Genomic DNA, 55,994 nt, shown 5'->3' on the forward strand with positions numbered 1-55,994 from the left:
GCTTTTGCGCCGCCCCGTCGGAGGCCAGCGAGCGATAGCGAGCGCACAGCCGTGAGACATAAAAAGGGCGACGCTTCGACCAGCGCCGCCCTCAAGTCGTTCCCTTCTGGTTTGAAACCGTCACCCGGGCCGCGTCGCCTCGCTACTTCACGATCACCTTGGCGCCGATATCGACCTGGTTGTAGAGGTTGATGACGTCCTCGTTGAGCATGCGGATGCAGCCCGAGGAGACCGCCCGGCCGATCGACCAGTCCTCATTGGTGCCGTGGATGCGGTAGAGCGTCGAGCCGAGATAGAGCGCCCGCGCGCCGAGCGGGTTCTTCGGCCCGCCGGGCATGAACCGCGGCAGGTCCGGCTGGCGCTGGATCATCTCCGGCGGCGGCGTCCAGCTCGGCCACTTCTTCTTGCGGCTGATCTTTTCCACGCCCGACCAGTCGAAGCCCTCGCGGCCAACGCCGATGCCGTAGCGCACCGCCCGGTTGTTGCCGAGCGTGTAGTAGAGATAGCGGTCGCCGGTATCGATGATGATCGTCCCGCGCGGCTCATGCGACCGGTAATAGATGGTCTGGCGCTTGTACTTCTCGCGGGCGATCGCCCCCGCCGCCTCCGGCGAGATCCGGTAGCGGACCCATTGCTTGGAAACCGGATCGAAGAACTTGTCGGTCGGCGGCAGGGCGGCGGCCGGAAGGGCCATGGCGATCCACAACAGGATCATCCAGAACGCACGATGCATATGCATCCTCCGAGTGTCGACCGGCACCGGCGCTCCCGCGAGCCGACGCGGTCGTGGACGATCGACACCGACCGGGTCGTTGCCCCGGATGCCGGCCGATACGCTCGCCCGTCCATCACCTGGAAGCGGTCAGCCCATTCGCCTGACGGCGTCCGCTCCCGTGAAAAGAGGTCGATGGCGCACAGCGCCACCTACCGCAGTTCATCCCATCCTGCGGCATACGTCAATTAACGTATTTGCGAAAAATGTGGCAGCGCGCTCGGGGCGCCACGTCAGACGGGTTCGGCCGGCTGCCAGACCTCGCCGATATGCTCCACCGCCTGCTCGTGGGCGGCGCTGTCGTTCAGCGAATCCGCCGCGAACAGCCGCCCCTCGTGCATGTAATAGACGACGAAGCAATCGTCCTCGGGCCGCCCGACGATGCAGGTGTCGTCGTAATATTGCGACAGCCCGGCGATCTCCAGCTTCATGCCGTATTGCACCGAGGTGAAGCAGGGCACCGGATCGTAGTGGACGCGCTGACCGAGCATGCCGGCCGCGGTCACCTTCGACTGTTCCACCGCGTTCTGCACGCTCTCCACCCGGATCTCGCGGCCGTATCGCGCCGAGAAGAAGCGGGCGCAATCGCCGGCGGCAAAGATGTCGGGCGCCGTGGAGTGGCCCATGGCGTCGACGATGATGCCGTCGTCGGTGGCGATCCCGGCCGCCGTCGCCAGTTCGTCGTTCGGCACCGTGCCGGTGGCGATGACGACGAGGTCGGCAGCGATCAACTCGCCGCTCTCCAGCCGCACCGTCTCCACGTTCGAGCCGCCGGCGAACCGGCGGATGCGGGTCTGCAGCCGGACGTCGACGCCATTGTCGCGGTGCAGCGCGACGAAATAGTCCGAGACGAAGGGCGACGCGATCCGCCGCATCACCCGATCGGCGGCTTCGACCACGGTGACCTCGGCCCCGAAGGCGCGGGCGACGGCCGCCACCTCCATGCCGATATAGCCGCCGCCGACGATGACGACCCGTCCGCCTTCCTTGATCCGCGGCCGGATGAACTCCGCATCGCCGATCTTGCGCAGCGCGACGATGCCGGGAAGGTCGCGGCCGGTGACATCGAGGAGGCGCGCCCGGTTGCCGGTGGTGAGCAGCAGCTTGGCGAAGGAGAGCGTCGATCCGTCGGCAAAGCCCAGCGTCTTTTCCGCCGCATTGAGGGCGGTCACGCGCGTTGCGGCGCGAAAATCGATGTTGAGGTCCTCGAAGAAACCAGCCCCCTTGAGGGCGATGTCCTCGCGCGTCACCTCGCCGGAGAGGAAGGACTTGGACAGAAGGGTCCGCGCATAGGGCGCCTCGGCCTCTTCGCCGATCAGCACCAGATCGCCGTCATAGCCAAGCGCGCGCAGCGTTTCCGCCGCATTTGCGCCGGCCAGCCCGGCGCCGACGATCACGATTGGTTCCGCCATGCTCTCCCCACCTTCTTGTCGTTTTCGGCTCGCCCGCAGGGGACCTCCGCGCGGACAGCCATCGGAGTCCATTAGCACGAATTCATGCTGCATTGCACCCAAAACGGCGTCGCAGCCCCCGCGTGTATACAGAAACTGCAACACCGCGAAGGAAGCAATTGCGGCTTCAACCGGAAGCCGATAGGAAAGCCCGATGTCCGATCGCTCGCCGCCTCTTTTTGCCGCACTTGCCCCAGGCGTCTTCGTCCTGTTGTGGTCGACCGGCTATATCGGCTCGCGCATGGGTGCGCCCTATGCCGAGCCCCTGACGTTCCTCCTCATCCGCTTTTCCATCGTCACGGTGCTGATGGCCGGTCTCGCGCTCGCCTTCCGGGCGCCGTGGCCGAACCGACGCGGAGCGCTCCACGCCGCCATTGCCGGCGTCCTCATTCACGGGCTCTATCTGGGCGGAGTGTTCTGGGCCATCGACGGCGGCATGCCGGCGGGCGTCGCAGCCCTCATCGTCGGCCTGCAGCCTGTCCTGACAGCGATCGCCGCCGGGCCGCTGCTCGGCGAACATGTGGGCGTGCGCCACTGGATCGGCCTCGGCGTCGGCCTTCTCGGCCTCGGCCTCGTGCTGGGCCCCAAGCTCGACATTTCCGACTCCGGCATTTCGCTGGCAACCATCGGCCCCGCCGTCTTCGCCACGGCGGCGATCACGCTCGGCACCATCTACCAGAAGCGTTTCGCGACGGCGACGAGCCTTCTCGCCGGCGGCGTCTACCAGTATCTCGCGGCCGGCGTCGTCGTCGGCATCGGCGCGCTGATGGTGGAAGACTTCGAGGTGCAGTGGAGCGGCGAGTTCGTGTTCGCCATGGCCTGGCTGGTGCTGGTACTGTCGATCGGCGGAGTGACGCTGCTGATGATGCTGATCCGTGCCGGCGCCGTCTCGCGGGTTGCCTCGCTGTTCTATCTGGTGCCGGCTCTGACCGCGCTGATCGCCTGGCTGCTCTTCGGCGAAACGCTCACCTACGTCCAGCTCCTCGGCATGGCGATCACCGGCTTTGCCATCGCCCTCGTCGCCCGCAGCGGGAAATAGCAGCGGATCAGCCGACGATCTGCACCCTGGCCGGGCGCACCCTGGCCCGCGCCGCCCGGAACCGCAGGATCGCCGCATTGAGCTCGGCCCCGAGGATAAAGAGGGCCGCCACGAGATATAGAAAAACCAGCGCCGTCATGACGCCGGCAAGGCCGGCATAGGTCGAGACGTAGTTGGAAAACCGCTCCAGATAGGCGGCAAAGACCGAGCCGGCAACCAGCCACAGCACCAGCGTCGTCAGGATCCCCGGCCAGAGCTGGGTGATCGGCCGCCGCCCGGCCGGCAGAAAGCCGTGGCTGATGAAGAGACCGGCCAGCAGGATCACCGTCGCGACACCGAACCGGATCAGCGTGAAGGAGGCCGTCGCCGGCTGCAGCCAGGGCGCGATCTTGATCGCGGTCGCCCAGGCGAGCGGCGCCAGCACCACCAGGAAGGCGAGCGCCAGCATGGCCGTCGCCCCGAAGATGACGAAGAAGATGGATTGCAGCCTGAGCCGGAAGATCGAGCGGGTCTCCCGCATCCGGTAGGCCCGGTTGAGCGCGGTCCTGAGCGCCTCCACGCCGTTGGACGCGAACCAGATGGCGAGCAGGATGCCGACCGTGACGAGGTCGCCGCGCGGCACGGTCAGCACCGTGTGGATCTCCCGCGACAGCACGGTGGCGATGCGCTCCGGGATCGCGTTGAGGAGCAGCGCCGCCGCTTCCTCGGCGAGCGAGGCGCTGCCGAGCGTTGCCGCGGCGAGCGCGGCGACGAAGATCAGGAACGGAAACAGCGCCATCAGCGAGGTCATCGCCACATGGCTGGAAATCGCCCAGCCATCGTCGTTGTTGAAATGCCCGAGCGCATCCTTCAGCACCCTTCGAATGACGACGATGGTTCGCCGGGCAATCCGACCCACGCTGCTGCCCCCTTCCTCCGCAATCCGCTTGCCGGCGCTCGGCACGTACCGGTAGCTCAAATCCTGGATCTGCACCGGCCGCCGCGTCGCCGGGTTCAGAACCGCGCGCATCATTGCATAAATGCCATGAAACATCTTGCGTCTGCGAGCCATGGAACCGGGATCCTGGGTTGCCGCCTTTGCGGGCGAGAAGTGCCGGGAGGACGGGCACGGAAAAAACCGCTCAGCCGCTGATGCAGGCGGTCGATGCATTCTCTCACCCGGAACCCAACGCCGCGTCGGCGCACCTTGTTCCCGCGGCGGCGCCCGCCGGCGCGAACCGGCGCTCGGCCGAAAGGCGGAGTTGCATCGCCCCACCGAATTGCGCATGTTGCACTGCAAACCAGAAGAACAATGTGCCAACACCCAGGATGAAACGCCGGAGCCAGCCATGACCACTGCCGATACTGCGCCCCTTTCCTTCGACGTCTTGACGTCCAAATGCGGCGATGCGGTTGCCGCCGCCGACGGCTTCCTCGCCCGCGCCAAGGCCGCGGTCGGCGACAAGGTCGTGGAAGACGGCCGCGTCTCCGGCGCCCTCGTCTCCCGGGAGCAGCGCGCCTGCCACGGCCTTGCCTGGGCTGCCACCTATGTGGAAGCGCTGCGCGAGATGGCCGGCTATGTCGACCGGCTGAACGACCATGGCAGCTTCGGCGAAATCGAGGCCCTCATTGTGGAGATCGCCTTCGGCGAATACCTCTCGGAGCTCGTCGGCGGCATCCCGATGAGCCAGGGCGAGATCGTCCGCCCGGTGGACCTCGGCCTCACCCGCGACGACGTTGCGCTCCTTACCGACGTGCCGGCCGTCGCCTGGTTCCTCGACAACGGCAACACGGCGGAAAACCGTGCCAACCTCGTCGACCACATGCAGAAGGTGGAGGGCGTTGCCACTATCGGCGACTGCGCCCTCGACGAGACCTTCGAGGCGTTCCGCGAGGAAATGCGCCGCTTCGCCGAGGCCGAGGTGTTGCCGCACGCCCATGAATGGCACCTGGCGAACGACTACATCCCCCTCGAGGTCGTCGCCAAAATGGCCGAGTTCGGCGTCTTCGGGCTGACCATCCCGGAAGAGTTCGGCGGCCTCGGGCTCGGCAAGGAATCCATGTGCGTCGTCTCCGAAGAGCTGTCCCGCGCCTATATCGGCGTCGGCTCGCTCGGCACCCGCTCGGAAATCGCCGCCGAACTGATCCTTGGCGGCGGCACCGACGCCCAGAAGGAAAAGTGGTTGCCGCTGATTGCCTCCGGCGAGGTGCTGCCGACCGCCGTCTTCACCGAGCCGAACACCGGCTCGGACCTTGCCAGCCTCAAGACCAGGGCGGTGAAGGACGGCGACAGCTACAAGGTCACCGGCAACAAGACCTGGATCACCCATCCGGTCCGCGCCGACCTGATGACCCTGCTGGTGCGCACCAATCCGGACGAGAAGGGCTACAAGGGCCTCTCCATGCTGCTGGCTGAGAAGCCGCGCGGCGACGACGCCAATCCGTTCCCGGCCGACGGCATGAGCGGCGGCGAGATCGAGGTCCTCGGCTATCGCGGCATGAAGGAATACGAGATCGCCTTCGACGGCTTCGAGGTCAAGGCGGAAAACCTCCTCGGCGGCGAGGAGGGCCAGGGCTTCAAGCAGCTCATGCAGACCTTCGAGTCTGCCCGCATCCAGACGGCGGCCAGGGCCATCGGCGTTGCCCAGTCGGCCCTCGACCTGGGCCTCCGCTACGCCCAGGAGCGGGTGCAGTTCGGTGAGGCCCTCGTCAATTTCCCGCGCGTTGCCGACAAGCTGGCGATGATGGCGGTGGAGATCATGATCGCCCGCCAGCTCACCTATTTCTCCGCCCGCGAAAAAGACTCCGGCCGCCGCTGCGACCTGGAAGCCGGCATGGCCAAGCTCCTGGGCGCCCGCGTCGCCTGGGCCGCCGCCGACAACGCCCTGCAAATCCACGGCGGCAACGGCTTTGCCCTCGAATACCCCATCTCCCGCGTCCTCTGCGACGCCCGCATCCTCAACATCTTTGAGGGCGCCGCGGAGATCCAGGCGCAGGTGATCGCACGGCGGCTGCTTGAGGGGCGTAATTAGGGGGCGGCATCGGCTGTACGGCATGCCTTTGCCGATGCGGCGCCTGCCCGGCGTTTCGCAATCGATCGACCGTACGGCCTCGCTCGGCGTCGGCCCCGCCCCCGTTGCAGACCCTGACGCTCGAAACCATCGTCGCCACGACAGAAAAGCGCCGTAAAGGGCCGAGTGGACACGCCGGACGGTACAAGACTGTCAAAAAAGCGGAAAAATGGTGCCGCATGACGGATTCGAACCGCCGACTCCATCATTACGAATGACGTCGGGCAACAAAAAACCCATTTGAAGAATCGTTGTTTTTTCTAGCCCGGCCAAGAACTACAGGAATATTCCTAAAACGCGTCAGATCAACGGGCCGGTGCCCGTCCCCCGGCCCCGCGCCTTACGTTCACGCTCTTCAAGCACGTCGCGCCACATTTCATAGGTCGAGGCGACCATCTGCTCCAATTCCTCACGGGAGTAGAGTTCAACACCCTCATCCGTGTGGAGCCTGACCGCGCGCCGACCATCGGACGGGCCTCCAAACTGCACGATAGTCAACCGCACGTCTGCAAAGTCCTCATCAGCAGCCCGGATGCGTTCGTGCATCATCGAAAAGGCAAACCTTCGGCCCTCAGCAGTCAAGCCTCTGGTGCGACGTGGTTCGATGAACAGGGCGCTCGCTTGCTCATCTATGGCGAGAATCATCGGTAGCCAGAAGGTGACTTTCTGCCCCATACCCATCGACAGCGGGAAAAATTCTTCCCGCCGTCCGAAGACCCGTCCAGAAGTCGCAAAGTCGTGCAGGCCAAGGGCAACGCGCCGATTGTAGATGAACTCTTCGTCCGATTTGCTGTGCTTCCGCAACTCGGACTCGATAATGCGCCAAGGCGTCGGCTCAGCTGAGCCAAAATCTAATTCGGGCTGCATGTTGAAAATGTCGGAAAAGCAGGATCGAACAGGCTTGTAGGAGAAGGTCGAGAAACCGCCCTTCATCTGCTCTAAGCTCTTGCGCTTCATGTCGTCGCGCTGGGGGGCGATTCTCGCAAGGTCAATGTCAGGTAAAAGGCGTGTCGTCACTGGGTGGTTCTCCTGCAAGAGGACTAGTCCCGACTGACACTTTGTGGTGTCGGAATCGGTCAATGATTACATCATCCGGTATCCGCATTCCAAAAGCAACATCTGTTCTTGCTTTGTCCACGACCACAGACCACGGCGAGTCCTTTGCATGCGAGAGATCAACAAGCCGCCTAGGCTGAAGATGCCCGTATGATCTTATTACGTCGGCCACGAGATCGATAACTTCGAAGTCGGTCGGCTTGGGCAGATCTCGCATTTTGCCGGTGAGAGGGTCTTTCGCTACCGCACGATTAATGATCGCCGCGGCCCCCGACGGCTTGAATGCTCGGTAGACCGCTGGATGCACTGGGCCGTGCTGCCAAGCCTCGAAGTAACCTGATACTAGCGGTCGCTTTGTCTTGGTCAGGTGTATCCCGTGGGCGAAGTAGAGCAGCTTTTGGAGTGCTAGGTTCGTGATCTTCCAGCCGCGCCGATCTGCCTCGTCCAGCATGAGGTTGGCGATTGCCCTCGGATCGTATGGCTCGCTCATAACCTCATACCTGCCAGTCTCGAGTTCTACTTTTGTTCGATATCATGCCGGATAATGGAGTGTTTTGGCAACGGCATTGAACGACCCGAGACATAGGTGACGTTTTCTAACGAACACGGGGGAAAATGGTGCCGCATGACGGATTCGAACCGCCGACCCCATCATTACGAATGACGTGCTCTACCAACTGAGCTAATGCGGCTAAGGGCGAGGCTTCAAATCAAAAAACCTGCCGAACGGTCGAAACGCTATTTCCCGAAAAGGGTCGCGACCCCTGTCGGACGGCGTTTCAACCGCCCTCTGATAACGGCAGAGGCCCGGCATTTCAAGCGCCATTCTCGCCGTCCTGCGATGGCCGTGCGACTGTATCCGGCGCAATGATCGAAGAAAAAACCGCGCCGCCCCCTTTTTGGGGAGACGACGCGGCTGTTGTGTCGGTCGCGGGCAGAAGGGCCTCAAGTGTAAGACTTGTAGCCGTTCCTGTCGGCCCCGTTGCCGCGCGGTCCCGGATCGTCCGGCGCCCGGCCGAGCGGATAGGCGACCGTGCTCCGCCGGGTCCGATAGCCGTCGCCCACGGCATCGGGGATCGGCGGCGCGACGGTCTCGCGCCCGCCGGCGCTTGCCGGCTCCGGCTTCGCCGGTTTGGGGGCTGCAGCAGTCTCCGCCTTTTGCGGCACCTTTTCCGGCGCCGCATCCTTGGCAGGAACGTCCTTTGCCGCATCGGGCGCGGGGGCCTTGGCCTCCGCACCCTTTTCGTCCTTGTCCGCCTCCGGCTCGGCCGGGTCCTTGCCCGGCGTCGCCGCCGCTTGCTCGTTGGAGGCGGGGTGTTCGGTCTTGGCCGCGGGCGCCGGCGTCTCGCCGCTGCCCGTTCCGGAGCGTGCTCCGTCGGTATTTGATGACGCGGGAACGTCGAAGGCGGCGGTCTTCACCGCTCCCGCGTCAGATTTTCCCGGCGTACCGGCTGCCTCCTCGAGGTTGCCGACCGGTGCCTTGTCGTCTTCGGGCTTTTTCGGCGTGACGTCCCTGGCCGGCTCGATCACCGCCTTGGCGGCGACCGGCGGACGCGGCTGCAGCAGCGCCTCGTCGATCAATGGTCCGTCCTCGGGTGGCGCCAGCGCCGTTGGCGGCGCCTTCCACTCGAAGGCGTCGAGCTCGCCGGTGACCGGAGAAATCGGCGCCCAGGTGTCGGAGACGACGCCGTCGGCGACCCATGCCGGATCCTGCGGCGCCCGCACCGCCCGCGACAGCCATTCGCGGACCCGGCCATGATCGCCGTGCTGGCCCTCTTCGACCTCGGCCATCATCAGGCAGGCCCGCTTGGTCGGCGCCGAGCGCAACAGCTTGGTCAGCGCCTCGCGGGCCGCCTCCCAGTCATTGGCGTCGATCGCCACCCTGGCGAGCGCCAATGCGCCTTCCGGATGGTTGGCGCGGAGCTGGTTCAGGTGGTTGACCCGTTTCAGCCGGTCGCGGATGGAATCGCCGGGCCGGATATGGATATAGGCCTCGGCGATGTCCGGATGCGGGTTCTTTTTCCAGGCCGCCTCCAGGACCTTCGCGGCCCGGCCGAAATCGCCGGAACGCGAATAGAGCCGCCCGGCAACCGCCGCCGCCGGCACCAGGTCGGGTGCAAGGCCGTGGGCTTCCTTGGCCAGCGCCCGGGCCCGGTCGGGCGAGCTGGCCTCCAGCTCCATCGCCCGCGCGGTCAGCAGCACGGCGCGCTCGCGTCGTGCGGTCTTCTTATCGACCAGTTTGAACTGGGCGTTGCGCTCCAGCGTGGTCAGGGCCGCTTCCCAGTCGCCTTCCGACGCCTGGAAGTCGAGCATCGCCTTCCCGGCCCAGGGAAGGGCGGGCGAAAGGGCGATCGCCTCCTTGGCGTAGTGCCGGGCGGCTTCCGTCTCGCCGGCCCGCTGCGCCTCCAGATAGAGGCCGTGCAGGCCGAGGACCTGGGTCGATTCATGCTCCAGCATGCTGGTGAACTGACCCTGGGCCTTGCCGCTGTCGCCACCGAGCTGGGCGGCCTGCGCCGCCAGCAGCTTGGTCGCCGGTTCCCGGCGCAGGAGCTTCTGGGCGTCCTTGGCGTATTTGCGGGCCCCGGAGACATCGCCCGAACCGACGGCGATGAGGCCGTTGGTCAGGGCCCGGTAGCCGCGTTCGCGGCGGCGCGTGCCCCAGAACCGGGCAAAGCTCCGCGGCGAGCGGACCAGTTTGACGATGATCGCCCAGGCGATGAAGAGAACGATGACGAGGACCAGGAGGCCCACCAGGCCGACCATCAGGCTGGTCTGGATCTGGTAGCCCTGCCAGTCGAGCATCACGGTTCCCGGCCGGTCGGCAAGCCATGCCCCGCCAAGGGCGAAGGCGAACAGAACGGCGAAGAAGATTATCAAACGAACCATATTACTACTCCCTCAGCCGCTCAGTTGCTCGCCGCCGGGGCGTCGCCCGACAGCATGGTCAACACGTCCTTGGCCGTCTGACGGACCAGGGACTCGGCTTCCAGGCGGGCCTGGACGGCCGCGGCCCAATCGGCCCCGGCGGCCTTGGCGTCGTCCGGCAAGGCATCCATTTCGCCGACGGCTTCGGCCAGCTTGCCGGCCTTCACCTCAGCTTCCATCCGCGCGACGATCGACGAGACACTGGTCCCGCCGCTGTCCCCGGCCGGCCGCACCTTCACTGCGGAACGGGCATTGACCAGGAACTTGTCGAGAATGCCGGCATCCTCAGGCACTTCGCTGGTGGTCGCCAGCATGGCGCCGGCCACCGCATCGAAGCGCTGGACCAGTTCGGCCCGCGTCGGCAGTCCGCTCTCGGCATGGGCTTCAAGCGCGGAAAGGTCGACCCCGTCGCCGACGGACGCCTTCACGGCCGAAAGCTCGGTGGCATAGGGCCGTCCGGCATCGACCGCATCGGACAGGGACGCGACCGCAAGGGCGCGCGCCGCCGTTTCGCGGGCGGTGACGCCACCGAGCTGTTCCTCGGCGGAACCCATCCGCTGGTCGAGCGAGGTGATGGTCTCCTCCAGCGAGCCGAGCTTGGTCGTCAGCGACTCCTGACCGGACTGCAGCGCCGACAACTGGCTGGTCGCCGCGTCGACGTTCTCCGTCAGCGTCTCTGTCGCCGCCTGCAGGGCCTTGACGTCGGGTCCGAGCGCAACGCCTGCGCCGGATGCGACATCGGCCTGCTGGGCCGTCAGGGCAACCTGCTTGAGTTGGTCGGCGGTGCTGCTGACCGTGCTTTCAGCCTCCGAGAGACGGCTGTCGATATCGGCCACCCGCTCGGGCAGGCTTGGGTCGCCCGCCGGCTTGTCGGCCAACGTCGCCACCTGGTCCTGCATCGATGTAAGCTTGCTCTGGACGTCGGTGATTTCCGACTGCAGGCTTTCGAGCGCCACGTCCGATCCGGCCGCACCGGTCGAGACCAGCCGCCGCAATTCGGTGACCTCCTCGTTGAGCGGGGTCAGATCCGGCACCGCTTCACGGGCCGATCGTGCCGCCTCTTCGGCGGCCGTCAGACGCTCGGCAAGGGTCGCGATCTGGTCGCTCGTGCCGGTGTCGTCGGGCGCCGATTCCAGCGCGGAGACGCGGGTTGAGAGCCCGTCGACGGTCGTCGCCAGCTCGCCACCGCCGGCAATCCGCTCTTCGAGCGCGGCGATCTTGGCCTCAGCCTCGCTGAGCGCCGTCTGCGTGGCCGCGGCCTCTTGGGCACCCGGCAACTGCAGTTTTCCGGTCTGGATCAGGCCGTAGGCACCGCCGAGCGCGATCACGCCGCCGAGCAGGGCGGCGACGAAACGGCTGCCGGCACCGCTGCTCTGGACCGGCGGCGGCGCCATCTTGGTCGCCCCCGGGTCGGCCTTCGGCGCGGCTCCCGCAGCGGCGCTTTTCGGCTTCTCGTCCGGTTTCGGCGGAGCCTTCGGATCCGGCTTTGCCTCGCCGGGCTTGGCGGCGGCCTTCGGGTCGTCCGTCTTGCCGGTTTCGGCCGTCTTCGCGCCTCCCGCAGCGCTTGTCGGCTTGTCGCCCGGCTTGGCGTCGGTCCCGGTGGCTGGTTTGCCCGGATCCTTGTCTTTCGACTCTGTTGCCTTCAGATCGATGGTTACGGGTTGTCGGGGCGGTCGGCTCGCCTGCTTGCGCTCCGCGGCCGAAGGATTCGCGTCCGTCTTGTCCTTTCCAGGGGCATTATCTTGAGGGCCTTGCTTGCCTGGTCCGGTCGCGCCGGGACGATCCTTGTCAGAATTGGAAGCCATGCAACTCCTCTGGTAAGCGTGGGCGATCACCCGACGGTCTGCCCCCGGACCGCGGGTATGCTTCAGTTATACCGGCTTCATTGCATTGGGAGAACACCCATTGCGGGCCGACTTTGCCGCAATGTGGCCTTCAGTCGCTGTTTTTGGGCAGCAACCCCAGCAAATCCGCCCCGTCGGGATGGGCAGGGATCGCTATTTTTTCAAAGCCTGCCGCGACAAGCGGGGCGGCCGCCTTGGCCGAGATGGCGTAAAGCGGCAGTGTTTTTAATGCCTCTGCGAGGCTGTTTTGTCGCACCGCCGCAACGAAGGCATCGGCCGTGCGGGCCGAATAAATCAGCGCACCATCGAGGGTTTTCGTCCTGAACCCGGCAATCGTGGCCGGATCGAAGGCAGTCTTCACGACCGTCCGGTAGACCTCCGCCACAACCACGGAAAAGCCCTTGGCCCGGCATTTGCCGTCAAGATCGCCGGTCCGCTCCGCGCCCGCCGCGTAGACGAGCGTGCCGCAAGCCGGATCGAGGTGGGAGGAGATCAGGTCGACGAGGTCGTCGACGGCGCCGTCGGCGGAAAACACCTCGGCAAAGCCGGCCTCGCGGGCAAGGCTTGCGGTCGTGGCGCCGACGGCAAAGAGCGGCAGGGCGGCGATGGCGGCGAAATCCGCACGCCGGCCAAGCGCCCGGATGCCGTTGGCGCTGGTCACCAGCACGGCCGAGGCGCCCTCAAGGGAGATCGGCACGTCGGCGTCGAACACCACCTTGAGCAGGGAATCGACAAGCGCCTCGTGGCCGAGCCCGGCAAGCTGGCGGGCGGTCTCGGCGGCGCCGGGATCCGGGCGGGTGACGAGAAAGCGCATGGGCACGACCTTAGCGACGGCCGGCGGACGCCGTCAAAGGTGGGCGAAGAAGTCCGGCCCGCCGCGCTCCTTCAGGATCCGGCCGCATTCGCTGCCGATGGCGAGGGCATCGACGACCGGGCCTTCCCGGACGATCTCGTGGACCTCCGAGCCGTCGGTCTTCAGGATCATGCCCTTGAAGGACATCATGCCGTCCACCAGCGTCGCATGGCCGGCGATCGGCGTGCGGCACGAGCCGTCGAGCTCGTAGAGGAACGCGCGTTCCGCGCCGAGCGCCACCGCCGTGTCCGCATCGTGGATCGGGGCGAGCAGCGCCAGGGTCTCCTGATCCTCGATCCGGGACTCGATGGTGATCGCACCCTGGCCGACGGCCGGCAGGAAGTCCTCAAGCTCGATCAGCGAGGTGATGACATGGGCCATGCCGAGGCGCCTCAGCCCGGCATTGGCAAGGAGCGTGGCATCGACGACGCCGTCCTCCAGCTTCTTCAGCCGGCTCTGCACGTTGCCGCGGAAGGTGACGACCTCGATATCGGGTCGCAGCCGCTTGATCAGCGACTGGCGCCTCAGCGACGAGGAACCGACGACGGCGCCCTCGGGCAGCTCCATCAGGGTTGTCGCCTTCGGGCTGATGAACGCATCGCGCACGTCCTCGCGCGGCAGGAAAGCGGTCAGCGCCAGCCCGTCCGGCAGCACCGTCGGCATGTCCTTGGCCGAATGGACCGCGAGATCGATGCGCTTGTCGAGCAGCGCTTCTTCGATTTCCTTGGTGAAAAGGCCCTTGCCGCCGGCTTCCGACAGCGGCCGGTCGAGGATGGCATCGCCCGTCGTCTTGATGACGACGATCTCGATCTCCGGCGCGGCATCGCCATGGGCGGCCTGGATGCGGTCGCGGGTCTCATGGGCCTGGGCGAGCGCCAGCGCACTGCCTCGGGTACCAATTCGCACAGGTTTCGTTTGCAATAGTCTCGATCCGGAGTTACGGCCTCGGGGAAACGCGATCGCGCCGGAACGGGCAGCGATCTGGCAGGATCGACCACCGACGCCCAGGCGGCTATGGTGATAAGCTGAGGGTCAGGACCCGTCAATTGCCTACAGTTTGCCGCACGGAAAAGCCCTTATGATCGTGCTCGGCATCGAGACGAGTTGCGACGAGACGGCTGCGGCCGTCGTCCACCGGGATGCCGAGGGGCGCGGCACCATCCTCTCAGACGTCGTCTGGAGCCAGATCGAGGCCCATGCCGCCTTCGGCGGCGTCGTGCCGGAGATCGCCGCGCGCGCCCATGTGGAGGCCCTCGACCGCATCATCGGGACCGCCATGGCCGAGGCCGGCGTCGGCTTCCGGGACCTGTCCGGCATTGCCGCCACCGCAGGCCCCGGCCTCGTCGGCGGGCTCCTCGTCGGCCTGACGACGGCAAAGGCAATCGCGGCGGCGAGCGGAAAACCGCTCCTTGCCGTCAATCACCTCGCCGCCCACGCGCTGACCCCGCGCCTCGTCGGCGAGCTTGCCTTTCCCTATCTGATGTTCCTCGTCTCCGGCGGCCACACCCAGATCCTCCTGGTGCGCGACGTCGGCCATTACGAGCGCTGGGGCACGACCATCGACGACGCCCTCGGCGAGGCCTTCGACAAGACCGCAAAGCTGCTCGGCCTTGCCTATCCCGGCGGGCCGGAGGTGGAAAAGGCGGCGAGGCAGGGCGATGCCAAGCGCTTCGATCTGCCGCGCCCGCTGATCGACCGCCCAAGCCTCGATTTCTCCTTTGCCGGCCTGAAGACCGCCGTCAGGCTTGCGGCAAAGGGCGTCGCCCCGCTTACCGACCAGGACGTCGCCGACATCTGCGCGGCCTTCCAGGGGGCCGTTGCCGACGTCGTTCGCAAGAAGCTGACGGCGGCGCTGAAGCGCTTTTCAGAGGAATTCCCCGGCTGGCCCATCGGCTTCGCCGCGGCCGGCGGCGTTGCCTCCAACGGAGTCTTGCGCGCCGTCCTCACCGAGGTGGCCGAGGCCGCCGGCGCCCGGTTCCTGGCGCTGCCGCCAAAGCTGTGCACCGACAACGGCGCCATGATCGCCTGGGCCGGGGCGGAACGGCTTTCCCGCGGCGAGAGCGATTCCCTCGACTTCGCCGCCCGCGCCCGCTGGCCGCTCGATGAAAGCGCCTCGCCGATGGTCGGCTCCGGCCGGCTCGGCGCGAAGGTATGAGGGCGGCGATGGAACGTTTCGAGACCATTGGGATCATCGGCGCCGGCGCCTGGGGCAGCGCCCTTGCCCTCGTCGCCGCCCGCGCCGGAAAGAAGGCAATCCTCTGGGGCCGTGACGCCGAGACCGTTGCGTCCGTCAACGCCGGCACCGGCAATCCGCGCTACCTGCCCGGCATTGCCTTCAAGGAAGCGGTGTCGGCGACCACCGACCTTGCCGAGGCGGCTCGCGCCAATCTCCTCCTCCTCGTCACGCCGGCCCAGACCCTGCGCGCCATCCTCCGCGACCTTGCGCCGCTGGTGGCAGAGGGCACACCCGTCGTCCTCTGCGCCAAGGGCATCGAGCGGGCGACCGGCCGGCTGATGAGCGAGGTGCTGGCCGAGGAATTGCCGCAGGCCCGACCCGCGGCGCTCTCCGGCCCGAGCTTTGCCAGCGACGTCGCCAAGGGCCTGCCGACCGCCGTGACGGTCGCAAGCCCCGACGGCGCACTCGCCGATGCCATCGCGGACGGCCTCTCCACCCCCGCGTTCCGGCCCTATGCGGCGACCGACCTCATCGGCGTGGAAATCGGCGGCGCGCTGAAGAACGTGCTGGCGATCGCCGCCGGCGCCGTTGCCGGAGCGCGGCTCGGCAAGAGCGCGGAAGCGGCGCTGATCGCCCGCGGCTTCGCGGAAATCCGCCGCTTTTCCCGCAACCGCAGGGCCGAGCCGGAAACCCTGATGGGCCTTTCCGGCCTCGGCGACCTGATGCTGACCTGCTCCAGCGTCCAGTCCCGCAACTACGCCTTCGGCATCCGCATCGGCGAGGGCGCGGCGGTCGCCGATCTCCTCGCCGAAGGCTGCCCGCTCGCCGAGGGCGCCATGACCGCGCCGGTCGCGCGCGACCTTGCCCGCGTTGAGGCCATCGACATGCCGATCACGGAGGTCGTTGCCGAAATCGTCGAAGGCAGTCTCGCCCTCGATGCCGCCATCGACCGGCTGATGCGCCGGCCGCTCAAGCGGGAAGAGGCATAGAGCGTATTCCCGCAAAGTGGGCACCGGTTTGCGGATAAGAATACGCGTCAAAACAAAAAGTTAGAGCGTTTCGCGCGATTCCGTAATCACGTGAAACGCTCTAGCCGCCAGATTTCCCGTCAAAATCGCTTTTTCTCAGCCCACCGCACTAGACGCCGCGAGACGCCCCGCCTAATCTCCGCCGCCGAGATTTCAGGGCACCCGCCCCTTACCAAAAATGCCTCCGGGAGACCTTTATGCTTTACGCGCTCATCTGCACCGACAAGCCGCACATGGCGGAAACGCGGGCCAATACCCGCCCAGACCATCTCGCCTATCTCGACGCCCTTGGCGGCAAGCTGAAGGCGGCCGGCCCCTTCCTCGACGACGACGGCACCCCGTCCGGCAGCCTGATCATCATCGAGGCCTCCAACCGCCAGGAAGCCCTTGCCGTTTCCGAAGAGGACCCGTATGAGCGCGCCGGCCTCTTCGAGCATGTGGAAATCCGGCCGTGGAGCTGGGCGGTCAAGAACCCGGACTGCTGAGATGGCCTACTGGCTGTTCAAATCCGAGCCGGGCACCTGGTCGTGGGACGACCAGGTGAAGAAGGGCGATAAGGGCGAGCAATGGGACGGCGTCCGCAACTATCAGGCCCGCAACAACATGCAGGCCATGAAGCTCGGCGAGCGCGGCTTCTTCTACCACTCGGTCAATGAGAAGAAGATCGTCGGCGTCGTCGAGGTCTGCAAAGAAGCGCATCCCGATTCCACCACCGACGACGAGCGCTGGCACTGCGTCGACGTGCGCGCGCTGGCGCCGCTTGTGACGCCGGTCTCCCTCGACGACGTCAAGGCAACGCCGGAGCTGGAGGAGATGGTGCTGGCCAAGAACTCGCGGCTTTCCGTGCAGCCGGTCGAGCCGGAGGAGTGGGATCGCATCTGCCGCATGGGCGGTATCGACCCGCAAACCCTGAAGCCGCTCTGACGGCCCGGTACGGGAGCGTCGCCCCGGGAGGGTGCCGATGGATGTCTATCACTGCTTCATCGACCTGAAGCCGGGCGCCTCGGACCTCGCCTTCGCCGACAATCTGACAACGTTCCTGGATGGCCTGAAAGCCGACGGCAAGATCGCCGGCTGGCGGCTGATGCGGCGCAAGCTCGGCCTTGCGCCCAGGGAACTCGGCGAGTTCCACATCGCCATCGAGGTGGAAGGCCTCGCCCAGCTCGACGCCGCCTTTGCCCTCGTCTCCCGCCGCGACGGCGCGGTGGAGGCCCGGCACTTTTCGGTCAATTCCATGGTCGAAAAGGCCACCTTCGCGCTCTATCGCGACTTCCCCGACCCTCACCGCCAGCGCGGCGAGGAAAAGTTCTGACCCCCTCTTTCCGGCGCCCATTCCTCCGCCGCGCGACTTGACGACCGTCAAGGGGATGCGGCCTTCCCCATGGCATGCCTTTGCGACCAGTTGTCGTTTTGCCCGCAAAGGAGGCCCGCCATGGACGATATGGCGATTGCCCGCGCGCTCCATATCGCCGGCGTCGTCCTTTGGATCGGCGGCGTCGCCTTCGTCACCACCGTCCTTTTGCCGGCGGTCCTGCGCTTCAAGTCGGCCGAGGAGCGCGTCGCCTTCTTCGAGGAGATCGAGGGCCGCTTCGCCTGGCAGGCGCGGGCTACGACGCTGCTCGTCGGCCTGTCCGGCCTCTACATGGCCTGGGCCTGGGACCTCTGGGACCGGTTCCTCGATCCGGCCTTCTGGTGGATGCATGCCATGGTCGCAGTCTGGGCTCTCTTTTCCGTCATGCTGTTTATCGCCGAGCCGCTCTTCCTCCACCGCTGGTTTCGAACCGCCGCAAAAGACCGACCCGAGGCAACGTTCCAGCTGATCCGGCGCCTGCACTGGGTCCTTTTGACACTCGGTCTCATCACGATTTTGGGTGCGGTCGCCGGCAGTCACGGTATGCTCTTCTGACTGCCCAAAAAGACGACCTCAAACCGCGCCATGGCCAAGACCCCCGGCTGCCTCTACATCGCCCATATGAAGGACGGGCCGATGATCCGCATCCGCCTTCCCGGCGGCGCGGTGACGGCCGACCAGTTGCGCTCGATCGCGGCCCTTGCCGGCGATCTCGGCAACGGCCTTGTCGACCTCACCAACCGGGCCAACCTGCAGATCCGCGGCCTCCACGACATCACCTTCGACGTCCTGAAGACCCATCTCGGCGGCGCCGGCCTTCTGCCGACCGCGGCCTGGGCCGACCGCATCCGCAACATCGTTGCCGACCCGCTCGACGGCCGCGACCCGGATGCGCTGTGCGACACGCGCGCGCTGGTGGCCAGTCTCGACGCGGCAATCCAGGCGCGTCCGGCGCTCAAGAGCCTCAGTTCGGAAGTCGGCTTCGTCGTCGACAACGGCGGCAGAAGCGGCGTTGCCGGCCTCGCCCACGACATCGGTCTTGTCGCGGAACGTGCCGAAGGTCGCATCCGCTTCCGCCTGACCCTTGCCGGCACGCCGACGGAGCTCGTCGCATCGCAAGACACCGCGCCATTGCTGGCGATCGCCGCGGCCCGCGCCGCCATCGCCCTTGCCGCCGAGGCCCAGTCGCCGCTGCCCAAGGGCCTTGCCGCCTACGGCGTCGGCGCAAGAACCTGGAGGCAGCCGGCCGCCGCCGCGGTGCGCCTCGCCCTGGCGCTCGGCGGTCCCTACGAGAACCGCGTGCGGCGGCTGATTAAGACGGTGCCGGTGGAGACCGTCGTCGAAAAGCTGGAGGATTTTGCCGAAGCGCCGCTTGAACGCGCAACCGTGTCCGGTCCCCTGCCAACCTTCGATCCCTCGATCGCCGTCGTTCCCGAGGACCGCGACGGGCACGTCTCCTGCGGCCTCGGCGTTCCGGTCGGCCGCCTCGATGTCGGGGCGACCCGGCATCTTGCCGCCCTTGCCGACCGCTACGGCGACGGCACGCTGCGGCTCGCCCCCTGGCACGCGGTCTTTTTTCCCTCGGTCCGGTCGGACAATGCAGACGCCCTCCTGGCGGAGGCGGACCGCCTCGGCTTCGTCCTCGATCCGGCCTTCGTGCGCATCCGGCTCTATGCCTGCAGCGGCGTCGAAGGCTGCCGCGGCGGCCGGCTCCACACCAAGGAAAACGGCCGCGCCGTCTTTGCCGCCGTGGCAAAAACCCTCGGCGACGCGCCGCTCGCCGCGCCGCTCACCATCCATGTCTCCGGCTGCATCAAGGGCTGCGCCCACCGCCAGCAAAGCGACATCCTGGCTTTGGAGCGCAATGCCAGCTACGACGTCTTCGAGAACGCCGCGCCGGGAACCGAGCCGCCGCCGGAAAACCACCGCGGCTCCGCCTCCGCCGAAACCCTGCCGGACCTCGTCGCGGACCTCGCCAGGGCCCGCATCGACAGGAATGCGGCGGAGTAGGATCGGCGCTGTTTTCCGCTTTGCGCGCGGAATTTGCCGCCGCGGAGTCTCCCGCTGCCGATGTCCGCGCGACCGCGTCGCTCCGTTTTCCACCGACATACCGTGCGAATGCGGGCATTGGACCCGACTCGAGGACCTGCGTGACGAGCGAGGCTTGGCGGACAGGAGTGCACACGGGGAATCGTCAGTTCGTCCGCAAACGCCCGCTGGATTGCCACGTCGGCCTAACGGCCTCCTCGCAATGACGTTGAAACTATTGAGGAAACAACCACTCGCCGTCATTGCGAGCGGCGCGAAGCAATCCAGGGCGATGGAACACAGGCGTTCGCGAGTTCAGGCGCTTGCCAAGGACGCGGCCTGTTCCCACCCGGCAACGCGGCCTTTGCAGCAAAAACAAACGGCCGGAGACAATCCCCGGCCGTTCCCGCCTGCAGCGTTTCCCTAAAACTCTTCCGCGCCGGCTATGCCCGGTTCTGGCGGTTCTCGATGAGGTCGTCGACGACGCCCGGATCGGCGAGGGTCGAGGTGTCGCCGAGGTTCTCGAAGGCGTCTTCCGCGATCTTGCGCAGGATACGGCGCATGATCTTGCCCGACCGGGTCTTCGGCAGGCCGGGGGCGAACTGGATGAGGTCCGGCGAGGCGATCGGGCCGATCTCGTTGCGGACCCACTTCACCAGCTCCTTCTGCAGCTCCTCCGACGGCTCCTCGCCCTCCATCAGCGTGACATAGGCGTAGATGCCCTGGCCCTTCAGGCTGTGCGGGTAGCCGACGACGGCGGCCTCGGAGACCTTCGGATGGGCGACCAGCGCCGATTCCACCTCGGCCGTGCCCATTCGGTGGCCGGAGACGTTGATGACGTCGTCGACGCGGCCGGTGATCCAGTAATAGCCGTCGGCGTCGCGGCGGCAGCCGTCGCCGGTGAAGTACTTGCCCTTGTAGGTGGAGAAGTAGGTCTGCACGAAGCGCTCGTGGTCGCCATAGACCGTGCGCATCTGGCCCGGCCAGGAATCGGCGATGACGAGGTTGCCCTCCGTCGCGCCCTCAAGCTCCTTGCCTTCCGCATCGACGATCTGCGGCTGGATGCCGAAGAACGGCCTTGTGGCGGAACCCGGCTTCAGGGCCGTTGCGCCCGGCAGCGGCGTGATCAGGATGCCGCCGGTCTCCGTCTGCCACCAGGTATCGACGATCGGGCAGCGCTTTTCGCCGACGACGTCGTAGTACCAGATCCAGGCCTCCGGATTGATCGGCTCGCCGACCGAGCCGAGGATCCTGAGCGACGAGCGGTCGGTCTTCTTGACGTAGTCCTCGCCGGCGCCCATCAGCGCGCGGATCGCGGTCGGCGCGGTGTAGAAGATCGACACCTTGTGCTTGTCGACCACTTCCCAGAAGCGGGACGGGCTCGGATAGTTCGGCACGCCCTCGAACATCAGCGTGGTGGCGCCGTTGGCGAGCGGGCCGTAGACGATGTAGCTGTGGCCGGTGACCCAGCCGACGTCGGCGGTGCACCAGTAGACCTCGGCGTCCTGGTAGTCGAAGACGTATTCGTGGGTCATGGCGGCATAGACGAGGTAGCCGCCGGTGGTGTGCATGACGCCCTTCGGCTTGCCGGTGGAGCCGGAGGTGTAGAGGATGAACAGCGGGTCTTCCGCGCTCATCTCCTCCGGCGGGCAGTCCGGCGAGGCCGCGGCGACGGCCTCGTGGTACCAGACGTCGCGGCCGTCCTTCATGGTGACGTCGCCGCCGGTGCGCTTGACGACGATCACCTTGTCGACGACGGCGCCGTCGCGGGCGGCGACCTCGATCGCCTTGTCGGTGTTGGCCTTCAGCGGCACCTTGCGGCCGCCGCGCAGGCCCTCGTCGGCAGTGATGATGAAGGACGAGCGGCAGTCCTCGATGCGGTTGGCCAGCGAATCCGGCGAAAAGCCGCCGAAGACGATGGAATGCACCGCGCCGATGCGGGCACAGGCGAGCATGGCATAGGCCGCTTCCGGGATCATCGGGAGGTAGATGGTGACCCGGTCGCCCTTCTTGACGCCGTTGTCCTTGAAGGCGTTGGCAAGCCGGCTGACGCGCTCATGCAACTGACGGAAGGTGATGTGCTCGTCATCGGCCGGATCGTCGCCTTCCCAGATGATCGCTGTCTGGTCGCCGCGGGTCTCCAGGTGGCGGTCGATGCAGTTGGCCGCGACGTTGAGGGTGCCGTCCTCGAACCATTTGATGGAAACGTTGTGGTAGTCGTAGGAGGTGTTCTTGACCTTGCTATAGGGCTTGATCCAGTCGATGCGCTTGCCGTGCTCGGCCCAGAACGCATTCGGGTCGTCGATCGACTGCTGGTACATTGCAAGGTATTTGTCGTTGTCGATCAGCGCGGCCTTCGCCGTCGCTTCGGGCACGGGGTACAATTCGTCGTGCATTACGCTTCCTCCCAATCATAACTGTTGCGACACCGTTTCGCGGTTGTCCGCATTCAATGTGGCATTATGCGTATGCAAGCACAGCAAATCCACGGCTGCCAGATCGAACTTTCGTATGGCGCCGCAACAACACGCTAACCGTCTGCGGCCACGCGGATAATTCCGTCATCGACAGCGACCGGCACGGCGGCAAGGGCGCGTCCGAGGCAGGGCCCGGCGACACAGAGCCCGGTCAGTGCCGAAAAGCGGGCGCCGTGGGTGGAGCAGACCAGCAGTGAGGGATCGTCGGCGTCGAAAAAGCGCCCGTCGAAGGTCTCAAGCGTCGTCAGCGCATGCGGGCATTCGTTGAGAAAGGCACGGATCTCGCCACCGAGCCGGACGACGACGATGTCGATGCGGTCCATACCGGAGCCGAGGATGACGCTTTCGGCGCCGGGATCGGCAAGATCGGCCGTCGCGATCAACGCCGAACCGCGAAATGGCCCAAGCAGCATCGCCATGCGCGGCCCGATCGAGGCGGGCGCCGTCACCGCTGCTCCGCTCCGGCCCGGCGGCCTAGTTCCGGCGCGGGCGTCCGTTTTGCGCAGCGGTCAGGCGCCGTTTTTTTCTTGCCTGCGACGATGCGGCAGGGGGCTCGCGAGAGATGTCTTTTGAATGCCGCAATTCTGCCATTTCGCCGACCCATGCAAGCGGCGCGCGGCAGCGCGAGCGTTGATCGGCCGGTCCCGCATGCAAGCAATGTCATCGGTCTTCACCAATAAAAGCCGTCCCCTTGGCCGGAATTATGGACAAAGCGTTACAAGGATGCTAGGTCGAGCGCCGATTTGGCGCGGCAGGGACGCCTGAATTTGCCATGCCGCATGAACATCCCGAACCCCTTCGATTGGCCTGTCGACGGCACTGAGGCTTTCGCAACCGATCCCGCGATCCCGACCCGGGGCGCAACCGGCCCAATCGACCCAATGATAAAGAACTCTGGAGTGTCCTGATGAAGGTTATAGTTCTCGGTGGAGACGGCTTCTGTGGCTGGCCGACGGCGTTGCACCTTTCCAAGCGCGGTCACGACGTGATCATCGTCGACAACCTTTCCCGCCGGAACATCGACATCGAGCTGGAAGCGTCGTCGCTGACGCCGATCCGTCCGCTCGGCGAGCGCGTGCGGGTCTGGAAGGAACTCACCGGCAGCGACATTCCGGTCCACACCTTCACGGTCGGCGAGCACTACCACCGCATGCTGAGCCTGATCGAGGACGAAAAGCCGGACGCCATCGTCCACTTCGCCGAGCAGCGCGCCGCGCCCTACTCCATGAAGTCGTCGAGCCACAAGCGCTACACGGTCACCAACAACCTGAACGCCACCAACGACGTCTGCGCGGCGATCGTGGAAAGCGGCCTCGACGTCCATCTGGTCCATCTCGGCACCATGGGCGTCTACGGCTACGGCACTGCCGGCATGAAGATCCCGGAGGGCTACCTCAACGTCATGCTGGAGACCGACGACGGCGTGGTGAAGAAGGAGATCCTCTATCCGGCCGATCCGGGCTCGATCTACCACATGACCAAGACCCAGGATCAGCTCTTCTTCCAGTTCTACAACAAGAACGACAAGCTGAAGATCACCGACCTGCACCAGGGCATCGTCTGGGGCACCCAGACCGAAGAGACCAAGATGGACGAGCGGCTGATCAACCGCTTCGACTATGACGGCGACTACGGCACCGTGCTCAACCGCTTCCTGATGCAGGCCGCCATCGGCTATCCGATGACCGTGCACGGCACCGGCGGCCAGACCCGCGCCTTCATCCACATCCAGGACACGGTGCGCTGTATCGAGCTGGCCATCACCAACCCGCCGCAGACCGGCGCCAAGGTGAACATCCTCAACCAGATGACCGAGACCCACCGGGTCCGCGAGCTGGCCGAGATGGTCGCCCGCAAGACCGGCGCCGAGATCTCCAAGGTGCCGAACCCGCGCCAGGAAGCCGACGAGAACGAGCTGCACGTCGCCAACGACCGCTTCCTCAATCTCGGCCTCGACCCGATCACCCTGGAAGAGGGCCTGCTGGACGAGGTGACCGAGATCGCCAAGCGCTACGCCGACAATTGCGACCGGGAGAAGATCCCGTGCGTCTCGGCCTGGAACAAGACCGCGGCCGAGCGCCTCGGCTCCTAGCATCGACAGCGCGCACGGCCCCGCCGTTGCGCGCCCCTCGCCGTCGATACAACGGATTTGCGCCGGCCCGGGAAACGGGCCGGTGCATTGCGTTTGGGCCCTTGCCACAACCGCTTGTGTTCGCGCCGTCTCGCCTGACGGCCCAGAACGTTCAAGAGTGCATCCGTTATTTGCCGCAGGGAAACTTCTGCTGCCTGAATAACGCCAAGACCGGATGCTCGGCGACCAATGGCCTGTTGTGGCGAAGGGAGTTCTAGGAAGGCCGGGAACAGGTGGCGGCATCGTCGCGGTTGGCCGGTGCGTTTGTTTTCTCGTGCGTCCGCAATCCCGAAGCGCGCATTCTTTCCCGCTATTTCAACGAGATCACTGCGACAGGCATAACCGGCGGGAATTTTCGGGCCGAACGGCTTCGATGCCGATGTGGCTGTCAGCTTCGATGAGATGCTGGCGCCCCCGGTCAGCCCGTGCCGGCGACCATCCGGACCACGAGAAGCTGCTGCGCCGTCGCGACAGGCTGGCGCGGCTCGGTTGATGCACCCGCAACGCGGCCCGCCGCTGCCGAAAGGACGACCCGCCGACGGCTTGCCTCCAGTGCGTTTCACGCGATTACGGAATCGCCCGAAACGCTCTAGTTGAACAGCTTGCGGATGCGCCGGTAGATGATGAGATAGAGCGGGGTTTTCTTCTTCTTCGCCGGCGGCGCGGAGCCCTCCAGCTCCTCGATCCGCCGCTGCAGTTCGCGGTTTTCCGCCTGCAGCATGCTTGCCTTGTTCTCCAGCCCGACGGCGTAGAGGATGAAGTTCCTCAGCGCCAGCGGCAGGGCGGCGATATAGGGCCTCAGCACCCGGTACTGGCCAGCCGAGACGCTGTAGTTCATCGCCTTCATGCCGGCACCCGGCTTCGGCCGGCGGTACCAGTAGAGCGTCTCCGGCACCACCTCCAGCTTGAAGCCGTTGATGACGGCACGGGAGAAGAACTCCTGGTCGTCGCGACCGATGCGGTAGTCTTCGGTGAAGCCGCCGATCCTGTCGAACGAGTTCTTCCGCACGAAGGAATTGCTGTCGCCGAAGCAGTTGACGAAGGCGCCGACGGTAAGGCTCGGCCCGATCGGGGTGATGCGGGAGACCGAATTTTCCTTGGACGGCAGGCCGTCGCCCGCGAACATGTCGGAAAAGCACGTGAAGATGTCGGCGTCGGAGCGCTCGGCGACGTGCACGAAGGTCTCGATCTCGTTCGGCATGGCGAGGTTGTCGTCGTCCATGAACAGCAGGTACTCGCCGTTGGCATGGCGCGCCGCCGTGTTGCGCGAGGCGCCGAGATAGGCGTTCTCCTGGACGACGACCTGCCATCCGCGGGCGGCGAAGTCGGTCTTCAACTCTTCCAGGAAGGCGACGGTCGTGGGCGACGTGCTGCCGTCGTCGACGAGAACGACCTCGTAATTCCTGTAGGTCTGCTCCTCGATGGAGCGGATGGCATGGCGCACCATGTCCGGCCGCTCGTAGTGGGCGAGGCATACGCTGACCAGCGGCTCGCGTGGCTCCGCCGGCGCCTCGGGAAACCGGCTGAGGGCCTGAATGGCGCCGGGTTTCGTCAGCGAGGCATGCCAGTTGACCCAGGTGCGGTTGTTCTCGTCATTGTCGAAGGACGGCCTTGCGACCAGCGCGCCGTGGGTCAGCACCCGTTCGAACTGCCGCTTCAGCGATGCCGGATGGGCCTGGAACAGGATGTCGTCATAGTCGTCCTCGTGGATCAGTTCCGCGTTGCCGCCGCGGTCGCTGGCCAGGAAGTTGATCTGGTAGATCAGGCATTCGTAGATGGCGAAGGAAGAGTTTTCCAGGAGCGAGGGGATCACCGCCACGCGGCCCGGCTGGCGCAGATAATGGACCGCCATCGGCTGGTCGTAGCCGGTGATGGTCTCCACCTCGAACGGCCAGCGTTCCTTGCGCTCGCCGATATGGGTCTCGGCGTCGAACACCTTGGCGAACTTGCCGAGAAAGGTGACCTTTTTCGGCAGCGGGCCGCCGGCCTTGACCAGCCGGTCGACGGCCTCGCAGAAGATGTGGATGCCCTTGCGCGGCTCCAGGCGGCCGAAGAAGACGATCTCGTCGATGGGCCGGCGCTGGCCCTGCTCGTTGCTTTCGGGAACCGCTTCTTCCAGCGTCGAGGTCAGCATGATGTTGGGCTGCACCCGGCAGCGCGGCCGGACGAGATTGTAGCCGCTGTCCAGCATCCAGCGCAGCATGTGCAGGCTGCCGCTGACGACGATGTCGGCGAGCTCGACGCTGCGTCGCTCCATGTAGGAAAGGATCAGATCGCGCTTTTCGTCGGGAAGCACGTTGCCGCCGATCTTGTTCCACATGGTCGGCGAGGAGCATTTGACGACGAAGACCGTGTCCTTGAAGGCAAGGCCGAGATTCTTGGCGAGCAGCGAATAGTAGCCGACGCCGCGCCATTCGGAGACGTGGACGACGTCGAAGTCCCTGTCCTTCAGCCACTCATAGGTGAGCCGGGAGATCCTGGAGGTGGCGCCGACCGGGCCGCGCGAGGAGCGCAGCTCCGGCTGCGGCATCGGCACGAACGTAATCCCGCGCTCCCTGTAGAAGTCGACCCAATCCTCGATCGCGCCGTTCTCGCAATGCTGGCCGAGGCCGTAGAGGATGGTGACCTCGTGGCCGCAGGAGACGAGAAAGTCGGCGACGTAGCGGTAGGCCGTGCCGATGCCGCCATTGCGGACCGGGCCGACCACGTCGATGGTGGCGATGCAGACCTTCAGCGGCCGGTCCGGCGCGACCGTGCCCTCGAAGGTCGGCAGGCCGGGAAAGGTGGCCGTGTCGGCATCCCGATGCCGCGGCTCGATGAGGTCGATCGGGTACGGGGCCGTTTGCGGCTCGCGGCCCTCCGCGGTGGGATCGGTCATGTCGTCATTTCGCTTTTCATCGGCGCGCGTGTCCATCGCTTGCCATCGACCTCGTTCTCGGGGTGTGCCCAAAGGACCTGCGCGCCTGCAACAGGTGGCGGGCGGGACGAGGCAGGAAGCCGAGGCGGCGCGGATCATGGCAGCCAGCGGCGACGAATGCCGGTCCGGACAACTGAAACTGCGGTTCCTTTAGCAAAAACCTCAGGCAGAACCAAGCACGGCCTCGGCTTGACAGGCGGTGCCAAAGGCCGCAATCAGTGCCGGCCGAAACGGTCGTTTCGCAACTGCCGGCGCGCGTGCCGAATTCCGGCCGGCCGACCGCTCCCTGGGCGCCCTTTCCGGAGCCGCCGCGCGCCACCCGAAACAGAGGAAAATACATGCACGTGCTCATCACCGGCGGCGCCGGCTTCGTCGGGACCAATCTGACGGCCCATCTCAACCGGCTCGGCGGCCATCAGGTCCGGGTGCTCGACAACGAAACCCTCGGCAAGCGCGAACATCTCGGCGATCTCGATGTGGACTTCATCCATGGCGACATCCGCGACCGCGAGGCCGTATCGGAGGCGCTCGACGGCATCGACGCCGTCGTCCATCTCGCCGCCGACACCAGGGTCATCGATTCCATCGAGGATCCGCGCAAGAATTTCGAGAACAACGTCATCGGCACCTTCAACGTGCTGGAGGCGATGCGCGATCGCGGCATCAACCGTTTCGTCGGCGCGTCGACGGGCGGCGCCATCCTCGGCGAGGTGCCGCCGCCGGTGCATGAGGAGATGGTGCCGCATCCGGCCTCGCCCTATGGCGCCTCCAAGCTCGCCGTGGAGGGCTTCTGCTCGGCGTTCAGCGCCAGCTACGGCCTGCGCTCGGTGTCGCTGCGTTTCTCCAACGTCTACGGGCCGCGGTCCTTCCACAAGGGCTCGGTGGTCGCCCATTTCTTCAAGCAGATCATGGCCGGCAAGCCGCTCGTCGTCTATGGCGACGGCAGCCAGGTGCGCGACTACGTCTATGTGGAGAATCTCGCCGACGGCATCGTCGCGGCGCTGACCTGCGACTTCGATGGCGCCATCCAGCTCGGCACCGGCAAGCCGACGACGCTGAACGAGCTGATCGCGGCGATGCGCGAGGTCGTCGCGCCGATGACGTTCGAGGTCGAGTACAGGGATTTCCGCGCCGGCGAAATCCACTCCACCTATTGCGATATCTCCCGGGCCCGCGACGTTCTCGGCTTCAGCCCGCGCATGGACCTGAAGGAAGGCCTTGCCGCCACCTGGGCCTGGTTCCAGTCGCGCTAGAAGCATTCCCCGGCCGCCGCGCTTGCCTTCCGGCGGCATAAGCGGCTATTCCGGGGGCGAAAAACCGCGCGCCAGGCGGCCCCGGCATGCACTCGCCGGGGCGCCGGCAATCATCTCGCGGTTCCGGGTCGGATATGAGTACACCAGCGCCGATGGACACCACTGCCAGGCCGGACGGGCCCTCCCCGGACGCGGCCGATCCCTCGGCATCGCCGGAAACCGCGGACGGCGCCACCATTCCTGCGGCGGCGCAGCCGGCCTTTCGCCTCAAAACCTATCTCGACGACGTGCCCTCCGTGCCGTTCGACGGCGATCCGGCGTTCTGGGAGCCGGTCGCCAGCCACATGCCGCGGCACGCCGACCCCTGGTATCCGTTCTCCTCGCTCGGCGATCTCGTTGCCGGGCGCAACGACCCGGAACGCACCCTGTCCGTCTGTATCGTCACCCCGGACCTCTTCGGCCCGGTGCGAAACGGCGGCATCGGCACGGCCTACTGGCACCTTGCGCGCTTCCTGGTCTCGCACGGCCACAAGGTGACGATCCTCTTCACCCTCGGCCGGGTTTCGGAGGACAAGACCTTCGACCACTGGGTCAAGGTCTACCGCAAGGAGCACGACGTCGAGCTGGTGGCGCTGCCGGAATCCGATCCGCCGGCCGCGGCCGGACGGCTCTCCCAGGTGCTGGAACGCTCGCGGCGGACCTATGAGTGGCTGAAGGAGCAGTCCTTCGACATCGTCCACACCACGGAATTCGGCGGCAAGTGCTACTACGCGCTGCTCGCCAAGCATCTCGGCCTTGCCTTCGACAAGACCCTGTTCATCGTCAAGACATCCTCGCCGATGCTGTGGAACGCCATCGGCAACGGCGATCGGCTGACCGATCCGCAGCAGCTCATCCGCGCGAGCTGCGAGCGGCGCAGCGTCGAACTGGCCGATATCGTCGTCAGCCCGAGCCGGCACATGCTGCGCTGGATGATGCGCTACGGCTACAATCTGCCGAAGGAGCGCTGCTTCGTCGAGCCGAACCCGATGCTGACGAAGGTGGCCGCCCATCCGGACGATCCGCCGTCGACGATGGCCGTCACCGAGCTCGTCTTCTTCGGCCGGCTGGAACGGCGCAAGGGCCTGCACATCTTCACGCGCGCTGTCTCCGCACTCGGCGATGCGGCCAAGGGGCTGAAGATCACCTTCCTCGGCAAACCCTCGGCGCGGTTCGAGTCGCGCGCCTTCATCGCCGAGGAAAGCCGGGACTGGCCCTGCGAGATCGACGTCATCACCGACTATTCCAGCGCCGAGGCCCTCGATTACCTGAGGAAGCCCGGCCGCCTCGCCATCATCCCGTCGCTGATCGACAACGCGCCCTTCACCGTCTTTGAGTGCATCTACGAGCGCATCGCCATGATCACCGCGGACCGCGGCGGCGGCCCGGAGATGATCCTGCCGGAGGACCGGCCGCATGTGGTGTTCGAGCCGATCCCGAGCGTGCTCGCCGCGCTCCTGAAGCGGGCGATCGACGAGGGCGCCGTCATTGCCCGGCCGATCCTCGACAATGCCGAAAACCTGGAGATCTGGCGCCGGGCCCATCTCGCCTTCGGCGCGCCGGACGTGGTCGAGCGCTTTACCTCGCATGTGCCGGCGGCAACGATGCCCGAGGCGGAGGAAGGCGCACCGCTCGTCACCGTCTGCATGGCCCATCACAACCGGCCGGCACTGCTGCGCCGGGCGCTGGAATCCCTGCAACGCCAGACCTTTACCGACTTCGAGGTGGTCGTCGTCGACGACGGCAGCGACGATCCGATGGCGATTTCCGAACTCGCCGCCATCGAGGCGGAGATCGCACGGCGCGGCTGGCGCGTCATCCGCCAGGAAAACCGATATCTGGGTGCGGCCCGCAACACCGGCTGGCGTGCGGCGCGGGGCCGCTTCATCCTGTTCATGGACGACGACAACCTCGCCGTCCCGAACGAGATCGAGACCTTTTTGAAGGCCGCTGCCTCGGGCGCTGACGTCCTCACCTGCTTTTCCGACATTTTCGAAGGCGGCGAGGAGATCACCCTCGACACCGTCGAGCCGCTTCGCCGGATCACGCCGCTCGGCGACGACCTCAGCGTCGGCCTCTTCCTCAACGGCTTTGGCGATTCCAACTGCTTTGCCCGGCGCGAGGTTCTGGAAGAACTCGGCGGCTTCACCGAGGACTACGGCGTCGGCAAGGACGACCAGGAATTCTTCGCCCGCGCGGTGCTGCGCGGCTTCCGGCTGCGCCTGGTGCCCGAACCGCTGTTCTACTACCGGCTCTCGCCGGTCCGGCTCCGGCACAAGCACTTCGATTCCGACTCGGCCGACCTCCGCGTCATGAACGCCTATATGGATTCCATGCCGCTGACCCTCCACATGGCGCTGCGCTATGCCCAGGGGCTGAAGCTGGAAAACGAGAAGCTGCACGCCCGCGCCCACCGCTGGCGCCACCGCTACGAGCAGACCATCGACGGCCGGTTCCTGAAGATCGCAAAGCCGATCTGGCGGGCGGCGCGGAAGGTGTTGGGGCGGGGATAGAGCGGCAAGCGGTCGTCCGGAGTACGGGGCGCTGGATTGCCGCGTCGGCCTGGCGGCCTCCTCGCAATGACGTTGAGTTGAAATTCCATAAACATTTCAACGTCATTGCGAGCGCAGCGAAGCAATCCAGAACAACTTTGCCCAAAGCCGCCGACATGGCGACCGGCGCCGCCTATTCCGGCTCCTCCGGCCAGGTCTCGACGTGGTCGGGGATGACGACGCCCGGCAGCTTGCGCGACGTCCAGATGTGCTTGGCGCCCGAAAGGTCCGGCGGCACATCGAGCGAGCCGCCCTTGACGCTCACCGTCTCGCCCGGCGCCAAGGTGCCGTGGAAGAGCCTTGTGCCGCAGTGCGGGCAGAAATGGCAGTCGAGGGTGCCGCCGACCGTCGCCTCGCGGGTCCAGACGGAGGGCGTGCCGGAGACGAGCCTGATGTCGCCGCCGTCGACGATCACCGAGATGCCGAAGGCCGAGGCCGATTGCGCCCGGCATTCGCGGCAGTGGCAGACATAGAGGTCGGTCGGCGGTGCGGTCAGCTCGTAGCGCACATGGCCGCACTGGCAGCCGCCCGTTGCCTTGCTGTCGTCAGCGTCCGCCATGGTCAGTTCGCTCCCGTCGCTGCGGTCGGTCAGAGCGCCGGCACTGCGGAGAACACGCCCGTTTCCTTGTCGAGCACCCTCAGTTCGCCGTTCGAGATGTCGAACCAGGCGCCGTGCAGGTGCAGCTTGCCGCCCTCTTCCAGGCTCTTGATGTAGGGGAAGGTGCGCAAATTCTCGATCGACTGGCGCACGCCCGCATATTCCATCGCCGTCTGCGGATCGAGGCTGGCCTCGTCGCGCGCCTCCAGCTTCTCCGACGCCGGCTCCAGGAGCGCGATCCAGCGGCCGATGAAGTCGCCCGGCGACAGCGGTTCGGGATGGGTGTCGCGGAAGGCCGCAATGCCGCCGCAGCGGCCGTGGCCGAGCACGACGATGTGCTGCACCTTCAGCGCCTGGACGGCGAATTCCAGCGCTGCGGAGGTGCCGTGATATTCGCCCGTCGGCTCATAGGGCGGCACCAGGTTGGCGACGTTGCGCACGACGAAGAGCTCGCCCGGCCGGGCATCGAAGATCGTCTCGGGCGCGGCCCGGGAATCGCAGCAGCCGATCACCATGACGCTCGGCTTCTGGCCCATTTCGGCAAGGCGGGCGTAGCGGAACCGTTCGGCCGCCAGGCGGCCGGAGGAAAAGGCTCGATAGCCGTCGAGGAGTTCGCTCGGGAAATTTGGCATGGGGCGTGACGCATCGGTTGAGAACGCTGGCGATTGACATAGCATGGCGGCTGTTTTGGTCAATGCATGCGGAAGCCATTCGCGCACGGACCGTTTGGCGGAAACCCCCGCCATCCCCATATCGGGCGGCACGGCCTTGCCGACGACGCGACTGACAGGAGATAGACGCAAGATGAAAACGCGCCTTGTCCCGGCCCTTGCCGGGCTGTTCTGCCTTGCCGCCGGTTTCGCGGCGCCGGCCCGTGCCGAGGCGCCGGCGATGCCGATGCCCTGCGGCGGCAGCGATCTCATCGCCGCCATGAAGACGGACGACCCGGCCGCCTATCGCGCGCTGCTTCGCGAAGCGGCGACAATGAAAAACGGCAAGGGCGTCTTCTGGCGCATCGAGGCGAAGGACGCGGGAGCCCCGCCTTCCTATCTTCTCGGCACGATCCATTTCGCCGACCCGCGGGTGCACGACTTCTCGCCGGAACTCCTCGATGCCCTCAGCACTGCAAGGGCCGTCGCGGTGGAATCCGTCGAGGCGCTGGAGGGTCCGATGGGCGACGCTGGGCCGGAGGCGGCCAAAATGGTCGAGCTTCCGGAGGGTCAGACGCTCAAGGACGTGCTGCCGCCGGATCTCATTGAGGAGTTGCGCCTGGCGCTCGGCAGCCGGCTGATGGCGTTCGAGGCGGTGGAGCGCATGAAGCCCTGGATGCTGATGCAGCTCCTCTCCTATCCGCCTTGCGAGATCGCCGCCCTCATCATGAAGCGGCCGATCGTCGACCAGGACATCGCCGAACGCGCCAAGGCGGCGGGCACACCGCTGATCGGCCTCGAGAGCCTCAAGGAGCAGTTCGCCTCCCTCGATTCGGTGCCCATGGACGCGCAGGTCGAGATGCTGCGCGGCAGCGCGGAAATGACCGACAACATCGCCGACATCCACGCCACCTTCATCGAGCTCTACCGCAGGGGCGACGTCGGCATGGTCGAGGCGATCGGCCGCACCGTCATGGGCGACGACATCGACATGGACGCCTATCGCACGTTCATGGAAAAGCTCGTCGACGAGCGCAACAAGCGGATGCGCGACCGCGCCCTGCCGGAGCTTGAAAAGGGCGGGCTCTTCATCGCCGTCGGCGCCCTGCACCTGCCCGGCGACGGCGGCCTCATCGCCCTCTTCCGGCAGGTCGGCTACACCGTGACGCGCATCGAATAGCGCCGTCCCGCGCTATCCTCCTTTCGTCCGCCCCTTTCGAAGGGGATGACCGGTCCGGCAAAAGCCGCTATCTCCGGTCGAAACCTTCAGGGCAAGGACGGGGAGAGAAACGATGACCAAGACCAACCCGGGCAACTATTTCGAGGATTTCGAGATCGGCCAGGTGATCCGGCACGCGACGCCGCGCACCATCGCCGCCGGCGACCAGGCGCTTTACACCGCGCTCTACGGCACGCGCTTTGCCGTCCAGTCGTCGGACGCCTTTGCCCGCGACCTCAACTACGCCCACGCGCCGATCGACGATCTCCTCGTCTTCCACGTCGTCTTTGGCAAGACCGTGCCGGACATTTCGCTGAACGCGGTCGCCAACCTCGGCTATGCCGGTTGCCGGTTCCTGGCCCCGGTCTATCCCCGCGACACGCTCTCGGCCGTCTCGGAGGTCATCGGGCTGAAGGAAAACTCCAACGGCAAGACCGGCGTCGTCTATGTGCGCTCCACCGGCTACAAGTCCGACGGCACCGAGGTGCTCGACTATGTCCGCTGGGTCATGGTCCGCAAGCGCGATGCCGGCACCCCGGCGCCCGAACCGGTGATCCCGGAGCTGCCGAAGGCGCTCGCGGCCGACGCTCTCGGCGATGCGGTGCCGCTCCTCGATATCGAGGCCTGGGACGACGACCTTTCCGGCAGCCCGCACCGCTTTGCGGCCTATGAGGTCGGCGAGAAGATCGACCATGTGGACGGCATGACCGTGGAGGAGGCCGAGCACCAGCTCGCCACCCGCCTCTACCAGAACACCGCCAAGGTGCATTTCAACCAGTACAGCGAAGGCAAGGGCCGCTTCGGCAAGCGCCTCGTCTATGGCGGCCACGTCATCTCGCTCGCCCGCTCGCTCTCCTTCAACGGCCTCGGCAACGTCTTCCACATCGCCGCCATCAACGCCGGACGCCACGTCGCCCCGCTGTTCGCCGGCGACACGGTGTTCGCCTGGTCGGAAGTGCTGGACGTTGCAACCCTGCCCGGCCGCGAGGACGTCGGCGCGCTGCGCCTCAGGACCGTCGCCACCAAGGACCGTCCCTGCACCGACTTCCCGCTGAAGGACTCTGAGGGCAACTACGTCGAGGGCGTCATCCTCGACCTCGACTACTGGGCGCTGATCCCGCGGTAGGAGTGGGGGCGGCACACCCACGGCACTTTGACCGGTTATACCCGGTTGACCAAACCGGGTACAACGCGCATGTTATACCCGGTTTTCCAATCCGGGTATAACGACCGCTGCGACAATGCAGAAAATCAGCCTTGCCCTGCAAACGACCTTTGCCGAACTGATCGAACGGTGCCTCGATGCCGGCTTTGACCGGGATTTCGACGAGCAGGGCCAGTTCGTCCGGGTCACGTCCAAGGGCCGGGAATACTGGTACTTCCAGAAATACCAGAACGGCGGGCGCGAGCGGCGCTATGTCGGCCCTGTGGCTGAACCGCAGATCACAGCCCGCATCGAACGCTTCAAGGATCTCAAGGCCGATTTTTCCGAACGCCGGGAAATGGTTCGCGCGCTTGGTCAGGTCCTCCCGCGACCGGATCCGCTGCCCGCCGATATCCTGGACGCGCTCTGGAAAGCCGGCTTTTTCCGCCTCCGGGGCGTGTTGGTCGGAACCCTTGCCTACCAGACCTATTCCGGCCTTCTCGGTGTTAAGCTGCCAGCCGCGTCCGTAGCCACCCAGGACGCCGATTTCGCCCAGTTCAAGGCGATCTCCGAGGCGGTCGACGACACCCCCATCCTGGATGTCCTGAAGACCGTCGACGACAGTTTCAAGCCGGTCCCGGGCCTCGATCCTCATGCCGCAACGGCCTTTGCCAACAAGAACAAATACCGGGTCGAATTCCTGACGCCAAACCGGGGCAGCGACGATCACCAGGGAAGGGCCGCCGAAATGCCCGCCCTCGGCGGCGCCGGCGCAACGCCTTTGCGGTTCCTCGATTTCCTGATCAGGGAACCGGTGTGGTCGGTGGCGCTGCACCGCGGTGGAATACCTGTCCGCGTCCCCGATCCTGCACGCTACGCGATCCACAAATTGATCGTTTCGGCGCGCCGCGACCGGAGCGCATTCGCCAAGGCCGACAAAGACCTGATCCAGGCTGGCATGCTGATCGAAGCACTCAGCGAGCGGCGGACCTTCGAACTCGGCGAAGCACTCCATGTCGCAGAAACCTCGGGACCGAAATGGCGCGCGGCGATCACGCAAGGCGCCGCCGGCCTGAAGCACGAAGCTCGCGACCTGTTGACTGCGGCGCGCGATGCCTTCGCCGGGCAGCGATAGTCAATCCGCCCCTCGAAAGGCGCCACGCCGCAACCCGGCCCGCATCTGCGGACCGGGCGCTTTGTTCCGCCGCCCTATCGGTCGCCGTACTGGATCCGCCAGCCGTCAAGGCTGTCGGAATTACCGTCGTTGACGTGATGGAGAAGCCGCACGGATTCCGGCGAGACCGACGCATAGGCGTCCTGGCCGACCTCGAAGTGCCAGCCATAACCGCCGAAGATGCGCCAGTGGCTGGCGTCGTCGCGCGTGCCGTAGGGTCCGCACTCCCAGCCGTAAGGTCCCTCGGCGGACAGACGTGCCACCTCCGCCGGCGGCAGGTCGAGATTGTAGCGCTCGCCGTCGTCGTCCATCTGCAGGGTGCAGTCGCGGCGCCGCCGCTTGTCCTCGATCGCCTGGCGGGCGAAGCGCTGGACCGATTTCTCCGGATCGGCGGCATCGACCGTAATGCCGGTGATCTTCACGTCGCCGGCGCTGGAATTCATCCGGAAACCGCGGTTGTCCGCAGAAAAATCGAGCTTTGCCGTGCGCCCCTTGCACTCGGTCGCAAGGTACATCACCGCTTCGTCGCGACCGGCAAACGGCGTTTCGTTGACCACCCAGCGGCAGCCCGGCTCCAGCCTGTAGTCCTCGGGATCGTCCATGGAAAGGAACGCCTCGCGGGCCTCCGCCGGGCAGAGCCCGGTCACCGGCAGGGGCTTTTCGCCGCGCGGGCAGGCGCCGGCGGTGCGGCGCTTTGCCGGTGCTGCGGGCCGCTGTGCGACCGGTGCGGCCCTGCCCTTGCGGGCGAAGCATTCTTCCACGGCGGAGAGCGCCGCCGCCGAGCCGCCGAGCGACCAGGCCATTTCGCCGGCATTCAGCGTTGCCGACAGCCTGCGGCCGGCGCGGATGCCGTCGATCACATGCGGGCGAACGCGCGCTGAAGCGCGCTTGCCGTTGCCGGACCGGAACCGGAACGCATCCGACATGTCGTCGACGGTCAGGTTGCCGTCGAACTTGCCGATCCGGCCGTCGCCGGGAACCGAAACGATCCAGGCCCGGCCGGTATAGGTGAGACCCAGGCGGCCCCCCCGGCCCCGCAACGCGGCCCGGCAACTGCGAAAGCCGCCGTCCCGGCTGACCGCGACGATCGTCCAGCCCTCGACCTTTGCATAGCGGTCGGTCGCGGCAACGGCCACGCCGGCAAAAACGCCGGAAAGGCCGACCGAAATCGCCGCCGCCGCAAGGACGGCCATTGAGCGTGAAATCCTGTATCCCATAGCAACTCCCCCTTGTTGAGACCTCTCAAGCTCCGGTTTGCCGTCGGCTGAACGGCAATGTGCGGTAGCTTTTGCCCACACCATCTTGAAAGCCAGATGAACGCGATCTGAACGGAGAGGAAAATGCCTGCACGGGGGCCCCGAAACGCAAAAACGGCCCCGAAAGGGACCGTCTTGAATGCTGAGGATTTTCCGATTGAAGGGGAAAATCTGGAGCGGGCGATGGGATTCGAACCCACGACCCCAACCTTGGCAAGGTTGTGCTCTACCCCTGAGCTACACCCGCTCGATCGCCGGCCGTTCCGCCGACGGGGCGCATGTATCGCCCAAATCGGTGAGCCGTGCAAGTCCTTTTTCTGGCCGCCCGGACCCCGCCGGAAGGCGCAAAAAACGGGCGGCGATCCCCTCGCCGCCCGCGCGTTGCTCCCGGCCGCGTTTCCCCAAGCCTATCGATCGATCGCATCCGAACCCAAACGGTTCGCAAGGCCGAACAGTCGCCGGCCGGTCAGGCCGCCCCCGCGGAGGTCATCGGCACAGCCGATTGACCGCGAGTGACAAGACCAACCCGTCCTCAGTGGAACTTGTAGCTGAGGGCGGTCCGGATCAGATGGCCGCTATAGGTGTTGTCGATCTGCGGCAGGCCGCGGGCGACGTTGTAGCGTTCCTCGCTGAGGTCGACATACAGATACTCGCCGCGCAGCATGACGTTGTCGGTGATGGCGAATTCGGCGCCGGCACCGGCCGTCCAGCCGAAATGGATGTTGCTCTCGTGGCCCGGCGCCCGGCCGACACTGTCGGGACCGCGCTCCATGCGCATCTCCGCAACCGCCAGGCCGCCGGTGGCATAGACCAGGAAATCGTTGGACACCGGCGCGCCGATGCGGCCGCGCAGGGTCGACAGCCACAGCATGTCGCTGGAATTCTTGGCGCCGAAGACGTCGATGGTGTCGTGGTGCAGGCTGCTGAGGCCCATGTCCGCTTCCACGCCGAGCATGAAGCCGTCCATGTAGTGATCGTAGCCGGCCTGCACGCCGACCAGCGCGCCATAGCCCGAATAGGGCGGATCCGGCAGCGTCACCACGGTGACGTCGTAGGTGCCGCGCATCAGGCCGGCGTTGACGCCGACATAAAAGCCCGAGCGCAGGGCCGAGACCGGCGGCGCCGGCTCGAACACCGGCTCCGGCGGCGGCGGCGTGTAAAGATCGGCGGCGGCGGCCGGGGCGATGCCCGCGCCGGCAACGGCCAGGGCAAGAAAGACACTGCGATACGACATGGTGGACCTCAGTTGCGTGAAGTGCTTCACACAAGAAGGCGCAGATTAACCTTAAGGCGAAGTAAATGATCTTCACGCGCGCGAGGTTTTAGCCTGCCCGCCGGCATATGCGGCCGACGGCGCCGGCAATCGGCAACGGCCCGGCTTTCCTTCGCTGCCAAACCGGGTTAGGCGTTGCGGCAGAACAGTCCCGATCGGCCGGCCGTCGCCCGCCGTCAGCAAACCCGCCGGAGCCGCCATGCCGGAACAGACACGAGCCACCCCGGACGATCTCTTTCAGTTCCTGTCAGGCGAGGGAATCGCGGTTACGACGGTGGAGCACCCGCCGCTCTTCACGGTGGAGGAATCCCGCCGCCTGCGCGGCGAGATCGCCGGCGGCCACACCAAGAACCTTTTCCTGAAGGACAAGAAGGGCAACATCTTCCTCGTCGTCGCCCTGGAAGACGCGACCATCGACCTGAAACAGATCCACGGCATCATCGGCGCCAGCGGCCGGGTCAGCTTCGGTAAGGCGGAACTCCTCGTGGAGGTCCTCGGCGTCGAGCCGGGCGCGGTCACCCCCTTCGGCCTCTTCAACGACCGCGCGGCGCAGCGCGTCCAGCCGGTGTTCGATGCGCGGATGATGCAGCACGAGATCCTCAACTTCCATCCGCTGGTCAACACGGCGACCACCACCATCGCGCGGGATGATCTGTTGAAATTCGCCCGCGCCTGCGGTCATGATCCCCGCATCCTGGCAGTGTCGGAAGAATCCGTCGCCGCGGGTTTGTAATCGGCGGGCCGAGGCTGCATTTTAGAGCGAACTAATATCCATCCACGTCCGCCGCGACGGACTTCAGCCGCGCGGACCGGACGATCCGCTGGGAGACAACGACATGAGCCATCCGGATTTCATCATCGGCGGCAACGGTGCGTCCGGTGGCGCGGCCGCCGGCAGCATTGCCAAGGACACCACCACCCAGACCTTCATGGCCGACGTCATCGAGGCCTCGGCCGAGGTGCCCGTGCTGGTCGATTTCTGGGCGCCCTGGTGCGGCCCGTGCAAGCAGCTCGCGCCCGCCCTTGAAAAGGTCGTCGCCGAGACGAAGGGGCGCGTGAAGCTGGTCAAGATGAACATCGACAACCACCCCGAAGTCGCCGGCCAGCTCGGCATCCAGTCGATCCCGGCCGTCATCGCCTTCAAGGACGGCAAGCCGCTCGACGGCTTCATGGGCGCCGTGCCGGAAAGCCAGATCCGCCAGTTCATCGACAAGATTGCCGGCCCGGCCGAGGAATCCGGCGTCGAACAGGCGCTGGAGGCCGCCGCGGCTGCCCGCGAGGACAAGGATTGGGGCGGCGCGGCGCAGATCTACGCCGCCGTGCTGCAGGAGGAATCCGACAACGTCGTCGCGCTCGCCGGCCTTTCCCAGTGCTATGCGGCCACCGGCGACCTGGAGCGGGCCCGGCAGACGCTCGCCATGGTGCCCGATTCCAAGGCCGGCGACCCGGCCGTCGCCTCCGCCCGGGCCGCCGTGGAGCTTGCCGAACAGGCGGAAAAGCTCGGCGATCCGAGCGAGCTTGAGGAGCGGCTGTCGAAGGACCCGGGCGACCACCAAGCCCGGTTCGACCTCGCCCTTCTCCTCAATGCCCACAACGCCCGCAGCGCCGCCGTCGACCATCTGGTGGAGATCGTCCGCCGCGACCGGGCCTGGAACGACGAGGCCGCCCGAAAGCAGCTCCTGCAGTTTTTCGAGGCCTGGGGGCCGGCGGATCCTGCCTCGGCCGAAGGTCGGCGCAAGCTTTCCGCCGTGCTCTTCTCGTGACTTTTAAGAACGGCGAGCTAGTTTAGGAGTCCATGATCTAAAACGCCCGCGAATAGACGGCGTGGAGACGGAAAGGACCCTTAATGCTTGCTGGCAATGCCCGATATGACGGTCCCGGCGACCTGCCGACGGAAATCCCCATATTTCCGTTGACCGGTGCGCTGCTCCTGCCGCGCGGACGGATGCCGCTCAACATTTTCGAGCCGCGCTACGTGCAGATGATCGACGACTGCCTGGCGGCCAGCCGCGTCATCGGCATGGTCCAACCCGACCTGACGCTGGACGAAGCGATGGCCGATCCGGTGCCGGCGCTGTGCCAGATCGGCTGCGCCGGCCGGCTCGTCGCCTACCAGGAGACCGGCGACGGGCGCTACCTCGTCACGCTGACCGGCATCGTCCGCTTCGCCATCGACCGGGAGGTCGAGACGGACAAGCCCTACCGGGTCTGCCGCATCAGCACCGAGCCGTTCATGTCGGACTATACGCCGCACCTCGGCGAGGACGCGGTCGACCGCGGTGCCCTTCTCGACACCTTCCGGGCCTATCTCGACGCCAACAATCTCGACACCGACTGGGACAGCCTCGACAAGGCCTCCAACGAGGCGCTGGTCAACGCTTTGGCGATGATGAGCCCCTACGGGCCGGCGGAAAAACAGGCGCTGCTGGAAGCGCCCGATCTGAAGAGCCGGGCCGAGACGCTGATCGCGATCACCGAGATCGACCTGGCCCGAAACGGCGATGACAACGTCTCGCGGCTGCAATAATCTTCGCCGCAAATTCGCGTTTCGATGAGGACATTTTCATGACCGAGGCTTCTCCGTCCGCACCTGGTCACAAGCTCGACCGCAAGCTCTTGGAAATCCTGGTCTGTCCGGTGACCAAGACGACGCTGGAATACGACGCCGAGCACCAGGAACTGATCAGCCGCGCCGCCAAGCTCGCCTACCCGATCCGCGACGGCATCCCGATCATGCTGCCGGAAGAGGCCCGCGAGCTGGAAATATAGGCTGGGTTTTCCGCGCTCACGCCAAGCTCACGTCGGTCGCGGCTCCGCGTGGGCCAGCGAACGTCAGGGAAGGCGCGTCCAAGCGCGAAAAATCGAAGCCGCAAGGCCGAGCGAATGCGCGGCCCCGTCGGAGGCCGGTGAGCGACAGCGAACGCCCGGCCGCGAGACAAAACAACTCTTTTCATCATGTTCGAATATTCGCTTTTCCGAATTGACCGATGCCCTAGCTCTGCCACTATGCCCCGCAACGATTGGGCACGAACAAGGGAGAGGAAGACATGAGCACCGACACCATGAGCTACCACATCAGCCGCACCGTCACGGGAAGCTTCGACGATGTCGTCGCCAAGACCCGCGAGGAGCTTTCCAAGGAGGGGTTCGGGGTTCTGACCGAGATCGACGTCAAGGCGACGCTGAAGAAGAAGCTCGACGCCGATTTCCGGCCGTACCTCATCCTCGGCGCCTGCAACCCGCCGCTCGCCCACCGCGCGCTCACCGCCGAGGACAAGCTCGGCGTGCTCTTGCCCTGCAACGTCGTCGTCCAGGACAAGGGAGAAGAGGGCATCGAGATTTCCGCCATGGACCCGGCCGCGGCCATGAGCATGATCGATTCCGCCGAAGTCGGCGAGGTCGCCCGGATCGTCCGCGACAAGATGGAAAAGGTCGTCAACGCGGTGTGACGGCAATCGCGGCGTGCCGCAACGGCGACGCTTGGAAGTGGAACCGGAAAGAGCCCCGTCATCGCGACGAGCGAAGCGAGTGCGGCGATCCAGAGCCGCTTGCTCGGAGTATTTGGCCCCTGGATTGCCACGCGCGCGTCGCGCGCTCGCAACGACGACCCGATGCTTAGCTAACGCAAGAGACCCGGCGTCTCGCCCCTCACTCCCAATCCGAAGTCCGGCGCGCCAACAGCGCCGGGCTTCGCAAGGGCGAATGCCCGCCGGCGCCGTTGCGCCGAAAAGCCTCAGTGGCATCTGAACGACAATATCAAGCCGCGAAGCGGTTGAGTTCGTAGGCTTCTTCCACGAGATAGGGTCCGCCGCCCTTCGAGGCCCTGGCGGAAAACAGCACGAAGCGCCGGGCGGTGAAGACCGTGGAGTGGAAGACGCCGCGCAGCGACAGCCAGTGGGCAACGTCCGCGGCGGCCGCGCCCTTGCAGCGGGCGATGGTGACGTGCGGCGTGAACTTGCGGCCCTCGGCGGCAAGGCCGATGCGCTGCATGATCCGCTCGTGCTCGGCCTGCAGCTCCAGGATCTCCGGATCGGGCGCCACCCGCACATAGATCGAGTGCGGCTTCTTGGAGCCGAAGGACGACAGTCCCTCCAGCGTCACCGGCATCGGCGAGCGGTGGACCCGGTCGAGCGCATCGGCGATCTCGTCGGCCGTGTGCTCGTCGACGTCGCCGATGAAGCGCAGGGTGATGTGGTAGTTTTCCGGGTCGATCCAGCGCGCACCGCGAAGGCCGCCGCGCATGGTCGACAACAACATGCCGATTTCGGGGGGAACTTCGAGACCGGTGAACAGTCTGGGCATGGCGACCTCCCGGGAATCAGCGCGAGACATGGCTTACCCATTGTTGGACCGCGAAAAGCCATGGCGCAAGTCCCGGAAACCGCTGGCCCGGCAAATGCCCAAAAACCCTTGATTCACAAAGGAAAACGGGCCGGCGAACCGGCCCGCTCCTGGCTGGCCTGGAGGCTCCGCCGGGCGTCAGCGCCAGACCGTCTTACAGGTGCGGCCGACGCGAACCCGGGCGCGCTGCCAACCATAGCCGCGCACGAAGACGCGCCGCTTGGCATAGACCGGGCTGCAGCTCCTGTGGCGGCGCAGCCGGGCCGGACGGCGATAGCGCGACGGCAGCCGGCGATAGCGCGGCGCCTTGCGGTAGTGGCGGGCCGGCCGATAGCCGGGCATGACGGCAACGACGCCCGGCGTGCCGATGCGCACGACCACGTCGGCCTGCGGACCGGCGGCGGCGGTGCCCGAGGTGGCGCCAAGGCCGACCAGCGACAGGGCAACGGCGGCGGCGGCGAGGGTGGTCTTGAAGGTCATGACGATATCTCCTCTGAAAAAACGCTTGGAGCGAATGATCGGCACGGAGGCGATGTCCTCCGCGTCGTCCCCTTTTTCGCAAAGCGCGGCTTAACCGGCCCTGAGAAGCGCATTCATCGAGCGTTCAAGGAGATTGACGGGGCGTTGAGGTGACCTTGCGACGGCCGTCAGACGCCGTATTTCCGGGCGTTCCGCTCAGTCGGCGCGCGCCTCGATGCGCTCCATATCGTCGTCGGAAAGGCCGAAATGGTGGCCGATCTCGTGGATCAGCACATGGGCGATGATCTCGTCGAGGGTGTCGTCGCCGCCGACCCAGTAGTCGAGGATCGGCCGCCGGTAGAGCGAGATGCGGTTCGGCGTCTGGCCGGTCCAGGTGGCGCCGCCGGTCTGGGCGAGCCCGGTGCCCTCGAAGAGTCCGAGGAGGTCGTAGCCGGAGACGAGGTCCATCGTCTCGATGACCTCCTCCTCGGGAAAATCCTTCACCCGGATCTCCACGCCCTCGCAGAGCCTGCGGAATTCCTCCGGCAGCGCGTCGAACGCCTCGCGCGCCAGGGCCTCGAAGTCGTCGAGGCCGGGCGCCGGCCACCTGGCCCAGCGATTGACAGGAAACCGGCCGTCGCGACCCATGGAAAAAGGACTCCGTCAGAAAAGCGCGTTCACTTCGGCATCACATAGGTAGCAACGAGATAAAGAACGAGTCCAATGAAGAAAATCAGCCCGGCGATGCGGCCGATGCGCCGGCCCCAGACCTCGATCCGGTCGCCTGCATCGGCGTCCTTGCCGGAGAAATGGTCGGCCGCCTGGCGGGCGACGCGGGTATAGCTGGAAGAGCCGATGGTCTCGGCCTCCCGCTCCACCCGCTTCAGGGCCGCGTCGGCCTCGCGCCTGCGCGCCTCGTCCGCTTCCCGGCGCCCGTCCGTCACAATGTCCGGCCCCTTCCGACGGCGCCGAAGAAGGTGAACGCCGCCAGGAAGGCGGAGGCGAGCACGTTCAGCCCGGCAAAGGAGAGCCCGAAGATGCGGAAATAGGGCTGGTCGCAGCGGATCACCGGGGTCGTGTTCGGCGCGCTTAGCTGTGCCAGAAGGTCGCTCGCCTGGACTGCGGGCCCGTCGACCGGCCCGGTGCAGGCATCCGGCCCGGCCCAAAAACCCCATTCGACGCCCGCGTGATAGGCGGCAATGACCATACCGACGAGCATGGCAAGGCCGAACAGCACGAGCAGCCCGCGCGACAAGACCGCCGGCCCGCGCTTTGCAGCGATGGCGAGCGCGACGGCGGCAACAGGAATGCCGAGATAATAGGGGATGCGCTGCAGCAGGCAGAGCTCGCAGGGCAGATTGCCGGTGATGATCTGGTAGCCCCAGACGAAGACGATGGATCCCACCGAAGCGATGAGGGCGCCGGCCGCGACAAGGGTTTGCAGGCCGCCGGTTGGTCGGGTCAGGAACAAGGTCAGGATACTCCCGCGCGCGAATGTGGAGGGTCTCTTGCAGCGCTTTGCCAAAAAGCTGACAGACTTTCTGGACAAGAACTCGCGCTAAAACAACGGACTAAAGCATGTCGTGTGCTTCAGATACAACGCACCGTGCCTTAGCACCCGCTTGCGGTCCCTGCCTTAAGAAACCTCAAACGGCGTATTTGGCAAGCACGAAGCCGCCGACCAGCAAGACGATGAAAACGGTGAAAACAAGGCCGAGGCGGCGCTCGATGAAGGCGCGGATCGGCGGGCCGAGCCAGTAGAGGAGGCCGGCGACGACGAAGAACCGGAGGCCGCGCGCGACCACGCTGGCAAGGACGAAGACGGCGAGATTGAGCCCGGTGGCGCCGGACGCGATGGTGATCACCTTGAAGGGAAACGGCGTCACCCCGGCAATGAAGACGATCCACGGCCCCCAGGAATTGTACCGCGCGCTGAAGGCATCGAACTGATCGGCATAGCCGTAGAGATCGAGGATCGGCCGCGCCACCTCCTCAAAGAGCACCGCGCCGATGAGATAGCCGAGCAGCCCGCCGAGGACGGAGGCGATCGTACAGATCGTGGCGAACCACCACGCCTTCCGGCGCTCCGCCAGCACCATCGGGATCAGGAGGACGTCGGGCGGGATCGGAAAGATGGAGCTCTCCACGAAGGAGACGACGGCAAGCCCGCGCGGCGCCTGCGGCCCGGCGGCAAGGGAAAGCGTCCAGTCGTAGAGGCGTCGAAGCATGCGGCTCCCTTACAGAGTTGCACCGGCCCTGTCGAGCCGGAAAGAGGGGATCGTCCAGGGATCGGATTTTTGCAGCAGGACGCTGCCAGCGGTCGTGGTCTTTCAGGAATGCATGGCTTTCGAAACCGGGGACCGGTTTTGGGGGGACGCCGCACGCACAAACGGGACTCTCAAGCCGCGCCGTGGACACCGGATCGGCCGCACGGTGGTTTGCAACGATCCGCCCCACGGCTGTTGTTGACCGACGGCCCATTGTGGCTATGATCCACGCGCACTCGGCCTCAATTCGGCCCAGGCCCCTGTGGCGGAACCGGTAGACGCGGCAGACTCAAAATCTGTTTCCAGAAATGGAGTGGGAGTTCGAGTCTCCCCGGGGGCACCATTATTTATGTCTCACGCGAATGCGCTTCGCGCACCGCTCCGACGGGGCGGCGCATAAGCGCCGGCGGCCGGTCGGCCTTGCGAGCCTGGCGGGCTCGATCGTCCTTATTCCTCCTCAGTCGTCACCCCGGGCGGAGCGAAGCGGAGACCCGGGGCCTATTGTCCCTGTCCACGCGGAATGCCGTTCCCGACGGTCCGAAGGCATTGACAATCATAGAAAACCGTCATTGCGAGCGCAGCGAAGCAATCCAGAAACGGCGCACCCCAAACGACCAGAATACCGCCTGAAGACTGGCATTAGAAACCAGGTCTGCACTTCGCCTCGCCCGGCATGGCGGGTTATGGTCGACCCTACTCACCACCGTCGAGGATGCCGCAGGAGAAAGGCCCTGCTGCCACCCTCAACTCTCCACCACGATCTGCACCCTGTCGCCGGCGAAGCGGGCGCGGGCGAATTGGATCGGGTTTCCCTCCGCATCGATGTTGACGGCCTCCGAGACGAGGACGACGGCGCCCGGCGGCAGCGACAGGTGTTCCGCGTCGTCCGCACCGGCGACGCGCGCCGAGATCCGTGTCTCCAGGCGCGTGTAGTCGGCAATGCCGTGGCGCTCCAGTGCCTTGGTGATCGAGCCGGTTTCCGCATAGGCGGCGACGAGGCCGGGGAACCGTTCGGCCGGAAACCAGCTCGTCGCCCGGGTCAGCGGCACGCCGTCGACGGCGCTCAGCGTCTCCAGCCGGATGACCCGGGATCCGGGCGCAATACCGAGCTTTTCGGCAACGAGGATGTCAGCGCCCTCCTCGCTTGAGGCGACGAGCCGCCCGCCGGGCTGGCGCTTCTGGCGCGAGACGATCTCGGAGAACCGCGTCCGCCGGCCGATCGGATAGTCGATGGGCCGGGACGCGACGAAGGTGCCCCGGCCGCGGTCGGCCCTGAGGATGTTTTCCTCCGCAAGCGCGCCGATCGCCCGGCGCACCGTGTGCCGGTTGACCTTGAACCGGCCGGCGAGCTCGGCCTCGCTCGGCAGCCGCGCATTGTGCGGATAGACACCGGCCGCGATGTCGGCGCGCAGGCGCTCCGCGATCTGCCGCCACAGCGCCACCCCGGCGCCGCGGTCCATCTGGCCAAGCGTCTCGCTCACATTTTTCTCCCCACATCGGCGGCATCGCTGCAGCCGACTGTTTCCCATGCCTGCTCCGGCGCCGCACGGGAAACGGCGCCCGCCAAACGTCGGCTCCGCCAGTGTCATGCGCCTGTCATTGCACCCGCGTTATAAGGAATCGCAGATTATTTGTCTATACAACTAGACAAAAATGATCGGATCGGGTTAGGGAAGAAGGAACGGGCGGACGTCGGGGGACGAGTCGCAGGCTCGAAGAGGCCAAGACAGGCGGCGAATGGGGATCGGCGGCGCGATCCGCCGCGACAAAGGCAATTGCAGCCTGCACCGGGGCGCAAGGCATCAAGGCGGCCTCGGCAGATGCGGCACCGGGCGTCATGCAGGCCCTGCCCAGCGTTCCTCCGGTCGCAGGGTCGGCAGGCAATGCGACCGAGGGACTAAGACGACCCAAAGGGAGCGGTCAGCGAGATGAGCGAACACCAGACCCTCGATCCGGAAACGGCGGCGCGAAAGCGCGCCATGGGCCTCTTCGCCGCCGCCGACCGCGGCGTGCTGGAAGCCGGCCTTGCCGGGATCGGCGAGCTACCCGACTGGCAGCTTTTGCGCGCGCCGGAGATCGGCCTCGTCATGGTCCGCGGCCGCACCGGCGGCGGCGGCGCGCCGTTCAATCTCGGCGAGGTTGCCGTCACCCGCTGCGCCGTGACGCTCTCGCCCGATACGGTCGGCACCGCCTACATCATGGGCCGCGACAAGGAAAAGGCGCGACTCGCGGCCCTCTGCGATGCCCTCTGGCAGCGCGCCGAAACCCGCGACAAGGTCGAGGCCGATATCCTTGAGCCCATCGCCGAAACGCTTGCCGAAAACGACGAAAAAAACGCCGCGGAGACCGAGGCGACCCGCGTCGATTTCTTCACCATGGTGCGAGGAGAGGACTGATGGCTGTTGCCGCAATCGCGCCGGGCTTTGCCGATCCGGTGTTCGACGCCCAGAAAGCGTTCCGCACGGTGATGGACGCCATGGCCCATCCGGGCCGGGTCCACGAGCTTCAGACGGCACTCGCGCCGCCCGCCCCGCTCTCGCCCGTGGCCGCTGCCGTGCTCCTCACCCTTGCCGATTTCGAAACGACGCTCTGGCTCGGTGAGACGCTGACGAAGACGCCCGCCGTCGCCGACTGGCTGCGCTTCCACACCGGAACGGTGCTGACGGAGGATCCCGGCGAGGCAACCTTTGCCGCCATCGCCGACCCGATGCGCCTGCCACCGCTCGGGGCATTCGCGCAAGGCACCCTCGACTATCCGGACCGCTCGACGACCCTGATCCTGCAGGTGGAAACCCTCGACCCGAGCGCTGGCCCGACACTGGAAGGCCCCGGCATCGACGGCACCGCGCGGCTCCTGCCGGCGCCGCTCGCCGAGACCTTCTGGCTTGAGGCGCGGCGCAACGCCGATCTTTTTCCGCGCGGCGTCGATTTCCTGCTCGCCGCGCCCGGAAAGATCGCCGCGCTGCCCCGCTCCACCCGCATCGTCGAAGGAGACTGAGCCCATGTATGTCGCGGTCAAGGGCGGCGAAAAGGCCATCGCCAACGCCCATCGCCTGCTAGCCGACAAGCGGCGCGGCGCGCGTTCGGTGCCGGCGATGACGGTGGAGCAGATCGTCGAGCAGCTCGCGCTTGCGGTCGACCGGGTGATGGCCGAGGGCTCGCTCTACGACAAGGAACTGGCGGCGCTCGCCATCAAGCAGGCGCGCGGTGACCTCATCGAGGCGATCTTCCTAGTCCGCGCGTTCCGCACCACCCTGCCCCGCTTCGGCCATTCCGAGCCGCTCGATACCGGCGAGATGCACATCCGCCGGCGCATCTCGGCGACCTTCAAGGACCTGCCGGGCGGTCAGCTCCTCGGCCCCACCTTCGACTACACCCACCGGCTGATCGATTTCGCGCTCGCAGCGGAAGGCGAGACACCCGAGCCCGTCCGGTCCGCGCCGCGCGGCGGTGCCGCCCCGCGCGTCACCGACCTCCTCAATGCCGAAGGGCTCTTGGAGGTCGACGAGGATGGCGACGGCAACGTCGGCGACCTGACCCGCGAGCCCATCGACTTTCCGGCCGGCCGCGACGTCCGCCTGCAGGCGCTTGCCCGCGGCGACGAGGGATTCCTCTTGGCCCTCGGCTATTCCACCCAGCGCGGCTACGCCCGCACCCACCCCTTTGCCGGCGAGATCCGCATGGGCGAGGTCGAGGTCGAGCTTTTCGTGGAAGAGCTGGGCTTTGCGGTCACGCTCGGCCGCCTCACCGTCACCGAATGCCAGATGATCACCCAGTTCACCGGCTCGGCCAAGGTGCCGCCCCAGTTCTCCCGCGGTTACGGCCTCACCTTCGGCCATTCGGAGCGCAAGTCGATGGCGATGGCCCTGGTCGACCGGGCGCTGCGCTTCGAGGAGTTCGGCGAGGAACTGACGGCCCCAGCCCAGGACCAGGAATTCGTCCTTTCCCATTCCGACAACGTCCAGGCGACCGGCTTCACCGAACATCTGAAGCTGCCCCACTATGTGGACTTCCAGGCCGAACTGGAACTGATCCGCCGCATGCGCCGGGAGATCGCCGAGCGCGCCGAAAAGGCGGCGAACGACGCCGACGAGACCCGGGCAGAGGAGGCCGCCGAATGACTGCCACTTCTGAAACCTGGTCCTACAACTTCGCCTATCTCGACGAGCAGACCAAGCGGATGATCCGCCGGGCGATCCTGAAGGCCATCGCCATTCCCGGCTACCAGGTGCCGTTCGCCAGCCGTGAGATGCCGATGCCCTATGGCTGGGGCACAGGCGGCGTGCAGGTCACCGCCTCGATCCTCGGCCCGGACGACGTCCTGAAGGTCATCGACCAGGGCTCCGACGACACCACCAACGCCGTCGCCATCCGCGGCTTTTTCGAAAAGACCGCGGGCGTCGCAACGACCACGGCGACGGAGGAGGCGAGTGTCATCCAGACCCGCCACCGCATCCCGGAAACGCCGCTCTCTGAGACCCAGGTGCTGGTCTACCAGGTGCCGATTCCCGAGCCGATGCGCTACCTGGAGCCGCGCGAGGCCGAAACCCGCAAGATGCATGCGCTGCAGGAATACGGCCTGATGCACGTCAAGCTCTACGAGGACATCGCACGGCATGGCCACATCGCCACCACCTACGCCTATCCGGTGAAGGTCTCCGGCCGCTACGTCATGGACCCCTCGCCGACGCCGAAATTCGACAATCCGAAGATGGACAATTCGCCGGCCCTGCAGCTCTTCGGCGCCGGCCGCGAAAAGCGCATCTATGCAGTCCCGCCCTTCACACAGGTGACCAGCCTCGACTTCGAGGACCATCCGTTCGCCGTCCAGACATTCGAGGAGCCCTGCGCGCTCTGCGCCGCCGAGGGCGTCTTCCTCGACGAGGTCGTGCTCGACGATCGTGGCGGGCGGATGTTCGTCTGTTCCGACACCAACCATTGCGAGGAGCGCCGCGCCGCCGGCCACCGCGGCAGGCTTTCCGGCGATCCGACGAAGACCGAAGACGCGTCGCAAGGAGAGCGGCCATGAATCTCCCGGTCTTCGATGATGGCGCGCCGCTCCTGCGCGCCTCCGGCGTCACCCGCTACTACGGCACCCGCATCGGCTGCACCGATGTGTCCTTCGAGCTCTGGCCTGGCGAGGTGCTCGCGGTCGTCGGCGAATCCGGCTCCGGCAAGACGACGCTGCTGAATTGTCTCTCCACCCGGCTGGTGCCGACGTCCGGCGTCGTCGAATACCGCATGCGCGACGGTGCCATGCGCGACCTTTTTCAGCTCAACGAGGCCGAACGGCGCCTTTTGATGCGCACCGACTGGGGCTTCGTCCACCAGAACCCGGCCGATGGCTTGCGCATGACCGTCTCGGCCGGCGCCAATGTCGGCGAGCGGCTGATGGCCGTCGGCGCCCGCAACTACGGCGCCATTCGCGGTGAGGCGGAAAGCTGGCTCGACAAGGTGGAGATCGACACCGGCCGCATCGACGACGACCCGCGCGGCTTTTCCGGCGGCATGCGCCAGCGCCTGCAGATCGCCCGCAACCTCGTCACCGGCCCGCGCCTTATCTTCATGGACGAGCCGACGGGCGGCCTCGATGTGTCGGTCCAGGCGCGGCTCCTCGATCTGTTGCGCCAGCTCGTCGGCGAGTTCGGGCTGTCGGCCGTCGTCGTCACCCACGACCTTGCCGTCGCCAGGCTGCTCTCCCACCGGATGATCGTCATGCGCGGCGGCAACGTCATCGAGACCGGCCTCACCGACCAGGTGCTCGACGATCCGCGCGCGCCCTACACCCAGCTCCTCGTCTCCTCGATCCTGCAGGTCTGACCCATGCCGACCCGCCTCTGCCTCAACGGCGTTTCCAAGAACTTCGTCATGCATCTCCAGGGCGGCGCGGTGCTGCCGGTCGTCGCCGAGGTCGAGCTTGCCGTTGCCGCCGGCGAATGCGTGGTGCTGGGCGGGCGCTCCGGCATCGGCAAGAGCTCGGTCCTGAAGATGATCTACGGCAACTATCGCTGCGAGGAGGGCCAGATCCTGATCACCGACGGCGACCGGATCGTCAACGTGGCAACGGCCAGCCCGCGCGAGATCCTGGCCCTCAGGAAAGAAACCATCGGCTATGTGAGCCAGTTCCTGCGCGCCATCCCGCGTGTCTCGGCCCGCGACATCGTCGCCGAGCCGCTGATCGAGCGCGGCGTGGAGCGGGACGACGCGGTCTCAAGGGCCGAAGACATGCTTGCCCGCCTCAACGTTCCGGAGAAACTCTGGGGCCTGCCGCCGGCGACCTTTTCCGGCGGCGAGCAGCAGCGGGTGAACATCGCCCGCGGCTTCATCGCCGACTTCCCGATCCTGCTTCTCGACGAACCCACCGCCTCGCTCGACGCCGCCAACCGCGCCGTGGTCGTCGACCTGGTGAAGGAAAAAAAGGCGTCGGGCGCTGCCCTCCTCGGCATCCTCCACGACGCCGACGTGCGGGAGCGCATCGCCGACCGAGTGATCGACATGGAAGCCTTTGCCGCGGAGAAAGCCGCATGAACGAGCACGTCGCACCGACCCGCCTGTCGCTCGCCCCGCTGATCGCTCCGGACGCGGAAATCATCGACGCGGACATCGGCCGCTACACCGAGATCGGCGCCCGCACCCGCATCGTCCATTCCAGCTTCGGCGACTACAGCTACATCATGGAGAGCGGCGACGTCCTTTATGCGGACATCGGCAAGTTCTGCTCCATCGCCTCCTTCGTCCGCCTCAACGCGCCGAACCACCCGACCTGGCGCGCCGCCCAGCACCACTTCACCTACCGGTCCAACGAATATTGGCCCGACAAGGACGTCGATGCCGAAATCTACGACTGGCGCCGCAGCCGCGCCGTCACCGTCGGCAACGACGTCTGGATCGGCCATGGCGCCACGGTGCTTTCCAAGGTGACGGTCGGCGACGGCGCGGTCATCGGCTCCGGCGCCGTCGTCACCAGGGATGTTCCGCCCTACGCCATCGTCGGCGGAGTGCCGGCCAAACCGATCGGCGAACGGTTTCCGCCGGCCATTGCAGAGCGGCTGATGGCGCTTGCCTGGTGGAACTGGGACCACGACCGGCTCGGCGACGCGCTCGATGATTTTCGGCACCTGTCGATTGAGGAATTCCTTGAAAAATATGACAGCTAATTAACCCGAGGACGGGTTGATTTCATTCGGTAATTTCCGGCGACCGCGTGCTGTCGCCGAAACGTCACAAAACCTCAATTGGCGTGTCATCGAGTTTCGCTAGGCAATCCCCGAACAAGATTTGTGAGGGGCCCTTCGTGACTGCCATTTCGGTCGAAAACCTGTCCAAGACCTTTCGCCGCAAACCGGCCCTCAAGAACGTTTCCCTTGAAATTTCCAGCGGCGAGATGGTGGCGCTGATCGGCGCCTCCGGCTCCGGCAAGTCGACCCTCATCCGCCACATCGCGGGCCTTGAGCGCGGCGACGGCGAGAGCGGCGCCATCACCGTCGGCGAGCACCTCGTCCAGAATAGCGGCAAGCTCACCCGCAACGCCAAGGCGATCCGCCGCGAGGTCGGCGTCATCTTCCAGCAGTTCAACCTCGTCGACCGGCTCTCGGTGATGAGCAACGTGCTGGTCGGCCTCCTCGGCAACATGCCGTCCTGGCGCGGCACGCTCGGCCTCTTCACCCGGTCGGAAAAGCTCACCGCCATGCGCGCCCTGCACCGGGTCGGCATCCCGGAGACCGCCCTGCAGCGCGCCTCGACCCTGTCCGGCGGCCAGCAGCAGCGCGCCGCCATCGCCCGCGGCCTCGTTCAGGGCGCCAGCGTCATGCTTGCCGACGAGCCGATCGCCTCGCTCGATCCGGCCTCGGCCAAGCGCGTCATGCAGACCCTTTCCTCCATCAACCGGGCCGACGGCATGACCGTCATCGTCTCCCTGCACCAGGTCGAATATGCGCGCCATTTCTGCCAGCGCACGGTGGCCCTGAGGGACGGCGAAGTCGCCTTCGACGGTGCCTCCACGGCGCTCACCAACGACTTTCTGCGCGAGATCTATGGCGAGGCCAGCGAGGAACTCGTGCTCCCCGACGCTCCGGTTACGACCACGGACGAAGACGATGAGGAATCGGTGTCCCTGGTCCCGGCATTTGCCGGTGCGTAACCGTCACGGAATGACGGACATCAACCCCAACAGGAGGCTTCTCATGAACGCTGTCGTCAAGGGAATTGCGGCGCTCGCCGTATCGGCGACCCTGATCGGCTCGGCCGCCGCCGAGACCAAGGAACTCAACTTCGGCATCATCTCCACGGAATCGACCCAGAACCTGAAGTCCACCTGGGTGCCCTTCCTGGAGGCCATGGAAGACGCCGTCGGCATGAAGGTGAAGCCGTTCTTCGCCTCCGACTATGCCGGCGTCATCGAGGGCATGCGCTTCGACAAGGTCGACGTTGCCTGGTTCGGCAACAAGTCGGCCATGGAAGCCGTCGACCGCTCCGGCGGCGAGGTCTTCGCCCAGACCGTCGATGGCGATGGCAATCCGGGCTATTGGTCGCTGATCCTCGTCCACAAGGACGCCCCGTTCAACAAGCTGGAAGACATCCTGAAGTGCGACGGCTCGCTGAACTTCGGCATCGGCGATCCGAACTCCACCTCCGGCTTCCTGGTCCCGACCACCTTCATCTTTGCCAAGAACGGCATCGACCCGAAGAAGTGCTTCAAGACCGTGCGCAACGCCAACCATGAGACCAACGCTCTGGCCGTTGCCAACCAGCAGGTCGACGCCGCCACCAACAACACGGAAAACCTGCGTCGTCTGGAGACCACCAATCCGGAAGCCCGCGCCAACATCAAGGTGCTCTGGAAGTCGCCGCTGATCCCGTCCGATCCGCTGGTCTGGCGCAAGGACCTCGACGAGACGGCCAAGGACAAGGTCTACAAGTTCATCATGAGCTACGGCCGCATCGGCACCCCGGAAGAGGTCGCCGCCGCCCGCAAGGTGCTCGCCGGCCTGGAATGGGCGCCGTTCAAGCCGTCCTCCGACGCCCAGCTCTACCCGATCCGCGTCCTCGCCGTCTCCAAGGACATGGCCAAGATCGAGAACGACGACAAGCTGTCGGCCGACGAGAAGAAGGCCAAGCTCACCGAGCTCGCCGCCGAGAAGAAGAAGTGGGAAGACCTGATGGCCGAAGTGCCGCAGATGTAAGGGTCACCCCCAAGGATCCTGCGGCGCCGGGCCCGTCCCGGCGCCGTTCCCGTTTCCGGTCCGCACACCTCCACCTGCCACGGACACCCCCTTGCCGACGGTACTCCCCATGACCGACACCAGTATGCGCCCGGGCCGGCCCGGCGCGCCGCTCGACGCGATCACCCTTCCCAAGGAAGACCTCTCCCGCCGGCTCTATCGCTGGGGCATGTGGGTGCTGGTCCTCGGCGCACTCGCCTGGAGCTTCTATCCGGCCGAAGTCTTCCGCGCCGTCAACCTGGTCACCGACGCGGCCAATATGGGCCAGTACGCCAAGGGCTTCCTCAACCCCAACTTCCACGAATGGGAACTCTATGTCAGCGAGATGATCCTGACCGTGCAGATCGCGGTCTGGGGTACGGTGCTCGCCGTCGTCTTCGGCATTCCCTTCGCCATCCTGTCGTCGAGCAACATCGCGCCGTTCTGGATCGTCCAGCCGGTGCGCCGGTTGATGGACGCCGCCCGCGCCATCAACGAGCTGGTCTTCGCCGTCCTCTTCGTCGTCGCCGTCGGCCTCGGGCCGTTTGCCGGCGTCATGGCGCTCTTCGTCCACAACATGGGCATCATCGCCAAGCTGTTCTCCGAGGCGGTGGAATCGATCGACCCGCGCCCGGTCGAAGGCATCCGCGCCACCGGCGCCACCAAGCTGCAGGAGATCGTCTTCGGCGTCGTGCCCCAGGTGCTGCCGCTGTGGATCTCCTATTCGCTCTACCGCTTCGAGACCAATGTGCGCTCCGCCACCGTGCTCGGCATCGTCGGCGCCGGCGGCATCGGCCAGGTGCTGTTCGAATCCATCCGCGGCTTCTATTACGCGGAAACGGCGGCGATCATCATCATCGTCATCGTCACCGTCTCGATCGTCGATATACTGTCGCAGCAATTGCGCAGGCTCGTCATCTGAGCCCGCTGATTCGCGCACCCGACCGGGATCGGCGCGAGAGAATTGGAGCGGCCATGCGATACGCGATCTACTACACGCCGGACCGGGACGAGCTTCTGGCCGGCCTCGGCGCGCGCTGGCTCGGCCGCGATCTCTTCACCGGCCACACCATGCAGCAGGCGCTGGCCGGCGACATCGACCCGGAGCGCCTGGAGATCGTCACCCGCGACCCGCGCCGCTACGGCTTCCACGCCACCCTGAAGCCGCCCTTCCGCCTGAAGGACGGCGCCGAGCCGGCGGAGCTTGCCGCCCGCTTTGAGGCCTTCGCCAAGACCCACGCACCGGTCGCGCTCAGCGGCCTCGTCGTCGCCCGCATCGGCGGCTTCCTCGCCCTCGTCCCGGCGGCGCCGTCACAGGAGCTGGAGCACCTGGCCGCCGCCGCCGTCGAGGCCTTCGACGACCTGCGCGCCCCGCCGAGCGAGGAGGAAATCGCCCGCCGCCGGCCGGACGCCCTCACCGGGCGCCAGCGCGACTTGCTTCAAAGGTGGGGCTACCCTTACGTTTTCGAGG

At 66.2% G+C, this 55,994-nt stretch carries 53 protein-coding genes, 3 tRNA genes and 1 pseudogene (1 of these 57 running past the window's edge); 32 read left to right on the plus strand and 25 right to left on the minus strand.

Translation table 11 applies throughout. From position 1 onward, the window contains the following. Nucleotides 1–142: 142 nt before the first annotated feature. Nucleotides 143–733: a L,D-transpeptidase gene (locus CH339_RS12660; protein ID WP_244669191.1), complete on the minus strand. Its 591-nt coding sequence runs from the start codon at nucleotides 731–733 to the stop codon at nucleotides 143–145. Between the two features lie 272 nt (nucleotides 734–1,005). Then, nucleotides 1,006–2,184, minus strand: coding sequence for an NAD(P)/FAD-dependent oxidoreductase (locus CH339_RS12665; protein WP_111434729.1), 1,179 nt, complete (start codon nucleotides 2,182–2,184; stop codon nucleotides 1,006–1,008). Nucleotides 2,185–2,377: 193 nt separating this feature from the next. Between CH339_RS12665 and CH339_RS12670 the strand changes: the two genes are divergently transcribed. After that, a complete protein-coding gene (locus CH339_RS12670; RefSeq protein ID WP_111434730.1) occupies nucleotides 2,378–3,262 on the plus strand; it encodes a DMT family transporter in 885 nt (294 codons plus the stop codon). 7 nt (nucleotides 3,263–3,269) lie between these two features. Here the strand turns inward: CH339_RS12670 and CH339_RS12675 are convergent, their stop codons facing one another. After that, complete coding sequence (locus tag CH339_RS12675; protein ID WP_244669192.1) at nucleotides 3,270–4,313, minus strand: YihY/virulence factor BrkB family protein; 1,044 nt, start codon at nucleotides 4,311–4,313, stop codon at nucleotides 3,270–3,272. Nucleotides 4,314–4,590: 277 nt separating this feature from the next. Between CH339_RS12675 and CH339_RS12680 the strand changes: the two genes are divergently transcribed. After that, nucleotides 4,591–6,273 (plus strand): acyl-CoA dehydrogenase family protein, encoded by a 1,683-nt coding sequence (locus CH339_RS12680; RefSeq protein ID WP_111434731.1) that lies wholly within the window; start codon nucleotides 4,591–4,593, stop codon nucleotides 6,271–6,273. A 339-nt stretch (nucleotides 6,274–6,612) separates the two neighbouring features. Here the strand turns inward: CH339_RS12680 and socB are convergent, their stop codons facing one another. The 7 genes from socB to hemC form a co-directional block, all read right to left on the minus strand. Next, nucleotides 6,613–7,329 (minus strand): type VI toxin-antitoxin system SocB family DNA replication inhibitor toxin, encoded by a 717-nt coding sequence (gene socB, locus CH339_RS12685; protein ID WP_111434784.1) that lies wholly within the window; start codon nucleotides 7,327–7,329, stop codon nucleotides 6,613–6,615. After that, nucleotides 7,307–7,858 carry a type VI toxin-antitoxin system SocA family antitoxin gene (gene socA / locus CH339_RS12690; RefSeq protein WP_111434732.1) on the minus strand — a complete coding sequence of 184 codons (552 nt, stop codon included), beginning with the start codon at nucleotides 7,856–7,858 and terminating at the stop codon, nucleotides 7,307–7,309. The genes socB and socA overlap by 23 nt, the downstream gene beginning before the upstream one ends. A 126-nt stretch (nucleotides 7,859–7,984) precedes the next feature. Further along, nucleotides 7,985–8,060: transfer RNA gene (locus tag CH339_RS12695), tRNA-Thr, on the minus strand. Nucleotides 8,061–8,313: 253 nt separating this feature from the next. Continuing rightward, nucleotides 8,314–10,254, minus strand: a complete 1,941-nt coding sequence (locus CH339_RS12700) for a heme biosynthesis HemY N-terminal domain-containing protein (protein ID WP_111434733.1) — start codon at nucleotides 10,252–10,254, stop codon at nucleotides 8,314–8,316. Nucleotides 10,255–10,274: 20 nt separating this feature from the next. Beyond that, nucleotides 10,275–12,098 carry a mitofilin family membrane protein gene (locus tag CH339_RS12705; protein WP_111434734.1) on the minus strand — a complete coding sequence of 608 codons (1,824 nt, stop codon included), beginning with the start codon at nucleotides 12,096–12,098 and terminating at the stop codon, nucleotides 10,275–10,277. Nucleotides 12,099–12,228: 130 nt separating this feature from the next. Then, entirely contained in the window at nucleotides 12,229–12,951 is a 723-nt protein-coding gene (locus CH339_RS12710) for a uroporphyrinogen-III synthase (protein ID WP_111434735.1), read from the minus strand. Nucleotides 12,952–12,984: 33 nt separating this feature from the next. Beyond that, a complete protein-coding gene (gene hemC / locus CH339_RS12715) occupies nucleotides 12,985–13,911 on the minus strand; it encodes a hydroxymethylbilane synthase (RefSeq protein WP_111434736.1) in 927 nt (308 codons plus the stop codon). 157 nt (nucleotides 13,912–14,068) lie between these two features. Here hemC and tsaD point away from each other — a divergent pair, with 157 nt between their 5' ends. From tsaD to cobG, 7 genes are all read left to right on the plus strand, one after another. Next, complete coding sequence (gene tsaD, locus CH339_RS12720) at nucleotides 14,069–15,145, plus strand: tRNA (adenosine(37)-N6)-threonylcarbamoyltransferase complex transferase subunit TsaD (RefSeq protein WP_111434737.1); 1,077 nt, start codon at nucleotides 14,069–14,071, stop codon at nucleotides 15,143–15,145. A gap of 8 nt (nucleotides 15,146–15,153) precedes the next feature. Continuing rightward, nucleotides 15,154–16,155, plus strand: a complete 1,002-nt coding sequence (locus tag CH339_RS12725) for an NAD(P)H-dependent glycerol-3-phosphate dehydrogenase (RefSeq protein ID WP_184443349.1) — start codon at nucleotides 15,154–15,156, stop codon at nucleotides 16,153–16,155. 236 nt (nucleotides 16,156–16,391) lie between these two features. Continuing rightward, nucleotides 16,392–16,679, plus strand: a complete 288-nt coding sequence (locus tag CH339_RS12730; protein ID WP_111434739.1) for a YciI family protein — start codon at nucleotides 16,392–16,394, stop codon at nucleotides 16,677–16,679. Between the two features lies 1 nt (nucleotide 16,680). After that, nucleotides 16,681–17,118 (plus strand): EVE domain-containing protein, encoded by a 438-nt coding sequence (locus CH339_RS12735; protein ID WP_111434740.1) that lies wholly within the window; start codon nucleotides 16,681–16,683, stop codon nucleotides 17,116–17,118. A 37-nt stretch (nucleotides 17,119–17,155) separates the two neighbouring features. Further along, on the plus strand, nucleotides 17,156–17,506 hold the full coding sequence (locus CH339_RS12740) for a DUF6614 family protein (protein ID WP_111434741.1): 351 nt from the start codon (nucleotides 17,156–17,158) through the stop codon (nucleotides 17,504–17,506). Between the two features lie 120 nt (nucleotides 17,507–17,626). Next, nucleotides 17,627–18,100, plus strand: coding sequence for a hypothetical protein (locus CH339_RS12745; RefSeq protein WP_111434742.1), 474 nt, complete (start codon nucleotides 17,627–17,629; stop codon nucleotides 18,098–18,100). Between the two features lie 30 nt (nucleotides 18,101–18,130). After that, the gene (gene cobG / locus CH339_RS12750; protein WP_111434743.1) at nucleotides 18,131–19,555 is read left to right on the plus strand and encodes a precorrin-3B synthase; all 1,425 of its coding nucleotides are present in this window, start codon (nucleotides 18,131–18,133) and stop codon (nucleotides 19,553–19,555) included. A gap of 461 nt (nucleotides 19,556–20,016) precedes the next feature. Here the strand turns inward: cobG and acs are convergent, their stop codons facing one another. Next, nucleotides 20,017–21,969 (minus strand): acetate--CoA ligase, encoded by a 1,953-nt coding sequence (gene acs / locus CH339_RS12755; RefSeq protein ID WP_111434744.1) that lies wholly within the window; start codon nucleotides 21,967–21,969, stop codon nucleotides 20,017–20,019. A gap of 134 nt (nucleotides 21,970–22,103) precedes the next feature. Continuing rightward, entirely contained in the window at nucleotides 22,104–22,499 is a 396-nt protein-coding gene (locus CH339_RS12760; RefSeq protein ID WP_146610170.1) for a Rieske (2Fe-2S) protein, read from the minus strand. A 458-nt stretch (nucleotides 22,500–22,957) separates the two neighbouring features. Here CH339_RS12760 and CH339_RS12765 point away from each other — a divergent pair, with 458 nt between their 5' ends. Beyond that, nucleotides 22,958–24,142 carry an NAD-dependent epimerase/dehydratase family protein gene (locus CH339_RS12765; protein ID WP_111434746.1) on the plus strand — a complete coding sequence of 395 codons (1,185 nt, stop codon included), beginning with the start codon at nucleotides 22,958–22,960 and terminating at the stop codon, nucleotides 24,140–24,142. Between the two features lie 628 nt (nucleotides 24,143–24,770). Here CH339_RS12765 and CH339_RS12775 read toward each other — a convergent pair. Then, a complete protein-coding gene (locus tag CH339_RS12775) occupies nucleotides 24,771–27,059 on the minus strand; it encodes a glycosyltransferase (protein ID WP_170138512.1) in 2,289 nt (762 codons plus the stop codon). A gap of 377 nt (nucleotides 27,060–27,436) precedes the next feature. On the opposite strand from CH339_RS12775, the gene CH339_RS12780 reads away from it, so the two are divergent. Beyond that, nucleotides 27,437–28,351 carry an NAD-dependent epimerase/dehydratase family protein gene (locus CH339_RS12780; RefSeq protein WP_111434785.1) on the plus strand — a complete coding sequence of 305 codons (915 nt, stop codon included), beginning with the start codon at nucleotides 27,437–27,439 and terminating at the stop codon, nucleotides 28,349–28,351. Nucleotides 28,352–28,485: 134 nt separating this feature from the next. Beyond that, complete coding sequence (locus CH339_RS12785; RefSeq protein WP_170138513.1) at nucleotides 28,486–30,903, plus strand: glycosyltransferase; 2,418 nt, start codon at nucleotides 28,486–28,488, stop codon at nucleotides 30,901–30,903. A gap of 172 nt (nucleotides 30,904–31,075) precedes the next feature. Here the strand turns inward: CH339_RS12785 and CH339_RS12790 are convergent, their stop codons facing one another. Together CH339_RS12790 and CH339_RS12795 are read right to left on the minus strand one after the other, a co-directional pair. After that, nucleotides 31,076–31,501 carry a GFA family protein gene (locus CH339_RS12790; protein WP_111434750.1) on the minus strand — a complete coding sequence of 142 codons (426 nt, stop codon included), beginning with the start codon at nucleotides 31,499–31,501 and terminating at the stop codon, nucleotides 31,076–31,078. A 29-nt stretch (nucleotides 31,502–31,530) separates the two neighbouring features. Further along, complete coding sequence (locus CH339_RS12795) at nucleotides 31,531–32,172, minus strand: carbonic anhydrase (protein ID WP_111434751.1); 642 nt, start codon at nucleotides 32,170–32,172, stop codon at nucleotides 31,531–31,533. A 172-nt stretch (nucleotides 32,173–32,344) separates the two neighbouring features. Here CH339_RS12795 and CH339_RS12800 point away from each other — a divergent pair, with 172 nt between their 5' ends. From CH339_RS12800 to CH339_RS12810, 3 genes and pseudogenes are all read left to right on the plus strand, one after another. Continuing rightward, entirely contained in the window at nucleotides 32,345–33,370 is a 1,026-nt protein-coding gene (locus tag CH339_RS12800; RefSeq protein ID WP_170138514.1) for a TraB/GumN family protein, read from the plus strand. A 94-nt stretch (nucleotides 33,371–33,464) separates the two neighbouring features. Continuing rightward, a pseudogene (locus tag CH339_RS12805) lies at nucleotides 33,465–34,535 on the plus strand (MaoC family dehydratase); the annotation flags it as partial. A 115-nt stretch (nucleotides 34,536–34,650) separates the two neighbouring features. Continuing rightward, on the plus strand, nucleotides 34,651–35,688 hold the full coding sequence (locus CH339_RS12810; RefSeq protein WP_111434754.1) for a nucleotidyltransferase family protein: 1,038 nt from the start codon (nucleotides 34,651–34,653) through the stop codon (nucleotides 35,686–35,688). Nucleotides 35,689–35,762: 74 nt separating this feature from the next. Here the strand turns inward: CH339_RS12810 and CH339_RS12815 are convergent, their stop codons facing one another. The 3 genes from CH339_RS12815 to CH339_RS12825 all read right to left on the minus strand — a co-directional run bounded on the left by CH339_RS12815 (nucleotide 35,763) and on the right by CH339_RS12825 (nucleotide 38,217). Then, nucleotides 35,763–36,920, minus strand: coding sequence for a hypothetical protein (locus CH339_RS12815; RefSeq protein WP_111434755.1), 1,158 nt, complete (start codon nucleotides 36,918–36,920; stop codon nucleotides 35,763–35,765). Between the two features lie 235 nt (nucleotides 36,921–37,155). Beyond that, nucleotides 37,156–37,230, minus strand: a tRNA-Gly gene (locus CH339_RS12820). 285 nt (nucleotides 37,231–37,515) lie between these two features. Next, nucleotides 37,516–38,217 carry an outer membrane protein gene (locus tag CH339_RS12825; protein ID WP_111434756.1) on the minus strand — a complete coding sequence of 234 codons (702 nt, stop codon included), beginning with the start codon at nucleotides 38,215–38,217 and terminating at the stop codon, nucleotides 37,516–37,518. A gap of 238 nt (nucleotides 38,218–38,455) precedes the next feature. On the opposite strand from CH339_RS12825, the gene CH339_RS12830 reads away from it, so the two are divergent. The 5 genes from CH339_RS12830 to CH339_RS12850 all read left to right on the plus strand — a co-directional run bounded on the left by CH339_RS12830 (nucleotide 38,456) and on the right by CH339_RS12850 (nucleotide 41,705). Then, entirely contained in the window at nucleotides 38,456–38,989 is a 534-nt protein-coding gene (locus CH339_RS12830; RefSeq protein ID WP_111434757.1) for a prolyl-tRNA synthetase associated domain-containing protein, read from the plus strand. A 103-nt stretch (nucleotides 38,990–39,092) separates the two neighbouring features. Beyond that, on the plus strand, nucleotides 39,093–40,019 hold the full coding sequence (trxA, locus tag CH339_RS12835) for a thioredoxin (RefSeq protein ID WP_111434758.1): 927 nt from the start codon (nucleotides 39,093–39,095) through the stop codon (nucleotides 40,017–40,019). Nucleotides 40,020–40,102: 83 nt separating this feature from the next. Then, nucleotides 40,103–40,783 carry an LON peptidase substrate-binding domain-containing protein gene (locus CH339_RS12840; RefSeq protein ID WP_111434759.1) on the plus strand — a complete coding sequence of 227 codons (681 nt, stop codon included), beginning with the start codon at nucleotides 40,103–40,105 and terminating at the stop codon, nucleotides 40,781–40,783. Between the two features lie 38 nt (nucleotides 40,784–40,821). Continuing rightward, entirely contained in the window at nucleotides 40,822–41,025 is a 204-nt protein-coding gene (locus tag CH339_RS12845; protein WP_111434760.1) for a Trm112 family protein, read from the plus strand. 293 nt (nucleotides 41,026–41,318) lie between these two features. Next, nucleotides 41,319–41,705 (plus strand): DUF302 domain-containing protein, encoded by a 387-nt coding sequence (locus CH339_RS12850; RefSeq protein WP_111434786.1) that lies wholly within the window; start codon nucleotides 41,319–41,321, stop codon nucleotides 41,703–41,705. 307 nt (nucleotides 41,706–42,012) lie between these two features. Here the strand turns inward: CH339_RS12850 and thpR are convergent, their stop codons facing one another. The 6 genes from thpR to CH339_RS12880 all read right to left on the minus strand — a co-directional run bounded on the left by thpR (nucleotide 42,013) and on the right by CH339_RS12880 (nucleotide 45,284). After that, nucleotides 42,013–42,558 (minus strand): RNA 2',3'-cyclic phosphodiesterase, encoded by a 546-nt coding sequence (thpR, locus tag CH339_RS12855; protein WP_111434761.1) that lies wholly within the window; start codon nucleotides 42,556–42,558, stop codon nucleotides 42,013–42,015. 177 nt (nucleotides 42,559–42,735) lie between these two features. After that, nucleotides 42,736–43,077, minus strand: a complete 342-nt coding sequence (locus CH339_RS12860; protein WP_111434762.1) for a hypothetical protein — start codon at nucleotides 43,075–43,077, stop codon at nucleotides 42,736–42,738. 195 nt (nucleotides 43,078–43,272) lie between these two features. Beyond that, the gene (locus CH339_RS12865) at nucleotides 43,273–43,704 is read right to left on the minus strand and encodes a metallopeptidase family protein (RefSeq protein WP_111434763.1); all 432 of its coding nucleotides are present in this window, start codon (nucleotides 43,702–43,704) and stop codon (nucleotides 43,273–43,275) included. A 29-nt stretch (nucleotides 43,705–43,733) separates the two neighbouring features. Further along, nucleotides 43,734–44,000 (minus strand): hypothetical protein, encoded by a 267-nt coding sequence (locus CH339_RS12870; RefSeq protein WP_111434764.1) that lies wholly within the window; start codon nucleotides 43,998–44,000, stop codon nucleotides 43,734–43,736. Next, nucleotides 43,997–44,527, minus strand: coding sequence for a disulfide bond formation protein B (locus CH339_RS12875; RefSeq protein ID WP_244669193.1), 531 nt, complete (start codon nucleotides 44,525–44,527; stop codon nucleotides 43,997–43,999). Before CH339_RS12875 ends, CH339_RS12870 begins: the two co-directional genes overlap by 4 nt. Before the next feature lie 175 nt (nucleotides 44,528–44,702). Further along, nucleotides 44,703–45,284 (minus strand): YqaA family protein, encoded by a 582-nt coding sequence (locus CH339_RS12880; protein WP_111434765.1) that lies wholly within the window; start codon nucleotides 45,282–45,284, stop codon nucleotides 44,703–44,705. Between the two features lie 295 nt (nucleotides 45,285–45,579). On the opposite strand from CH339_RS12880, the gene CH339_RS12885 reads away from it, so the two are divergent. Further along, nucleotides 45,580–45,666: transfer RNA gene (locus CH339_RS12885), tRNA-Leu, on the plus strand. Between the two features lie 400 nt (nucleotides 45,667–46,066). Here CH339_RS12885 and phnF read toward each other — a convergent pair. Next, nucleotides 46,067–46,804, minus strand: a complete 738-nt coding sequence (gene phnF / locus CH339_RS12890) for a phosphonate metabolism transcriptional regulator PhnF (protein WP_245408148.1) — start codon at nucleotides 46,802–46,804, stop codon at nucleotides 46,067–46,069. Between the two features lie 447 nt (nucleotides 46,805–47,251). Here phnF and phnG point away from each other — a divergent pair, with 447 nt between their 5' ends. The 11 genes from phnG to CH339_RS12945 all read left to right on the plus strand — a co-directional run. Next, nucleotides 47,252–47,719 carry a phosphonate C-P lyase system protein PhnG gene (gene phnG / locus CH339_RS12895; protein ID WP_111434766.1) on the plus strand — a complete coding sequence of 156 codons (468 nt, stop codon included), beginning with the start codon at nucleotides 47,252–47,254 and terminating at the stop codon, nucleotides 47,717–47,719. Next, entirely contained in the window at nucleotides 47,719–48,321 is a 603-nt protein-coding gene (gene phnH, locus CH339_RS12900) for a phosphonate C-P lyase system protein PhnH (protein ID WP_111434767.1), read from the plus strand. Before phnG ends, phnH begins: the two co-directional genes overlap by 1 nt. Nucleotides 48,322–48,325: 4 nt before the next feature. Next, a complete protein-coding gene (locus CH339_RS12905) occupies nucleotides 48,326–49,444 on the plus strand; it encodes a carbon-phosphorus lyase complex subunit (protein WP_111434768.1) in 1,119 nt (372 codons plus the stop codon). Further along, nucleotides 49,441–50,352, plus strand: a complete 912-nt coding sequence (locus CH339_RS12910) for an alpha-D-ribose 1-methylphosphonate 5-phosphate C-P-lyase PhnJ (protein ID WP_111434769.1) — start codon at nucleotides 49,441–49,443, stop codon at nucleotides 50,350–50,352. Before CH339_RS12905 ends, CH339_RS12910 begins: the two co-directional genes overlap by 4 nt. After that, on the plus strand, nucleotides 50,349–51,143 hold the full coding sequence (gene phnK / locus CH339_RS12915) for a phosphonate C-P lyase system protein PhnK (protein ID WP_111434770.1): 795 nt from the start codon (nucleotides 50,349–50,351) through the stop codon (nucleotides 51,141–51,143). Before CH339_RS12910 ends, phnK begins: the two co-directional genes overlap by 4 nt. Nucleotides 51,144–51,146: 3 nt before the next feature. After that, nucleotides 51,147–51,851 carry a phosphonate C-P lyase system protein PhnL gene (phnL, locus tag CH339_RS12920; protein ID WP_111434771.1) on the plus strand — a complete coding sequence of 235 codons (705 nt, stop codon included), beginning with the start codon at nucleotides 51,147–51,149 and terminating at the stop codon, nucleotides 51,849–51,851. After that, nucleotides 51,848–52,480 (plus strand): LbetaH domain-containing protein, encoded by a 633-nt coding sequence (locus CH339_RS12925; RefSeq protein WP_111434772.1) that lies wholly within the window; start codon nucleotides 51,848–51,850, stop codon nucleotides 52,478–52,480. The genes phnL and CH339_RS12925 overlap by 4 nt, the downstream gene beginning before the upstream one ends. Nucleotides 52,481–52,617: 137 nt before the next feature. After that, complete coding sequence (phnC, locus tag CH339_RS12930; RefSeq protein WP_111434773.1) at nucleotides 52,618–53,463, plus strand: phosphonate ABC transporter ATP-binding protein; 846 nt, start codon at nucleotides 52,618–52,620, stop codon at nucleotides 53,461–53,463. 43 nt (nucleotides 53,464–53,506) lie between these two features. After that, entirely contained in the window at nucleotides 53,507–54,505 is a 999-nt protein-coding gene (gene phnD, locus CH339_RS12935; protein WP_111434789.1) for a phosphonate ABC transporter substrate-binding protein, read from the plus strand. Nucleotides 54,506–54,614: 109 nt separating this feature from the next. After that, a complete protein-coding gene (phnE, locus tag CH339_RS12940) occupies nucleotides 54,615–55,445 on the plus strand; it encodes a phosphonate ABC transporter, permease protein PhnE (RefSeq protein WP_111434774.1) in 831 nt (276 codons plus the stop codon). Between the two features lie 53 nt (nucleotides 55,446–55,498). Further along, nucleotides 55,499–55,994, plus strand: the 5' portion of a protein-coding gene (locus CH339_RS12945) for a DUF1045 domain-containing protein (protein WP_111434775.1). The gene runs 212 nt beyond the window's last position; the window shows 496 of its 708 coding nt (coding positions 1–496); the start codon lies at nucleotides 55,499–55,501; its stop codon lies beyond the right edge, outside the window.

This window comes from Rhodobium orientis (assembly GCF_003258835.1).
Classification (GTDB): Bacteria; Pseudomonadota; Alphaproteobacteria; order Rhizobiales; family Rhodobiaceae; genus Rhodobium; species Rhodobium orientis.

Coding starts and splice junctions, on each gene's coding strand:
- CH339_RS12660 (WP_244669191.1), bottom strand. CDS start 733: ATGCATCGTGCGTTCTGGATGATCCTGTTGTGGATCGCCATGGCCCTT.
- CH339_RS12665 (WP_111434729.1), bottom strand. CDS start 2,184: ATGGCGGAACCAATCGTGATCGTCGGCGCCGGGCTGGCCGGCGCAAAT.
- CH339_RS12670 (WP_111434730.1), top strand. CDS start 2,378: ATGTCCGATCGCTCGCCGCCTCTTTTTGCCGCACTTGCCCCAGGCGTC.
- CH339_RS12675 (WP_244669192.1), bottom strand. CDS start 4,313: ATGGCTCGCAGACGCAAGATGTTTCATGGCATTTATGCAATGATGCGC.
- CH339_RS12680 (WP_111434731.1), top strand. CDS start 4,591: ATGACCACTGCCGATACTGCGCCCCTTTCCTTCGACGTCTTGACGTCC.
- socA (WP_111434732.1), bottom strand. CDS start 7,858: ATGAGCGAGCCATACGATCCGAGGGCAATCGCCAACCTCATGCTGGAC.
- CH339_RS12700 (WP_111434733.1), bottom strand. CDS start 10,254: ATGGTTCGTTTGATAATCTTCTTCGCCGTTCTGTTCGCCTTCGCCCTT.
- CH339_RS12705 (WP_111434734.1), bottom strand. CDS start 12,098: ATGGCTTCCAATTCTGACAAGGATCGTCCCGGCGCGACCGGACCAGGC.
- CH339_RS12710 (WP_111434735.1), bottom strand. CDS start 12,951: ATGCGCTTTCTCGTCACCCGCCCGGATCCCGGCGCCGCCGAGACCGCC.
- tsaD (WP_111434737.1), top strand. CDS start 14,069: ATGATCGTGCTCGGCATCGAGACGAGTTGCGACGAGACGGCTGCGGCC.
- CH339_RS12725 (WP_184443349.1), top strand. CDS start 15,154: ATGGAACGTTTCGAGACCATTGGGATCATCGGCGCCGGCGCCTGGGGC.
- CH339_RS12730 (WP_111434739.1), top strand. CDS start 16,392: ATGCTTTACGCGCTCATCTGCACCGACAAGCCGCACATGGCGGAAACG.
- CH339_RS12735 (WP_111434740.1), top strand. CDS start 16,681: ATGGCCTACTGGCTGTTCAAATCCGAGCCGGGCACCTGGTCGTGGGAC.
- CH339_RS12740 (WP_111434741.1), top strand. CDS start 17,156: ATGGATGTCTATCACTGCTTCATCGACCTGAAGCCGGGCGCCTCGGAC.
- CH339_RS12745 (WP_111434742.1), top strand. CDS start 17,627: ATGGACGATATGGCGATTGCCCGCGCGCTCCATATCGCCGGCGTCGTC.
- cobG (WP_111434743.1), top strand. CDS start 18,131: ATGGCCAAGACCCCCGGCTGCCTCTACATCGCCCATATGAAGGACGGG.
- acs (WP_111434744.1), bottom strand. CDS start 21,969: ATGCACGACGAATTGTACCCCGTGCCCGAAGCGACGGCGAAGGCCGCG.
- CH339_RS12765 (WP_111434746.1), top strand. CDS start 22,958: ATGAAGGTTATAGTTCTCGGTGGAGACGGCTTCTGTGGCTGGCCGACG.
- CH339_RS12775 (WP_170138512.1), bottom strand. CDS start 27,059: ATGACCGATCCCACCGCGGAGGGCCGCGAGCCGCAAACGGCCCCGTAC.
- CH339_RS12780 (WP_111434785.1), top strand. CDS start 27,437: ATGCACGTGCTCATCACCGGCGGCGCCGGCTTCGTCGGGACCAATCTG.
- CH339_RS12785 (WP_170138513.1), top strand. CDS start 28,486: ATGAGTACACCAGCGCCGATGGACACCACTGCCAGGCCGGACGGGCCC.
- CH339_RS12790 (WP_111434750.1), bottom strand. CDS start 31,501: ATGGCGGACGCTGACGACAGCAAGGCAACGGGCGGCTGCCAGTGCGGC.
- CH339_RS12795 (WP_111434751.1), bottom strand. CDS start 32,172: ATGCCAAATTTCCCGAGCGAACTCCTCGACGGCTATCGAGCCTTTTCC.
- CH339_RS12800 (WP_170138514.1), top strand. CDS start 32,345: ATGAAAACGCGCCTTGTCCCGGCCCTTGCCGGGCTGTTCTGCCTTGCC.
- CH339_RS12810 (WP_111434754.1), top strand. CDS start 34,651: ATGCAGAAAATCAGCCTTGCCCTGCAAACGACCTTTGCCGAACTGATC.
- CH339_RS12815 (WP_111434755.1), bottom strand. CDS start 36,920: ATGGCCGTCCTTGCGGCGGCGGCGATTTCGGTCGGCCTTTCCGGCGTT.
- CH339_RS12825 (WP_111434756.1), bottom strand. CDS start 38,217: ATGTCGTATCGCAGTGTCTTTCTTGCCCTGGCCGTTGCCGGCGCGGGC.
- CH339_RS12830 (WP_111434757.1), top strand. CDS start 38,456: ATGCCGGAACAGACACGAGCCACCCCGGACGATCTCTTTCAGTTCCTG.
- trxA (WP_111434758.1), top strand. CDS start 39,093: ATGAGCCATCCGGATTTCATCATCGGCGGCAACGGTGCGTCCGGTGGC.
- CH339_RS12840 (WP_111434759.1), top strand. CDS start 40,103: ATGCTTGCTGGCAATGCCCGATATGACGGTCCCGGCGACCTGCCGACG.
- CH339_RS12845 (WP_111434760.1), top strand. CDS start 40,822: ATGACCGAGGCTTCTCCGTCCGCACCTGGTCACAAGCTCGACCGCAAG.
- CH339_RS12850 (WP_111434786.1), top strand. CDS start 41,319: ATGAGCTACCACATCAGCCGCACCGTCACGGGAAGCTTCGACGATGTC.
- thpR (WP_111434761.1), bottom strand. CDS start 42,558: ATGCCCAGACTGTTCACCGGTCTCGAAGTTCCCCCCGAAATCGGCATG.
- CH339_RS12860 (WP_111434762.1), bottom strand. CDS start 43,077: ATGACCTTCAAGACCACCCTCGCCGCCGCCGCCGTTGCCCTGTCGCTG.
- CH339_RS12865 (WP_111434763.1), bottom strand. CDS start 43,704: ATGGGTCGCGACGGCCGGTTTCCTGTCAATCGCTGGGCCAGGTGGCCG.
- CH339_RS12880 (WP_111434765.1), bottom strand. CDS start 45,284: ATGCTTCGACGCCTCTACGACTGGACGCTTTCCCTTGCCGCCGGGCCG.
- phnG (WP_111434766.1), top strand. CDS start 47,252: ATGAGCGAACACCAGACCCTCGATCCGGAAACGGCGGCGCGAAAGCGC.
- phnH (WP_111434767.1), top strand. CDS start 47,719: ATGGCTGTTGCCGCAATCGCGCCGGGCTTTGCCGATCCGGTGTTCGAC.
- CH339_RS12905 (WP_111434768.1), top strand. CDS start 48,326: ATGTATGTCGCGGTCAAGGGCGGCGAAAAGGCCATCGCCAACGCCCAT.
- CH339_RS12910 (WP_111434769.1), top strand. CDS start 49,441: ATGACTGCCACTTCTGAAACCTGGTCCTACAACTTCGCCTATCTCGAC.
- phnK (WP_111434770.1), top strand. CDS start 50,349: ATGAATCTCCCGGTCTTCGATGATGGCGCGCCGCTCCTGCGCGCCTCC.
- phnL (WP_111434771.1), top strand. CDS start 51,147: ATGCCGACCCGCCTCTGCCTCAACGGCGTTTCCAAGAACTTCGTCATG.
- CH339_RS12925 (WP_111434772.1), top strand. CDS start 51,848: ATGAACGAGCACGTCGCACCGACCCGCCTGTCGCTCGCCCCGCTGATC.
- phnD (WP_111434789.1), top strand. CDS start 53,507: ATGAACGCTGTCGTCAAGGGAATTGCGGCGCTCGCCGTATCGGCGACC.
- phnE (WP_111434774.1), top strand. CDS start 54,615: ATGACCGACACCAGTATGCGCCCGGGCCGGCCCGGCGCGCCGCTCGAC.